The 54,042-nt window shown below is 64.2% G+C and carries 57 protein-coding genes (1 of these 57 only partly in view); 27 read left to right on the top strand and 30 right to left on the bottom strand.

All coding sequences use genetic code 11. From position 1 onward, the window contains the following. The 4 genes from OEZ49_RS16055 to meaB form a co-directional block, all read right to left on the bottom strand. On the bottom strand, positions 1-18 hold the 5' portion of the coding sequence (locus tag OEZ49_RS16055; RefSeq protein ID WP_263389267.1) for a copper chaperone PCu(A)C. It extends 459 nt beyond the left edge of the window; 18 of the gene's 477 nt are visible here — the first part of the coding sequence; the start codon lies at positions 16-18; its stop codon lies off the left edge, out of view. A 47-nt stretch (positions 19-65) separates the two neighbouring features. Then, on the bottom strand, positions 66-416 hold the full coding sequence (locus OEZ49_RS16050) for a hypothetical protein (RefSeq protein WP_263389266.1): 351 nt from the start codon (positions 414-416) through the stop codon (positions 66-68). 140 nt (positions 417-556) lie between these two features. Beyond that, a complete protein-coding gene (rpmB, locus tag OEZ49_RS16045; RefSeq protein ID WP_263389265.1) occupies positions 557-844 on the bottom strand; it encodes a 50S ribosomal protein L28 in 288 nt (95 codons plus the stop codon). 226 nt (positions 845-1,070) lie between these two features. Next, the gene (gene meaB, locus OEZ49_RS16040) at positions 1,071-2,051 is read right to left on the bottom strand and encodes a methylmalonyl Co-A mutase-associated GTPase MeaB (protein WP_263389264.1); all 981 of its coding nucleotides are present in this window, start codon (positions 2,049-2,051) and stop codon (positions 1,071-1,073) included. A 221-nt stretch (positions 2,052-2,272) separates the two neighbouring features. Between meaB and hrpB the strand changes: the two genes are divergently transcribed. Beyond that, complete coding sequence (hrpB, locus tag OEZ49_RS16035; protein WP_263389263.1) at positions 2,273-4,723, top strand: ATP-dependent helicase HrpB; 2,451 nt, start codon at positions 2,273-2,275, stop codon at positions 4,721-4,723. 92 nt (positions 4,724-4,815) lie between these two features. On the opposite strand, the gene OEZ49_RS16030 is transcribed toward hrpB, so the two are convergent. Further along, positions 4,816-6,420, bottom strand: a complete 1,605-nt coding sequence (locus OEZ49_RS16030) for a GMC family oxidoreductase (RefSeq protein ID WP_263389262.1) — start codon at positions 6,418-6,420, stop codon at positions 4,816-4,818. A gap of 129 nt (positions 6,421-6,549) precedes the next feature. Between OEZ49_RS16030 and OEZ49_RS16025 the strand changes: the two genes are divergently transcribed. Beyond that, positions 6,550-7,170, top strand: coding sequence for a glutathione S-transferase family protein (locus tag OEZ49_RS16025; protein WP_263389261.1), 621 nt, complete (start codon positions 6,550-6,552; stop codon positions 7,168-7,170). A 59-nt stretch (positions 7,171-7,229) separates the two neighbouring features. On the opposite strand, the gene aqpZ is transcribed toward OEZ49_RS16025, so the two are convergent. Then, positions 7,230-7,925, bottom strand: a complete 696-nt coding sequence (gene aqpZ, locus OEZ49_RS16020) for an aquaporin Z (protein WP_263389260.1) — start codon at positions 7,923-7,925, stop codon at positions 7,230-7,232. Between the two features lie 181 nt (positions 7,926-8,106). After that, entirely contained in the window at positions 8,107-9,480 is a 1,374-nt protein-coding gene (gene gndA / locus OEZ49_RS16015; RefSeq protein WP_263389259.1) for an NADP-dependent phosphogluconate dehydrogenase, read from the bottom strand. A 182-nt stretch (positions 9,481-9,662) separates the two neighbouring features. Between gndA and OEZ49_RS16010 the strand changes: the two genes are divergently transcribed. Both OEZ49_RS16010 and OEZ49_RS16005 read left to right on the top strand, forming a co-directional pair. Continuing rightward, positions 9,663-10,121: an NUDIX hydrolase gene (locus OEZ49_RS16010; protein WP_164132934.1), complete on the top strand. Its 459-nt coding sequence runs from the start codon at positions 9,663-9,665 to the stop codon at positions 10,119-10,121. Positions 10,122-10,212: 91 nt separating this feature from the next. Continuing rightward, on the top strand, positions 10,213-11,691 hold the full coding sequence (locus OEZ49_RS16005; protein WP_263389258.1) for an inorganic phosphate transporter: 1,479 nt from the start codon (positions 10,213-10,215) through the stop codon (positions 11,689-11,691). Positions 11,692-11,702: 11 nt separating this feature from the next. Here OEZ49_RS16005 and OEZ49_RS16000 read toward each other — a convergent pair whose 3' ends face one another. Together OEZ49_RS16000 and OEZ49_RS15995 are read right to left on the bottom strand one after the other, a co-directional pair. Continuing rightward, the gene (locus tag OEZ49_RS16000; protein ID WP_263389257.1) at positions 11,703-12,692 is read right to left on the bottom strand and encodes a 2-dehydropantoate 2-reductase; all 990 of its coding nucleotides are present in this window, start codon (positions 12,690-12,692) and stop codon (positions 11,703-11,705) included. Positions 12,693-12,747: 55 nt separating this feature from the next. After that, the gene (locus tag OEZ49_RS15995; protein ID WP_263389256.1) at positions 12,748-13,728 is read right to left on the bottom strand and encodes a sterol desaturase family protein; all 981 of its coding nucleotides are present in this window, start codon (positions 13,726-13,728) and stop codon (positions 12,748-12,750) included. A gap of 112 nt (positions 13,729-13,840) precedes the next feature. Between OEZ49_RS15995 and OEZ49_RS15990 the strand changes: the two genes are divergently transcribed. Continuing rightward, positions 13,841-14,767 carry a LysR family transcriptional regulator gene (locus OEZ49_RS15990; RefSeq protein ID WP_263389255.1) on the top strand — a complete coding sequence of 309 codons (927 nt, stop codon included), beginning with the start codon at positions 13,841-13,843 and terminating at the stop codon, positions 14,765-14,767. Here OEZ49_RS15990 and OEZ49_RS15985 read toward each other — a convergent pair. The 5 genes from OEZ49_RS15985 to OEZ49_RS15965 form a co-directional block, all read right to left on the bottom strand. Continuing rightward, positions 14,757-15,668 carry a GNAT family N-acetyltransferase gene (locus tag OEZ49_RS15985; protein WP_263389254.1) on the bottom strand — a complete coding sequence of 304 codons (912 nt, stop codon included), beginning with the start codon at positions 15,666-15,668 and terminating at the stop codon, positions 14,757-14,759. The two genes, OEZ49_RS15990 and OEZ49_RS15985, sit on opposite strands and share 11 nt — an antisense overlap. A gap of 26 nt (positions 15,669-15,694) precedes the next feature. Further along, positions 15,695-16,612 carry an N-acetyl-gamma-glutamyl-phosphate reductase gene (gene argC / locus OEZ49_RS15980; RefSeq protein ID WP_263389253.1) on the bottom strand — a complete coding sequence of 306 codons (918 nt, stop codon included), beginning with the start codon at positions 16,610-16,612 and terminating at the stop codon, positions 15,695-15,697. An 88-nt stretch (positions 16,613-16,700) separates the two neighbouring features. Further along, positions 16,701-17,627 (bottom strand): ornithine carbamoyltransferase, encoded by a 927-nt coding sequence (gene argF / locus OEZ49_RS15975; RefSeq protein WP_263389252.1) that lies wholly within the window; start codon positions 17,625-17,627, stop codon positions 16,701-16,703. An 89-nt stretch (positions 17,628-17,716) separates the two neighbouring features. After that, positions 17,717-18,892: an aspartate aminotransferase family protein gene (locus OEZ49_RS15970; RefSeq protein WP_263389251.1), complete on the bottom strand. Its 1,176-nt coding sequence runs from the start codon at positions 18,890-18,892 to the stop codon at positions 17,717-17,719. A 240-nt stretch (positions 18,893-19,132) separates the two neighbouring features. Continuing rightward, positions 19,133-19,390 (bottom strand): zinc ribbon domain-containing protein, encoded by a 258-nt coding sequence (locus OEZ49_RS15965; protein ID WP_263389250.1) that lies wholly within the window; start codon positions 19,388-19,390, stop codon positions 19,133-19,135. 83 nt (positions 19,391-19,473) lie between these two features. Between OEZ49_RS15965 and OEZ49_RS15960 the strand changes: the two genes are divergently transcribed. From OEZ49_RS15960 to OEZ49_RS15950, 3 genes are all read left to right on the top strand, one after another. Continuing rightward, positions 19,474-19,839, top strand: a complete 366-nt coding sequence (locus OEZ49_RS15960; RefSeq protein ID WP_263389249.1) for a MerR family transcriptional regulator — start codon at positions 19,474-19,476, stop codon at positions 19,837-19,839. Between the two features lie 50 nt (positions 19,840-19,889). After that, positions 19,890-20,774, top strand: a complete 885-nt coding sequence (locus OEZ49_RS15955) for a DMT family transporter (protein WP_263389328.1) — start codon at positions 19,890-19,892, stop codon at positions 20,772-20,774. Positions 20,775-20,970: 196 nt separating this feature from the next. Then, positions 20,971-22,203, top strand: coding sequence for an MFS transporter (locus OEZ49_RS15950; protein ID WP_263389248.1), 1,233 nt, complete (start codon positions 20,971-20,973; stop codon positions 22,201-22,203). Positions 22,204-22,213: 10 nt separating this feature from the next. Here OEZ49_RS15950 and OEZ49_RS15945 read toward each other — a convergent pair whose 3' ends face one another. Next, entirely contained in the window at positions 22,214-23,020 is an 807-nt protein-coding gene (locus tag OEZ49_RS15945; RefSeq protein WP_263389247.1) for an ABC transporter permease, read from the bottom strand. 132 nt (positions 23,021-23,152) lie between these two features. On the opposite strand from OEZ49_RS15945, the gene OEZ49_RS15940 reads away from it, so the two are divergent. Both OEZ49_RS15940 and OEZ49_RS15935 read left to right on the top strand, forming a co-directional pair. Then, positions 23,153-23,758: a GcrA family cell cycle regulator gene (locus tag OEZ49_RS15940; protein ID WP_164132947.1), complete on the top strand. Its 606-nt coding sequence runs from the start codon at positions 23,153-23,155 to the stop codon at positions 23,756-23,758. A gap of 10 nt (positions 23,759-23,768) precedes the next feature. Further along, positions 23,769-24,422, top strand: a complete 654-nt coding sequence (locus OEZ49_RS15935) for an NUDIX hydrolase (protein ID WP_263389246.1) — start codon at positions 23,769-23,771, stop codon at positions 24,420-24,422. A gap of 92 nt (positions 24,423-24,514) precedes the next feature. Here OEZ49_RS15935 and OEZ49_RS15930 read toward each other — a convergent pair whose 3' ends face one another. After that, positions 24,515-25,039, bottom strand: a complete 525-nt coding sequence (locus OEZ49_RS15930; protein ID WP_164132948.1) for a YHS domain-containing (seleno)protein — start codon at positions 25,037-25,039, stop codon at positions 24,515-24,517. A 272-nt stretch (positions 25,040-25,311) separates the two neighbouring features. Between OEZ49_RS15930 and yghU the strand changes: the two genes are divergently transcribed. Beyond that, positions 25,312-26,187, top strand: coding sequence for a glutathione-dependent disulfide-bond oxidoreductase (yghU, locus tag OEZ49_RS15925; RefSeq protein ID WP_263389245.1), 876 nt, complete (start codon positions 25,312-25,314; stop codon positions 26,185-26,187). A 35-nt stretch (positions 26,188-26,222) separates the two neighbouring features. Here the strand turns inward: yghU and OEZ49_RS15920 are convergent, their stop codons facing one another. Together OEZ49_RS15920 and OEZ49_RS15915 are read right to left on the bottom strand one after the other, a co-directional pair. After that, complete coding sequence (locus tag OEZ49_RS15920; RefSeq protein WP_263389244.1) at positions 26,223-27,002, bottom strand: SseB family protein; 780 nt, start codon at positions 27,000-27,002, stop codon at positions 26,223-26,225. Further along, entirely contained in the window at positions 26,980-27,609 is a 630-nt protein-coding gene (locus OEZ49_RS15915) for a uracil-DNA glycosylase family protein (protein WP_263389243.1), read from the bottom strand. The genes OEZ49_RS15920 and OEZ49_RS15915 overlap by 23 nt, the downstream gene beginning before the upstream one ends. Before the next feature lie 289 nt (positions 27,610-27,898). Here OEZ49_RS15915 and OEZ49_RS15910 point away from each other — a divergent pair, with 289 nt between their 5' ends. Genes OEZ49_RS15910 through OEZ49_RS15895 form a run of 4 tightly spaced genes read left to right on the top strand, consistent with a single transcriptional unit; the run spans position 27,899 to position 32,603 of the window. Further along, positions 27,899-28,558 (top strand): ABC transporter ATP-binding protein, encoded by a 660-nt coding sequence (locus OEZ49_RS15910; protein WP_263389242.1) that lies wholly within the window; start codon positions 27,899-27,901, stop codon positions 28,556-28,558. Next, a complete protein-coding gene (locus OEZ49_RS15905) occupies positions 28,536-30,248 on the top strand; it encodes a capsule biosynthesis protein (RefSeq protein ID WP_263389241.1) in 1,713 nt (570 codons plus the stop codon). The genes OEZ49_RS15910 and OEZ49_RS15905 overlap by 23 nt, the downstream gene beginning before the upstream one ends. Positions 30,249-30,252: 4 nt before the next feature. Next, positions 30,253-31,086: a 3-deoxy-8-phosphooctulonate synthase gene (gene kdsA, locus OEZ49_RS15900; protein WP_263389240.1), complete on the top strand. Its 834-nt coding sequence runs from the start codon at positions 30,253-30,255 to the stop codon at positions 31,084-31,086. Between the two features lie 20 nt (positions 31,087-31,106). Further along, positions 31,107-32,603, top strand: a complete 1,497-nt coding sequence (locus OEZ49_RS15895) for a phosphomannomutase/phosphoglucomutase (protein WP_263389239.1) — start codon at positions 31,107-31,109, stop codon at positions 32,601-32,603. A 210-nt stretch (positions 32,604-32,813) separates the two neighbouring features. Here the strand turns inward: OEZ49_RS15895 and OEZ49_RS15890 are convergent, their stop codons facing one another. Next, positions 32,814-34,748: an AsmA family protein gene (locus tag OEZ49_RS15890; RefSeq protein WP_263389238.1), complete on the bottom strand. Its 1,935-nt coding sequence runs from the start codon at positions 34,746-34,748 to the stop codon at positions 32,814-32,816. Between the two features lie 96 nt (positions 34,749-34,844). Here OEZ49_RS15890 and rimO point away from each other — a divergent pair, with 96 nt between their 5' ends. The 3 genes from rimO (at position 34,845) to OEZ49_RS15875 (ending at position 37,322) form a co-directional block, all read left to right on the top strand. Then, positions 34,845-36,233, top strand: coding sequence for a 30S ribosomal protein S12 methylthiotransferase RimO (rimO, locus tag OEZ49_RS15885; RefSeq protein WP_263389237.1), 1,389 nt, complete (start codon positions 34,845-34,847; stop codon positions 36,231-36,233). Then, positions 36,215-36,919, top strand: coding sequence for a hypothetical protein (locus OEZ49_RS15880; RefSeq protein WP_263389236.1), 705 nt, complete (start codon positions 36,215-36,217; stop codon positions 36,917-36,919). Before rimO ends, OEZ49_RS15880 begins: the two co-directional genes overlap by 19 nt. A 160-nt stretch (positions 36,920-37,079) precedes the next feature. Next, positions 37,080-37,322: a CDGSH iron-sulfur domain-containing protein gene (locus OEZ49_RS15875; RefSeq protein ID WP_263389235.1), complete on the top strand. Its 243-nt coding sequence runs from the start codon at positions 37,080-37,082 to the stop codon at positions 37,320-37,322. Here the strand turns inward: OEZ49_RS15875 and OEZ49_RS15870 are convergent, their stop codons facing one another. The 4 genes from OEZ49_RS15870 to OEZ49_RS15855 all read right to left on the bottom strand — a co-directional run bounded on the left by OEZ49_RS15870 (position 37,323) and on the right by OEZ49_RS15855 (position 39,007). Next, entirely contained in the window at positions 37,323-37,580 is a 258-nt protein-coding gene (locus OEZ49_RS15870; RefSeq protein ID WP_263389234.1) for a DUF6455 family protein, read from the bottom strand. A 22-nt stretch (positions 37,581-37,602) separates the two neighbouring features. Further along, positions 37,603-37,854, bottom strand: a complete 252-nt coding sequence (locus OEZ49_RS15865) for a DUF6455 family protein (protein WP_263389233.1) — start codon at positions 37,852-37,854, stop codon at positions 37,603-37,605. A 74-nt stretch (positions 37,855-37,928) separates the two neighbouring features. Beyond that, on the bottom strand, positions 37,929-38,297 hold the full coding sequence (locus OEZ49_RS15860; protein ID WP_164132961.1) for a YigZ family protein: 369 nt from the start codon (positions 38,295-38,297) through the stop codon (positions 37,929-37,931). Then, positions 38,294-39,007, bottom strand: coding sequence for a M48 family metalloprotease (locus tag OEZ49_RS15855; RefSeq protein WP_263389232.1), 714 nt, complete (start codon positions 39,005-39,007; stop codon positions 38,294-38,296). Before OEZ49_RS15855 ends, OEZ49_RS15860 begins: the two co-directional genes overlap by 4 nt. A gap of 114 nt (positions 39,008-39,121) precedes the next feature. Here OEZ49_RS15855 and OEZ49_RS15850 point away from each other — a divergent pair, with 114 nt between their 5' ends. After that, the gene (locus OEZ49_RS15850) at positions 39,122-39,367 is read left to right on the top strand and encodes a hypothetical protein (protein ID WP_263389231.1); all 246 of its coding nucleotides are present in this window, start codon (positions 39,122-39,124) and stop codon (positions 39,365-39,367) included. Here OEZ49_RS15850 and OEZ49_RS15845 read toward each other — a convergent pair. Beyond that, positions 39,364-39,642 (bottom strand): DUF167 domain-containing protein, encoded by a 279-nt coding sequence (locus OEZ49_RS15845; RefSeq protein ID WP_263389230.1) that lies wholly within the window; start codon positions 39,640-39,642, stop codon positions 39,364-39,366. The two genes, OEZ49_RS15850 and OEZ49_RS15845, sit on opposite strands and share 4 nt — an antisense overlap. A gap of 397 nt (positions 39,643-40,039) precedes the next feature. On the opposite strand from OEZ49_RS15845, the gene OEZ49_RS15840 reads away from it, so the two are divergent. Continuing rightward, positions 40,040-40,618: a nitroreductase family protein gene (locus OEZ49_RS15840; protein WP_263389229.1), complete on the top strand. Its 579-nt coding sequence runs from the start codon at positions 40,040-40,042 to the stop codon at positions 40,616-40,618. Next, the gene (locus OEZ49_RS15835; protein WP_263389228.1) at positions 40,615-41,310 is read left to right on the top strand and encodes an EI24 domain-containing protein; all 696 of its coding nucleotides are present in this window, start codon (positions 40,615-40,617) and stop codon (positions 41,308-41,310) included. The genes OEZ49_RS15840 and OEZ49_RS15835 overlap by 4 nt, the downstream gene beginning before the upstream one ends. 121 nt (positions 41,311-41,431) lie before the next feature. Here OEZ49_RS15835 and OEZ49_RS15830 read toward each other — a convergent pair whose 3' ends face one another. Continuing rightward, positions 41,432-41,707 carry a DUF1467 family protein gene (locus OEZ49_RS15830; RefSeq protein WP_263389227.1) on the bottom strand — a complete coding sequence of 92 codons (276 nt, stop codon included), beginning with the start codon at positions 41,705-41,707 and terminating at the stop codon, positions 41,432-41,434. Positions 41,708-41,740: 33 nt separating this feature from the next. Continuing rightward, positions 41,741-42,145 carry a methylmalonyl-CoA epimerase gene (mce, locus tag OEZ49_RS15825; protein ID WP_263389226.1) on the bottom strand — a complete coding sequence of 135 codons (405 nt, stop codon included), beginning with the start codon at positions 42,143-42,145 and terminating at the stop codon, positions 41,741-41,743. Between the two features lie 138 nt (positions 42,146-42,283). Between mce and OEZ49_RS15820 the strand changes: the two genes are divergently transcribed. Then, positions 42,284-43,003: a response regulator gene (locus OEZ49_RS15820; protein ID WP_263389225.1), complete on the top strand. Its 720-nt coding sequence runs from the start codon at positions 42,284-42,286 to the stop codon at positions 43,001-43,003. A gap of 206 nt (positions 43,004-43,209) precedes the next feature. Here the strand turns inward: OEZ49_RS15820 and aspS are convergent, their stop codons facing one another. Both aspS and OEZ49_RS15810 read right to left on the bottom strand, forming a co-directional pair. After that, positions 43,210-44,991 carry an aspartate--tRNA ligase gene (gene aspS, locus OEZ49_RS15815; RefSeq protein WP_263389224.1) on the bottom strand — a complete coding sequence of 594 codons (1,782 nt, stop codon included), beginning with the start codon at positions 44,989-44,991 and terminating at the stop codon, positions 43,210-43,212. Between the two features lie 221 nt (positions 44,992-45,212). After that, on the bottom strand, positions 45,213-45,809 hold the full coding sequence (locus tag OEZ49_RS15810; protein WP_263389223.1) for a thymidine kinase: 597 nt from the start codon (positions 45,807-45,809) through the stop codon (positions 45,213-45,215). 331 nt (positions 45,810-46,140) lie between these two features. On the opposite strand from OEZ49_RS15810, the gene OEZ49_RS15805 reads away from it, so the two are divergent. Together OEZ49_RS15805 and OEZ49_RS15800 are read left to right on the top strand one after the other, a co-directional pair. After that, positions 46,141-46,602: a hypothetical protein gene (locus OEZ49_RS15805; protein WP_263389222.1), complete on the top strand. Its 462-nt coding sequence runs from the start codon at positions 46,141-46,143 to the stop codon at positions 46,600-46,602. After that, on the top strand, positions 46,599-47,576 hold the full coding sequence (locus OEZ49_RS15800) for a DUF2332 domain-containing protein (protein ID WP_263389327.1): 978 nt from the start codon (positions 46,599-46,601) through the stop codon (positions 47,574-47,576). The genes OEZ49_RS15805 and OEZ49_RS15800 overlap by 4 nt, the downstream gene beginning before the upstream one ends. 75 nt (positions 47,577-47,651) lie before the next feature. On the opposite strand, the gene OEZ49_RS15795 is transcribed toward OEZ49_RS15800, so the two are convergent. Next, the gene (locus OEZ49_RS15795; protein ID WP_263389221.1) at positions 47,652-48,779 is read right to left on the bottom strand and encodes a beta-ketoacyl-ACP synthase III; all 1,128 of its coding nucleotides are present in this window, start codon (positions 48,777-48,779) and stop codon (positions 47,652-47,654) included. 164 nt (positions 48,780-48,943) lie between these two features. Here OEZ49_RS15795 and OEZ49_RS15790 point away from each other — a divergent pair, with 164 nt between their 5' ends. From OEZ49_RS15790 to OEZ49_RS15780, 3 genes are read left to right on the top strand one after another with little or no spacing between them, the layout of a single operon-like run. Continuing rightward, positions 48,944-49,417 (top strand): MarR family winged helix-turn-helix transcriptional regulator, encoded by a 474-nt coding sequence (locus OEZ49_RS15790; protein ID WP_263389220.1) that lies wholly within the window; start codon positions 48,944-48,946, stop codon positions 49,415-49,417. Continuing rightward, positions 49,414-50,451 carry an efflux RND transporter periplasmic adaptor subunit gene (locus OEZ49_RS15785; RefSeq protein WP_263389219.1) on the top strand — a complete coding sequence of 346 codons (1,038 nt, stop codon included), beginning with the start codon at positions 49,414-49,416 and terminating at the stop codon, positions 50,449-50,451. Before OEZ49_RS15790 ends, OEZ49_RS15785 begins: the two co-directional genes overlap by 4 nt. 11 nt (positions 50,452-50,462) lie before the next feature. After that, positions 50,463-53,495 (top strand): efflux RND transporter permease subunit, encoded by a 3,033-nt coding sequence (locus OEZ49_RS15780; RefSeq protein ID WP_263389218.1) that lies wholly within the window; start codon positions 50,463-50,465, stop codon positions 53,493-53,495. Positions 53,496-53,513: 18 nt separating this feature from the next. Here the strand turns inward: OEZ49_RS15780 and OEZ49_RS15775 are convergent, their stop codons facing one another. Further along, complete coding sequence (locus OEZ49_RS15775) at positions 53,514-53,924, bottom strand: VOC family protein (protein WP_263389217.1); 411 nt, start codon at positions 53,922-53,924, stop codon at positions 53,514-53,516. Positions 53,925-54,042: the final 118 nt, after the last annotated feature.

The following is a 54,042-nucleotide window of genomic DNA, read 5'->3' as shown; positions in this document are numbered from 1 at the left end:
TGTGGATTTGAACGACATGGGTCTCTCTCCTTGGTCATGTCCTGATTGGTCTGATTTGGGTCGGATCAGGCCGGGACAGGCGGCGCGCGGGCCGGAACGGCAGAGAGAGTTGCGGAAATCAGGCTGGCAAGGGTGCCATCGGGCTGCGGACCCGCACCCTCGGGCAGGACAGGCAGGGCTATGGCGTCAGGCGTCAGCGCCCCCAGCAGGGCCAATGCGAAATCGGGACAGTAATGCGGCGGGGCCGCCGGCTGCCCGTCCTCGTCCATGTAGAGAATCACCGGGCCGGTGCCGGTGCAGATCTCCATCTGGCCCACTGCGGCTTTCAGGCCACGGGAATTGGCCAACCCCTGCCCGGTCAGCGCCAGCAGCGCGGCCAGGATCAGGGCGACGGATATGCGCAGACGGATCATCATTGCCGATCTGCTAGCGCGTTCCCATGGGGGAACACAAGGCGGCATCGGGCCGCTGTGACAGCTGGACGCTTGCCCCCGGATGCGGAAAACCCCGCACCGATCGGCGCGGGGTTTTCTGCAATCCAGTGGCCTGAAGTCGATCAGGCCGCGGCTTGCGCCTTGGCGATCTCTTTCTTGACCTTCAGGGCGTTGTCGGACAGGTCCTCGTCCTTGGCCTTGGCGAGGAAAGCGTCCAGACCGCCACGGTGATCGACCGAGCGCAGGGCAGCCGCCGAGATGCGCAGCTTGACGCCACGGCCCAGGGTTTCCGACTGCAACGTCACGTCGTTCAAGTTGGGCAGAAAACGACGGCGGGTCTTGTTATTTGCATGGCTGACATTGTTGCCAGTCATCGGGCCTTTTCCGGTCAGTTCGCAACGGCGCGACATGGTCTCTTCCTTCGTATCTGGTGGCGGGTATGGGATACCGGCCAAATCACAAGGGGCGCAACCCGAAGTCGCGCCCGAAAACTGGTTGGATGCGTGTAGTGGGAATCGGCTGGGTGGTCAAGACGGATGGCGCGGATTCTTTGCCCTGAATCCCTGCGCAGCCGGATCGCCTGTATGGCCCGTGCCGGACCATGCCTCCGGCGGGGATATTTTGGGCAAGAGGAAGTCATCGGTTGGCGTTCAGATAGGCCAGCATCTGCTCGGCGGCGCTGGCCGGGGTCAGGTCACCGTCGGCTGCCGCCTTGGCGAGGCGGTCCATCTCGGACCGCGCCTGGGGGCTTTCCAGCCGGGCCAGCAGGGCGTGGCGCACCTCCTGTCCGAACCAGTAGCGCGCCTGCGCGGCGCGGTTTCGGGCCCAGTGCCCCTGCGCCTTGCGCCATTGTGTAAGCGTCTGCATCTCGGTCCAGGCCTCGGCCAGCCCGTGTTCTTCGACTGCCGAGACGGTGAGCGCCTTGGGGAAGTGCTCGGGGTCCTGCGGCCGCTTGCGCAAGAGGCGCAGCGCACCGGCATAGTCGGCACAGGTTCTGGTGGCGACCGGTTTCAGCGGGCCGTCGGCCTTGTTGACCAGAATCATGTCAGCCATCTCCATGATGCCGCGCTTGACGCCTTGCAACTCATCACCGCCCGCAGGCGCCAGCAGCAGCAGGAACAGATCCGACAGTTCCGAGACCACGGTTTCGGACTGGCCGACGCCTACCGTCTCGATCAGCACCACATCGAACCCCGCCGCCTCGCACAGCGCCACCGCCTCGCGGGTGCGCCGCGCCACACCGCCCAGGTGGCTCTGGCTGGGCGACGGGCGGATAAAGGCGTTGGGCTCGCGCGAGAGGCGCTCCATCCGGGTCTTGTCGCCGAGGATCGAACCGCCCGAACGGGCCGAGCTGGGATCGACCGCCAGCACCGCGACGCGCAGCCCCTGCCCCACCAGCATCATGCCGAAGCTTTCGATGAAGGTGGACTTGCCGACACCCGGCGTGCCAGATAGCCCGATCCTGAGCGCCTGCCGCTCGGACCGGGCCAGCCGGTCGAGCAGTGCCGTCGCCTCGGCCCGGTGATCGGCACGGCGGCTTTCCACCAGCGTGATCGCCCGCGCCAACGCCCGGCGGTCGCCCGAGAGTATCCTGTCACCAAGCTGTGTGATATCCATGCCGGTCCTCGCGAATTTTGACCTGAATGGCGGAGCAGGCCCCGGTTTGTCCAGAGCCGACCCACGGGATGCGCCGGATTGTCCCTGTGCAGCGCGCCCGACTACCAGCGCTGGTGGTGCTGCTTCTTTCTGGTCTCAAATACTCAAATCCGCTACCGCGCGTCACCCGGAGCTGCCGAATGGGACTGGACCTGCCCCCGCCGCTCTGGCGATAAGGCGGCATGACACGCCTGCCCATCGACGACGCCCTGCCCGAACTGATCGCCGCCTTGCAAGGGCGGGGCCGGGCCGTGTTGCAGGCGCCGCCGGGCGCGGGCAAGACCACGCGGGTGCCGCTGGCCATGCTGGAGGCCGGGCTGACGCAGGGGCGGATCGTGATGCTCGAGCCGCGCAGGCTCGCGGCGCGCGCCGCCGCCGAGCGCATGGCTGAAACCCTGGGCGAGGCTGCGGGGCAGACCGTAGGCTACCGGATCCGCGGTGAGGCCAAGGTGTCCAAGGCGACCCGGATCGAGGTGGTGACCGAAGGCATCCTGACCCGGATGCTGCAATCGGACCCCGACCTGCCCGGGGTGGGCGCGGTGATCTTTGACGAGTTTCACGAACGCTCGCTCAATGCCGATCTGGGACTTGCACTCTGCCTCGAAGTGGCGGGCGCGCTGCGCGACGACCTGATCCTCTTGGCAATGTCGGCAACGCTCGATGCCGCGCCAGTGGCGGACCTCATGGCGGCGCCGCTGGTCACGTCCGAGGGACGCGCCTTTCCGGTCGAGACGCGCTGGCTGGACCGGCCGCTGGGCCCGCAGGCGCGGCGGGTGGAGGCACTGGTCGATCTCGTCGTTCGGGCCGAGGCCGAGACCCGCGACAGCGGCGGCGGCCTGTTGGTCTTTCTGCCCGGCGAAGGTGAAATCCGGCGCGCCGAGGCGCTGTTGTCCAAACGTCTGCCGGGGGATTGCGCGGTGAGGCCGCTGTTCGGGGCCATGCCCTTTGCCGCGCAGCGGGCGGCGCTGGCCCCAGCCACGGACGGACGCAAGGTGGTGCTCGCGACCTCGATCGCTGAAACCTCGCTGACCATTCCCGATATCCGGGTGGTGGTGGACATGGGACAGTCCCGGCGGGCGCGGTTCGATCCGGGGTCGGGCATGTCACGGCTGGTCACCGAGCGGGTGACACGCGCCGAGGCGACCCAGCGCGCGGGCCGCGCAGGGCGCGTGGCCGAGGGCGTCTGCTATCGCCTCTGGACCCGGGGCGAGGAAGGCGCGCTTGCGGCATTTCCCCCGGCCGAGATCGAGGCGGCGGATCTGGCGGGCCTCGCGCTGGAACTGGCGCTTTGGGGGGCTGAGCCCGGGGACTTGCCGTTCCTGACCCAGCCGCCTGAGGGCGCGCTTGCCGAGGCAAGCGCGCTCTTGGCGATGCTGGGCGCGCTCGACGGGCGTGGGCGGATCACCGATCATGGGCGGGTGCTGGCGGCTTTGCCGCTGCATCCGCGACTGGGCCACATGCTGGCCGTGGCCGGGCGGCAGGCAGCGCCGCTGGCGGCGCTGATGGCCGAGCGCGACCCGCTGCGCGGCGCGCCCGCCGATCTGGAACTGCGGCTGGAGGCCTTGCGGGATACGGCGCGGTTCCGGCGCGCGCGGCCCTATGAGGTGAACATGGGCGTGATCGACCGCATCCGGGGTGAGGTGAAGCGGCTGGAGCGGCAGGCCACCCCATCGGCAGAGGCGATGAGCCCGGCGGCGATGGCAGCGCTCGCCTATCCCGACCGGATCGGCCAGCGGCGCAAGGGCGAGGCGCCGCGCTTTGTCCTGTCGGGCGGCAAGGGGGCGGCGCTGGAGCCCGGCGAGGCACTGGCCGCCGCGCCCTATCTGGTGGCCATCGACACCGATGGCGACCCGCGCGAGGCGCGCATCCGCATGGCCGTGCGGATCGGCGAGGGTGAGCTGCGCGACCTCTTCGGAGGTCAGATCGCCACCCTGGACACCTGCGACTGGTCGCGGCGCGATCGCCGGGTGGTCGCACGGCAACAGGAGCGGCTGGGCGCGATCACCCTGAGCGACCGGATCTGGAAGGATGTGCCGCCCGAGGCCGTCGCCCGCGCGATGCTGGAGGGCGTGCGCGACCTCGGCCTGCGGCTGGACGGTGCCGCCGCCCGGCTGGCACGGCGGGTGGAACTGGTGCGCGCCGAGGGCGCCGAGTTGCCGGATTTCTCCGAGGCTGGGCTGCTGGAAAACCTTGAGGATTGGCTTTTGCCGATGCTCTCGGGCGTGCGCAGCGCCGAGGACTGGAAACGCTTTGACCCGCTGCCAGCGCTGAAGGCACGGCTCGACTGGGGCCAGAGCCAGGAGCTGGAGACCCGCGCGCCCGGTGCCTTTGTCACACCGCTGGGACGCAAGGTGCCTATCGACTATGCCCATGAAGTGCCCGAAATCTCGGTCCGGCTGCAAGAGATGTTCGGGGTCACGGCGCATCCGGTGGTGGCGGGCGTGCCGCTGAAAATCACCCTCCTGTCACCCGCCCAGCGCCCGATCCAGATCACCCGCGACCTGCCCGGGTTCTGGGACGGATCCTACTCGGATGTGCGCAAGGACATGCGCGCGCAATACCCCAAGCATCCCTGGCCCGAAGACCCGCGCGCCGCCGATCCGACGTTGAGGGCCAAGCCGCGCGGCAGCTAGGCCGGGGGATCAGGGGGCTCTACCCCCTCTGCCCTGACGGGCCTCACCCCCGGAGGTATTTGAGACCAGAAAGAAGCAGGTGGCAGGAAAGGCTAGCCCGCACGGATCATGTCGGCGGCCTTTTCCGCGATCATGATGACGGGCGAGGCGGTGTTGCCGCTGACGAGTTTTGGCATGATCGAGGCGTCGATTACCCTCAGGCCCGACAACCCGTGCACACGCAGGTCGGGGGCAACCACCGCCATCGGGTCGTTGCCCATCTTGCAGGTCCCTACGGGGTGAAAGATCGTGGTGGCGATATTGCCCGCCTCGCGCAGCAGATCCGCGTCGCTGGCGATCTGCGGGCCGGGCAAGAACTCCTGCGGCGCATAGGGCGCCAGCGCCCTCGCGGTCATGATCTGGCGGGCCTGTTTCACGGCGGCGACCGCGACCTGCTGATCGCGCGGGGCGCTGAGGTAGTTGAGCCGGATATGCGGCTGCGGGCCGGTTTCGGCGCTGGTAATGTGGCAATCGCCCACGCTTTCCGGCCGCAGATTGCAGACCGAAACCGTGATCGCCGGAAACGGGTGCAGCGGGTCGCCCAGCCGGTCGGTCGACAGAGGCTGTACGTGGTATTCCAGGTCCGGCGTTTCCAGCGCCGGGTCGGATTTGGTGAACATGCCGAACTGGCTGGGCGCCATGCTGAGCGGGCCCGAGCGGGTCAGCGCATATTTCAGCGCGATGCCGATGCGGCCGGTCAGCGAATTGGCCGTCTCGTTCAGGGTGGGCGTGTTCGAGACCTTGAACACGGTTCGGATCTGCAAGTGATCTTGCAGGTTCTCGCCCACGCCAGGCAGGTCATGCACCGGGGTGATGCCCAGCGCCGAGAGGCGGTCGGGCTGTCCGATACCGCTGAGTTCCATCAGCTTGGGCGAGTTGATGGCACCGGCGGCCAGCAGCACCTCGGCCTGCGCCGTGGTCGTGTGATCGGCCCCGTTGTGGCGGAAGACAACGCCGGTGACACGCTTGCCGTCGAGGATCAGCCGCTGGGTCTCGGCCCGGGTCAGGACGCGCAGGTTGGGGCGGTTCATCGCCGGGCGCAGGAATGCCTTGGTGGTGTTCCAGCGCACGCCGTTCCTCTGGTTGACCTCGAAAAAGCCCGAGCCCTCGTTGGTGCCGCTGTTGAAATCCTCGGTGGGTTCGTAACCGAACTCGCGCGCGCCCTGTTGAAAGGCGCGCAGGATCTCCCAACTCAGGCGCTGGGTGGTGACTTTCCACTCGCCCCCGGCCCCGTGCAGGTCGGTCTCGCCCTTGTGGTGATCCTCGGAGCGGCGGAAATAGGGCAGCACGTCGTCCCAGCCCCAGCCGGTATTGCCCATCTGCCGCCAGCCGTCATAGTCGGCCGCCTGCCCGCGCATGTAGATCATGCCGTTGATCGAGGTGCAGCCGCCCAGCACCTTGCCGCGCGGATAGACCAGGCTGCGGCCGTTGAGGCCGGGTTCGGCGGCGGTCTTCATCATCCAGTCGACGCGCGGATTGCCGATGCAATAAAGGTAACCCACCGGGATATGGACCCAGTGATAATGGCCCTTGCCGCCTGCTTCGAGCAGCAGAACGCGGGTTTTCGGGTCGGCGCTGAGCCGATTGGCCAGCACGCATCCGGCGGTGCCTCCACCTACGATGATATAGTCGTAATCGCCTGCAAGCTGCTCGGTCATTTTAGTCTCCCTCGTCTGCCAGCTTGCCGATTGAGACGGGGGATGCAATGGGGCAATCTCCGTCGCGCGACCCGCGTTCGGCAGGTACCAACCGCGTCATGGCAAACGCCGGACACCAAGGGGACAGATATGCGGATACTCGGGCAGAAGAACTCGATCAACGTGCGCAAGGTTCTCTGGACATGTGCCGAGGCGGGGCTATCGGTGGACCGGGAGGACTGGGGCGGACAGACGTGGCCCACGTCCGACCCCAGCTTTCTTGTCCTCAACCCGAAGGGGTTGGTGCCGGTGCTGCTGGATGGTGATCTGGTGTTGACGGAGTCGAACACGATCTGCCGCTATGTCGCCAGCCGCCAGCGACGTGGCGACCTACTTCCCGAAGAGCCCGCCGGGCGGGCAAGTGTCGAAGCCTGGATGGATTGGCAGATTGCCGAATTGAACACCGCGTGGCGTGCGGCGTTCATGGGGTTGGTGCGCAAGGATCCGAGGTTTGCCGATCAAGACGCGCAGAAGGCCAGTGTCCGGGACTGGAATGCCGCGATGACACTTTTGGATCGGCGCCTGTCCGAGACTGGAGCCTTTGTCTGTGGTAAGAATTTCACGCTGGCCGATATTGTCCTCGCCCTGTCGACCAACCGCTGGGAAAGCACGCCGATGGAGCGTCCGGATTTGCCCGCGGTGGCAGACTGGATGGGACGAATGTCCGACCGGGGCGGGTTCCACTCCTATTGCCGGAATGGCCAGGCCTGACCGGAGCGCGCTGGTTCCGGTCACCGGCCCCGTCCGGAGCCGGCCCGTATTGTGCGTGATCAGTCCGCGTCGTCGCCCGCGATGACCTTCCACAGGATCGCGCCCAGGGCGCCGCCGATCAGCGGTGCCACCCAGAACAGCCAGAGCTGCGCCAGTGCCGGACCATCGGCAAACAGCGCCACGCCGGTCGAGCGGGCGGGGTTGACCGAGGTGTTCGTCACCGGGATCGACACCAGATGGATGAGCGTCAGGCCAAGGCCGATGGCGATTGGCGCGAAACCGGCCGGGGCGCCCTTGGACGTGGCGCCGAGGATGATGATCAGGAAGAAGGCGGTCAGCACGACCTCGGTCACCAGGCCGGACATCATCGAATAGCCCTGGGGCGAGGCCTCGCCATAACCGTTGGAGGCAAAACCGCCGACGCCGGTAAAGCCCGCACCGCCCGAGACGATGATATAGAGCACAAGCGCGGCCAGAACGGCCCCGATCACCTGAGCGGCCCAGTAGGGCAGCAGCAGTTTGCTGTCGAAGCGCCCCGCCACCATCAGGCCCAGCGACACCGCCGGGTTGAAATGGCCGCCCGAGATATGCCCGACCGCATAGGCCATGGTCAGAACGGTGAGGCCGAAGGCCAGGCTGACGCCTGCCCAGCCGATCCCGACATCTGCAACACCGGCTGCCAGCACGGCGCTGCCACAGCCGCCGAGCACCAGCCAGAAGGTTCCGAAGACTTCAGCAAGTAGTTTGTTGGTCATAGAGTTCTCCCTCAGGGAAACCGGCACGAAAATCACCGACCGCGAAGGGACATTTCGCCAAGGACAAGGACGAAAAGCGCTTGCGGATCAGGTAGTAAGTCCCAAGAAATATTCTTGTGTCAACTTTCTTGATCTTGGTCGCAGGTGTTGGCGGGCGATACCGGGTCGGGCCCGGACAGGATTACCAGTCGAAATGCGCGGGCCCCGGCCTGTCGGTGCGTTCGAAACCATGACGACCAAAGGCGTCGCGCTGGGCCTGGATCAGGTTCGCGGTGCCGCGCTGTTGCGCCAGGCTGTCGGCCCAGGCAAGCGCCGCCGACAGCGCCGGAACCGGCAACGCCAAGGCCACCGCCTGTGCCACCGTTTCGCGCAGAGCGGGCAGATCGGCGGACAACATTTCTGCGATGCCCGGAGCTTGGTGCAGGGGGGCGTCTCCGGCATTGCGCCAGATCGGCGCGAGACGGTCGAGCAGGTCCGAGCGGATGATGCAACCCGCGCGCCAGATCTCGGCAATACGGGCCAGATCGAGGGGCCAGTCATACTCGGCGGCCGCAGTGCGCAGGATGGCGAAGCCTTGCAGGTGCGCGATCAGGCGCCCGGCCTGCAAAGCTTGGGCAAGCCGGCCCGCTTGGACCGGCAGCGGCGGGGCCGACTGCGCCGAGGGCAGGCGCGCCAGGCCGGACCAGGCGCGCGCGGCCACCGCCGCCTCGATCGCCGAAGCGGATTGGCCGAGATGCAGCGCCTCGATAACGGTCCAGCGGCCGGTGCCCTTTTGCCCTGCGGTGTCGCGGATCATGTCCACCATCGGCTGCCCGGTTTCGGGGTCGGTGGCGGCCAGGACACGGGCCGTGGTCTCCACCAGGAACGATCTGAGCGGTCCCTTGTCCCATTCGGCGAACTGGGCGCCGATCCGGGACGCCCGCCACCCGGCGCCATCGCGCAAGAGGCCATAGACCTCGGCGATCATCTGCATATCGGCATATTCGATACCATTGTGCACGGTCTTGACGAAATGCCCCGCCCCGTCCGGTCCGACATGCGCGACGCACGGATCGCCCCGAAACTGTGCGGCAATCGGTTCGAGCAGAGGGCGCAGGCGCGCCCAGGCATCGGGCGGGCCGCCCAGCATCATCGACGGCCCGTGGCGCGCGCCCTGCTCGCCGCCCGAAACCCCGAGACCGACAAGAGCGATGCCGCGTCCGGCCAGCGCCGCCGCGCGCCTGCGGGTGTCTTGGAAATCGGAGTTGCCCGCGTCAATCAGCGTATCGCCCGATGCGAGCAGCGGCAGGAATGTGTCGATCATCGCGTCGACCGCCGCGCCCGAGGGGATCATCAGCAGGATCAGCCGGGGCGCGGGCAGCGCCTGCACCAGCGCGGCCGGGTCCGGGCAGCCGGTGATCCTGCTGGCCAGCGGCCCCGCCCGGTCGAGGAAGGGCGCGACCCAGTCGGCCTCGCGGTTGGCGACGGCAATGTCGATGCCGTGGCTGGCGAAATTCAGCGCCAGCGCGCTGCCCATGGTTCCCAATCCGTAAATCCCGATCCGTGGGTGCGCCATCATGCCTCCGGTCAAGCTCTGCCTGCGAAGCGCAGGATGCGCGATGCCCGTTTCACGTGCAAGCAGGCAGGCAATATCGGCCAAAAAACGGGATTTCTGTTGATTTTTGGCGAGAAAGGTACAAATATCGGTCAGATTTCCACACGAAATAAAAAACTTCAATCACTGTAGAGGTGGAGAGCATGAAGTCGAAAGTCGCCAAAGCGTGGTCCGAACTGGTTCGCCCAATGTTGCAGCGCCCCAAGCGCGCGCAGGTCGCGGCCTTGTGCCTGCGGCCATCGGACCGTGGGCCCGAGGTTCTGTTGATCACCAGCCTGGACACCGGACGCTGGATCGTGCCCAAGGGCTGGCCCATCGTCGGCAAGAGCGGCCCGGAAACCGCGCTGTACGAGGCCTGGGAAGAGGCGGGCGTCGCGCGGGCCGAGGTGGCCGAAGAACCGGTTGGCATCTTTGGCTATGGCAAGCGGCGCAAGAACGGCACGGTCGAGCCGGTGGAGACCTATGTCTACCGTCTGGATGTCGAGGAACAGACCGACGAGTTCCCCGAGGCGGGACAGCGCACCCTGCGCTGGGTCGCCCCGCAGGAGGCCGCGAACATGGTCCAGGAACCGCAGTTGCAGGACCTGCTGAGGCAATTGTAACGGCAAACCAACAATTTCATGACGGTTTGGTTGCTTTGACGCCGCAGGCGGTCTATTGGCACGTCGCGAATTCCACAGCGGGACAACGAAAATGACCGAACCCAGCGCAAAACCCCAATGGGGCCGGCTGGACGCCGACCTGAACCGGATCTCCCGGATCGAGGTTGCCGCGAATTACGTTTCCCGTCCGCTTGTCGGCCCCGGTATCGCGCTGGCCTTCATCGTGGTGGCCGCCCTGGCGGCGATGGTGGCCTTTGGCCATGCGCCGGGCGGGTTCGTAGTGGTCGCGGCCGCCGCGTTCGGCGCCTATATGGCGATCAACATCGGCGCCAACGACGTGGCCAACAACATGGGTCCGGCGGTTGGCGCAGGCGCGCTGAAGATGGGCGCGGCAATCGCGATTGCCGCCGTGGCCGAAACCGCCGGTGCGCTGCTGGCGGGGGGCGACGTGGTATCGACCATCTCCAAGGGGATCATCGACCCGCATTCGGTCGAGGATGCCCAGGTGTTCGTCTGGGCGATGATGGCGGCGCTGATCTCCTCGGCCTTGTGGGTCAATCTGGCCACATGGGTCGGCGCGCCGGTGTCGACCACCCATTCGGTGGTGGGCGGCGTGATGGGCGCCGGGGTCGCGGCGGCGGGTCTGTCGGCGGTGGACTGGTCCACCATGGGCGCGATCGTGGCAAGCTGGATCGTCTCGCCGGTGCTGGGCGGCGGTATTGCCGCGCTGTTCCTGGCGCTGATCAAGCATCGCATCCAGTACCAACCCGACAAGATCGCGGCGGCGCGCAAATGGGTGCCGATCCTGGTTGCGATCATGGCGGGCACCTTTGCCACCTATCTGGCGGTCAAGGGGATCAAGAAGCTGGTCAAGATCGACCTTGAGATGGCCTTGCTGATCGGGCTGGGCACCGCGATTGTCGTCTGGGCGGTCACCGTGCCGCTGGTGAAACGCAAATCCGCCGGGATGGAGAACCGCACCCGCTCGGTCAAGGCGCTGTTCGGCCTGCCGCTGGTTCTGTCGGCGGCATTGCTGAGCTTTGCCCATGGCGCCAATGACGTGGCCAACGCGGTTGGCCCGCTGGCCGCCATTGTGCATGTGACCTCGGCCGGCAGTTTTGCCGCCAAGGTGGCGATCCCCGCCTGGGTGATGGTGATCGGCGCCTTTGGCCTGTCGTTCGGGCTGTTCCTGTTCGGGCCCAAGCTGATCCGCATGGTCGGCAGCCAGATCACCAAGCTGAACCCGATGCGGGCCTATTGCGTGGCGCTGTCGGCGGCTATCACCGTGATCGTGGCCAGCTGGCTGGGCCTGCCGGTAAGCTCGACCCATATCGCCGTGGGCGGTGTGTTCGGGGTCGGATTCTATCGCGAGTGGCACTCGGAAAAGCGGCTGCGCGCCCTGCGGGACCGCCGCCCGGTGGAAAGCCGCCTGCCGCAGGAGGAGCGGCGCCGCCGCAAGCTGGTACGGCGCTCGCATTTCATGACCATCGTCGCGGCCTGGGTGATCACCGTCCCGGCGGCGGCGCTGATGTCGGCGGTGATTTTCCTGTTACTCAATCAGTTCGTCTAAAGCCGAAGGGCTCAGCCCCGGATATCCTGCGGACTGAGGTCGGGCAGTCCGGGACCCGACATCTCGGCCTGGCGGATCAGGTCGGCCACCCGCGCGGCGAGGGGCGCGGGCCGGTCATGCGCCCGCGCCAGGCGCAGGATTTCCCCCTGAAGACTGTCGATCTCGGTCAGTGCGCCCGCCAGCAGGTCATAGGCCATCGAGGTGCGGGCGGTGGGATCGACCGTCAGCATCTGGGCCGCGATGCGCCGGAACAGCGGCGTCGGCAGGCGCAGGATAAGCGGGCTGGTCCAGGCGGGGAGCGGCGTGGTCGAGGCCACGGCGATACCCGCCGCGCGCAACACGCCCAGCGCCTCGGCCATCTGGTCGGCCATCAGGCGGCGCCAGTCGCGGTCGGCCAGTTGCTCGACCAGCGTCAGACCTGACAGTGCGTTAAGCGCGTTGTTGAGATTGACCAGCAGCTTGCCCCATTGCACCGCCTCGATCCGGGAACTTTCGGTGACCGGCAGGCCCGGAACCGAGAGCCTGCGACCCAGATCACCGGGTCCCGCTGCGATCACGATGCCGCCGGAACTGGCGCGATGCCAAACCCCCTCGCCCGCAGGCACCACGTTGAACGGCACCATCCCCGCGCGCAGGTCGCGCCCCGGCAGGGCCGCGCGCAGGATGCGGGCATTTTCGACCCCGTTCTGCCAGGACAGGATCGGCGCCCGCGAGGGCGCCCCCGCCGCGATATCAGCGGCGATCCGCGCGGTGGCCGAGGTCTTGACCGTGACGATCACCACCTCTGCCGCAGCCAGGCAGGCGGGATCCTCGGCCAGCGTCAAGCTATCGGCGGCGACGTGGCGTTCCAGCCCCGAGTAATCCGTCACCGTCAGCCCATGGGCCCGCACCTGATCCAGGACGCGGGTGCGGCCCCACAGGGTGACATCATGCCCACCGGCGGCCAGAAGTCCGCCACAGAAACAGCCGATACTGCCCGCCCCGGCAATGACGATCCGCATGATTTTCCCTCTTGCCCTCTGCGATCATGCGCCGGGACGGCGGAAAAAACAACGCTCAGCCTGCCCGCCTTTGGCGGCGCGCCTTCAGGCGTTCATGGGCCTCGGGCGTGCCATCGTGGAACGAGCCGAACCACTTGTCCCAGGGCATTTCGAGATTGCCGTAATTCACCTCGAAATAGCGGTGGTGCATCTGGTGGTGAAAGGTTCCCAGCGCAAGCGATTTGCGGTCCTTGATCAGCAGGCTCTCGTAACCGGTATGAGAGGTGGCGGCGGTCAGGCCCTGATGTTGCAGGTGGAACAGGAGGTGCAGCGGGTGTGCCGGAACCAGGAAATGGATCAGGATCGAGGAAAAGAAGAAAAACGCCTCGACCGGGTGCATCGACAGGCCGGACCAGGGGCCGACGTTGACGTTGCGATGATGCAGCGCATGGGCGATCCGGTAAAGCGGGCCCCAATGCAACGCCCGGTGTATCCAGTAGAAGTGGAACGAAATCCAGACCGGTGTCAGCAGGAATAGCAGCACAAACAGGACCGGGTTTTCGGACGGGATCAGGGCAGGCACCCAGCCCCGCGCCATGCCATGGAACATGACAACCTCGAACAGGGTCCAGCAGCCGACACCGCTGGTCAGGGTCCAGAACATGTTGTCATGTACCTGGTTGGCAAAGGTGAACTGCCTGCCCTTTGCTGCCAGCGGTCGCACATCATAGCGGAGCCGGTCGCCCTGTCGGCGGGCCCGAAAGAAGAACAGGTGCAGCCCACCGGCAACAAGCGACATCAGGGCGAGGTTGCGCAGCCAGATCAGCACGATCCAGTCCAGCGACAGGGTCGCCATCCGGTCCATCGCCGGGGTCAGCCAGGTCCAGCTGACCCAGGCGAACACAAGGACCAGCACGTTCTCGGCCAGCGTCAGCCAGCGGGCCGCCAGCCAGCGGGCCATGCGAACCGGATCCGGTGGCCAGCTGAAAAACGGGGAGACCGCGATCGGGACGTCGGGGATATGGGCCCAGCCAGGCAAGCGGGACGGTTGCGTCATGTTTGACCCTCGATAGAACAGCGAAAAGGCATTGACCGACAGTGGCACGGTTCCATAAATCTGAAAAACAGAAAGAAGTTTGATCTTACCTCTGAAAATATGAGTTTTGCGGATGGATGACCTACGCCTGTCCCTGCGGCTCTTGCGTGCCTTCATGGTCGCGGTCGACAGCGGGTCGATCACCGGGGCGGCAACAATGTTGAACGTTGCGCCCTCGGCGGTGGCGGCGGCCATCGACCGGGTCGAAGCCGAATTCGGCGCCGCGCTGGTGGTGCGCGCCCGGGCGCGCGGGATCACCGCGACCCCGGCCGGACGGGCGCTGGCCGCACGGATCAGACCGCTGATCGAGGACTATTCAAGTGTGATGAAAGAGGGTTATGCCTTGGGTCTGGGTTTGCAGGGAACCTTGCACATCGGGTATTATGCACCAGTTGCACCGGCATTTTTGCCACGCATCTTGCAAGAAATGGCGAATGACAACCCAGATTTGCGTTTCAATTTGCGTGAATGCGACAATATCACGGCGCAAACGGGGCTTTTGGATGGCGCTCTTGATGTCGCCCTGTTCGCCGGAGACGAGGTGCTTGCCGGTGTCGAGACGCGGCCCTTGCTGGATCTGCCACCCTATTTGCTGGCGCCGAGGGGGCATGCCATCTGTCAGCGGACACGGCCCGAGATCAGCGACCTGAAGGACGTCCCGCTGGTGCTGCTGGACCTGCCTGTCGCCGGGGCCTATGTGCGGGGGCTGTTGCGCACGGCGGGAATCGTGCCGCACATTGTCGCCACCGCCAGCAGTGTCGAGATGGTGCGATCGCTGGTTGGGGCCGGTATGGGTCTTGCGGTGCTGAACATGCGGCCGCGGACCTCGGTCAGCTATGGCGGCGATCCGCTGGTCGCGGTGCCGCTGGCAGCCGGCACACCTCTGCACCTGGTTTCGGGACGCGCCGAAGGCGCGCCACGCCGGCTGGTCCAGGCATTCCAGGACCGGCTGCACGGCTGGTTCGGACTGGCAGAGGCGCAGGATCTGATCACACGCTAGCCTTGGCCTTGTCCTCGGGCTCCCAACCCAGAATCAGGTTGTCGGAGGGCCAGAGCGGGCCCTTGTCCCGGCGCTTGGCCAGCACCTGTCCGCCCTGCCCGGTGTAGAACGCCACTGCGGGCGTGTTCTCGCGCACCACGGCCAGAACCAAACCGCGCCCGTCTTGCGCCCCGGCTATGGCCCGGGCGATGGTAAGCAGCCGACGCCCCAGCCCGGTGCCCCGAGCCTCTGCCGCCACATAGAGGTGGCCCAGTTCCATCGCGTCCCCGAACCCGTCCAGATCGCTGGCAGGCGACAGGGCGGCAAGGGCCACGGCCTCCCCCGCCCGTTCCGCGATGACGGTCGTGCCGTCCTGCGCCAGCCGCTCCCGCCAATAGGCAAGGCGGCGGGCCTTGTTCAGCGCCAGCCGCACCTCGGGCGGAGCGATCCGGGCATAGGTTTCCTGCCAGACGCGGAAGTGCAGGCAGGCCAGCGTCTCGACATCGTCAGAACCGGCCACGCGCAGAGTGACACCGCCAGCGGACACGCGATGCCCGGCGGAAAGCCAGGCGGCCTCGGCCTGGGCGATCCGGGCCGCCCGCACCAGCAGGTAATCGCGATCATGGGTCGAGGTGACGAAGATGCCTAGACCGGCGCGGGTGACCGGCTCCACGGCGGCCAGAACCACGCCGGGCTGATCGAGCGGGGCGCAGGTATCCACCTGCACCGCTTGCCAGCCACGGGCCGAGACCTCTTTGGCCGGGACCCGGTCGGCAAGGCACAGGATCGAAACCTCGTCTGAGGCCTGAGTAACGCTCAGCAGTCCCGGCCCGGCGAGCCAATCGGGCAAACCTTCGCCGGGCGCGCGGCGGGTGACGGCATAGTCACCCTCCAGCGCGGTCAGCGCGAGATATACTGTCATTTTGCTGTTCCCGTTGCCTGCGCCGGTCAGAGACCGAGGCTCTCGTCGAGGCCGAGCATGATGTTGAGGTTCTGCACCGCCGCGCCCGAGGCGCCCTTGCCCAAGTTGTCGAGCAGCGCGATCAGCACCGCCCCGCCGGTATCGGGATTGCCATGCACCGACAGCTCCAGCCGGTTGGAGCCATTGAGGCGGCGCGGGTCGATCCGCGCGCCGTAATGGTCTGGCGCGACAACCGAGACAAAGGCGCTGCCGGCATAATGCTCGGCCAGGGCGGAATGAAGCGCGGCGCTTTCGCCCGGTTCCAGATGCGGCAGCGGTACCTGCACGATCATCCCCTGTTCGTAGGGCCCGACCGAGGGCACGAAGACCGGCCGCCGCGACAGGCCCACATGCGCGATGATCTCGGGCAGGTGCTTGTGCCGCTGATCGGTGGCATAGACGAAGGGGCCGTCGGTCTGACCGCTCTGGAACTCGGCGATCATCGACTTGCCGCCGCCGGAATAGCCGCTGATGGCGTTGATGCTGAGCGCCGCATCGGCGGCGATCAGACCGCGCTGGACCAGCGGGTGCAGGAGCGCAATGGCACCGGTGGAGTAACAGCCGGGGTTCGACACGAACTGGCCGCTGGCGATCCGGTCGCGCAGGCCGCTCTCCATCTCGGGGAAGCCGAAGACCCAGTCGGGATCGACCCGGTGGGCGGTACTGGCGTCGATCAGCCGGGTGCCAGTGCCCGCCAGTTCGGCCACGATCTCGATCGCGGCGGCATCAGGCAGGCAGAGAATGCCGACATCGGCTTCGGCAAAGGCGGCCAGCCGGGCATCGGTATTCTTGCGATCGGCCTCGCCCAGGGTGACGAGACGGATATCGTCCCGCCCTTCGAGCCGGGCGCGGATCTGGAGGCCGGTGGTTCCGACCTCGCCATCGATGAAGACCTTGTGTGTCATGTTCAGTCCCCCATGTTGAGGCGTGGGTAGTCGAGGATCTGGCCGAGAACCGGCCATCTTGTTTGTCCAGGCGTGGCGCGTGCCGGGGTCAGGCCCCCAGGCACCAGCGCATGATCGCCTTTTGCGCGTGCAGCCGGTTCTCCGCCTCATCGAAGATGACCGAGTTCGGGCCGTCCATCACTTCGGAGGTGGCTTCCTCCTCGCGGTGGGCGGGCAGGCAATGCATGAAGAGCGCGTCGGGCTTGGCGTGGCGCATCAGCTCGGCGTTGACCTGATAGGGGCGCAGCAGGTTGTGGCGGCGTTCCTTGGCCGACTGCGCGTCATGCATCGACACCCAGGTGTCGGCGACCACCAGATCGGCGCCCTCGACCGCCTTGATCGCGTCGCGTTCGATCACGATCTTCGAGCCCTTCTGACGGGCAAAGCCCATATACTCCTCTTCAGGATCGAACTGGGCCGGACCTGTGAAGGTGAGGTCGAAGCCGAATTGCCCGGCAGCATGCAGAAAAGACGAGCAGACATTGTTGCCATCGCCGGTCCATACCACCTTCTTGCCCGCAATCGGGCCGCGATGCTCCTCAAAGGTCAGCACATCGGCCATAATCTGGCAGGGGTGGCTGCGGTCGGTCAAGCCGTTGATTACAGGCACATCGGCATATTCGGCCATCTCGGTCAGCACGGTTTCGTCGAAGGTCCGGATCATGATCATGTCGACATAGCGGCTGAGCACGCGGGCGGTGTCGGCGATGGTCTCGCCATGGCCAAGCTGCATGTCATTGCCCGAGAGCACCATGGTCTGCCCGCCCATCTGCCGCACGCCGACGTCAAAGGACACGCGCGTCCGGGTCGAGGGCTTTTCGAAGATCAGGGCGACCATCCGGTCCTTGAGGGGCTGTTCGTCATCCGGCGCCGCCTTGGGCCGCCCAAGACGGGCCCGTTTCATCGCGCCCGCCTGGTCGATCATGGCCCGCAGGTCGGCGGCGTCGGTCTTGTGGATATCGAGAAAGTGATTCATGTCTTTAGGCTTTCTTCTGGCCGGGGGTGGGGGCGCTGCCCCCGTCGCCTGGCGGCGACTCCCCCGGAGTATTTTCAGCGAAATGAAGGTCAGGTGGCTTCGACCTGGGAGGCGGTGGCATCCAGGCGGGTGAAGGCCTCGGCGATGTCGTCTTCGGTCAGGGTGAGCGGTGGCAGCAGGCGGATCACGTTGTCGGCGGCGGGAACGGTGATGACCAGGTTGTCATAGCCCGCCTTGACGACGTCGAGATTGGAGGCCTTGCATTTTAACCCCAGCATCAGGCCGGACCCGCGCACCTCTTCGAACACCTCCGGGTGGGCGGCGACCAGCCCTTCGAGCCGCTGGCGCAGCAATGCGGCCTTGCGGTTGACCTCGGCCAGAAAGGCGGGATCAGCCACGTGATCCATCACTGCGCAGCCCACGGCGCAGCCCAGCGGATTGCCACCATAGGTGGAGCCATGGGTGCCTGCGGTCATGCCGCTTGCCGCTTCTTCGGTGGCCAGCACCGCGCCCAGCGGGAAGCCGCCGCCGATGCCCTTGGCCACCATCATGATGTCAGGGGTGATGCCCGCCCATTCATGGGCAAAGAGCCGTCCGGTCCGGCCCATGCCGCATTGCACCTCGTCCAGGATAAGCAGCAAGCCATGCTCGTCGCAGATCTGGCGCAGCGCCTTCAGCTCGGCATCGGGGACCGGGCGGATACCGCCCTCGCCCTGCACCGGCTCGATCAGGATCGCGGCGGTCTTGTCGGTGATCGCGTTGGTCACGCCATCCAGATCGCCAAAGGTCAGATGCACGAAGCCGGGCAGCAGCGGGCCGAAGCCCTTGACCATCTTTTCCGACCCCGCGGCGGCGATACCGGCGGAGGAGCGGCCATGGAAGGAGCCGTCGAAGGTAAGGATCTCGACCCGTTCGGGCTGGCCCTTGTCGTAGAAATACTTGCGCGCCATCTTGACCGCCAGTTCGCAGGCCTCGGTGCCGGAATTGGTGAAGAACACCGTATCGGCAAATGTGTGCTCCACCAGCTTGTCGGCCAGCGCCTGCTGTTGCGGGATCTGGTAGAGGTTGGACACATGCCACAGGTTCTGCGCCTGATCGGTCAGCGCCTTGACCAGGGCAGGATGGGCATGGCCCAGCGCGTTCACCGCGATCCCCGAACCTAGGTCGAGGAAGCGTCGGCCATCCGCCTCGGTCAGCCAGGCGCCTTCGCCCTTCACGAAGTGAAGCGGCGCGCGGTTATAGGTCGGCAGGACGGACGGAATCATGGGATCATCCTTGTCTGAGGGTTGTCCCCGATGCAGGGCATAGCGGGGCGGTCAGGTCAATGTCTGGAACAGGTGTTGCGCGGGAAAATCGGGCGCGCATGGATCAAACGGCCGCTCAGGCGGCTGCGCGTCGGCGTCGGAGAGACGGGATATGAGCGTGTTTGATCATAGCGCGCTCCATAACGGAGGATTCGCGCAAAGAAAACCCCTTTTGGAGGGGTAAATGCAACAAACTGGAAGTCAGGCCGCACGCCAGCGATCCAGCCGCTTCATCCCGCGGGTAAAAGCCCAGGCGAGGATACGGGGCATGCCCTGCCCCACCAGCGCGTCGACACAATGGGCCTGAAACTCTTCATAGGTCGCATCGGGGTGCCGAAAGGCGCCGTTTTCATAGCAGAGCGAACACCATTTGGTGCTGCGAGATCCGTCCGCCTCGCTGCCGTCACCTGCTGGATCCTTGCTCAGCGGCATGCCGCAGATTTGACGGGTTTGTCCCATGATCTTCGCCCTTGAATCGGTTGTTCGGCCATCATAGGCTCAAAACCATGGAGTTAAGTCAATTGTTTTGAGAAGGACCAGTCATGCGGATCGGAGAATTGGCGCGACGCAGCGGGCTGAGCCGCGACACGCTGCGGTTTTACGAAAGACAGGGGCTGATCGAGTCCCGGCCGGGGGCCGAGGCGACCAACAGCTATCGGGACTATCCCGAAGAGGCGCTGATCACCCTGGACCAGATCGCCGATGCACAGGCGGCAGGGATGAGTATCGCCGACCTGGCGATGCTGATGGGCCAGTTGCAGGCCGCCGATCCCGACGGGTTCGATGGCGAGGCGTTTCTGGACGCACGCATTGCCGAGGTCGAGGCGCGCATCGCCCGGGCCGAACGGTTCCTGGAAAGCCTGCACCAGGCGCGCGCGGCGCTGGCGGCACCGCCGGTTCTGCGCTGAGCGAAGTGTTGCCTCTTGCCAATTACGCGGCACTCGGTCACCGCTGGCGCATGTTCGAGGCGAAACCGCAAAACCCCGCACTGGCCGCGGCACTGATCTTTGCCGCCACCGCGTTTATCGCGGGCACCACGCTGTTGGCCAAAGCGCTGGGAACCGGCGCGTTGGGGCCGGCGCTGCCGGCGTTTCAGGTCAGCCATGGCCGCTTCCTGTTCGCCTTCATCGCCATTGGCGGCGCGGTGGCGGTGATGCGCCCCCGTCTGGCGCGCCCGCACTGGCGGCTGCACCTGGGGCGCACCACTTTTGGCTGGGGCGGGGTGACGTTGATGTTCGCCGCCGTGGCCCATATCCCGATGGCCGATGCGACAGCAATCGCCTTTCTGAACCCAGTCTTTGCCATGGTTCTTGCGATTCCTCTGCTGGGCGAGCGGGTCGGGCCTTGGCGCTGGGGCGCCGCTGTCGTTGCTCTTCTGGGCGCGATGATTCTCTTGCGGCCGACCCCCGGCAGCTTCCAGCCCGCCGCCCTGCTGGCGTTGGCGGCCGCAGCGGTAATGGGGATGGAGCTCATCTTCATCAAGAAGCTTTCGGGCCGGGAACGGCCGATCCAGATCCTCCTGGTCAACAACGCGATGGGGCTGGTCATCGCCACCTCCGCGGTCTGGCCGGTCTGGCAATCGCCGATGCCCGCCCAATGGGCGGCACTGGCGGGTATCGGGGGGCTGATGGCCTGTGCGCAGGCCTGTTTCGTCAATGGCATGGCGCGGGCGGATGCCTCTTTTGTGGCGCCGTTCAGCTATGCCACGCTGATCTTTGCCGCGCTCTATGACATGGCGGTGTTCGGTGTGATCCCCGATGCGATCAGCCTGGTCGGCGCCGCCATCATCCTGACCGGCGCCCTGATCCTGGCCTGGCGCGAAGGACGCGCCGTGCGGCGCTGAATGCGGCTTCTTTCTGGTCAGAAATACTCCGGGGGAGCGTCGCCCAAAGGGCGGCGCGGGGGCAGAGCCCCCTTGGCTCACGCCGATTGGTTTTTTCGTCACACTGGCCTTTGAGCGACCGATCTGTCGCAAATCTTCGCGACCGGCCTGCCCGTCCTGTCGATGGTGGCCTCGTTTTGTAACAAAGGTTGCCGCTATGCATGAACGCCGGATTCCCGAATGGGTGCGCCATTCCCCCGCCCCCTCGGTGCGGGATTTCGGGTTCATCGCCGGGCTCGAGGCGGTGGTGCGCGGCATCCTGATCTCGGTCTTTCCGCTGGCCATGTATCGCGCGCTTGGCAGTGCCGAATCCGTGTCCCTGGCCTATTTCCTGATCGGCATCCTGTCGCTGGTGGCCGGGCTGATGGTGCCTTTCCTGATCCGTTTCGTGCCGCGCCGCTGGGCCTATACCGGCGGCGCGCTCTTGTTCGTGATCGGCGCCGCACTCGCGGTTCAGGGCACGCCCGGAGCGGTGGTCGCGGCCCTTGCCTGCAATGCGGTGGCTGCCGTGGTCTGCTTCATCTGCTTCAACGCCTATGTGCTGGATTACATCGAGCGGGTGGACCTGGGCCGGTGCGAGACCAGCCGGATGTTTTACAGCGCGATGGGCTGGACGGCGGGGCCGATGGCAGGTGTGCTGCTGATGGAGCTTTGGGCCCCTGCCCCGTTCGTGATCAGCGGCATTGCCGCGTTGCTCATGCTGGCGGTGTTCTGGATCCTGCGGATGGGCAATGGCAAGATGATCGTCCGGGCGCGCGGCCCGGCGCGTAATCCGCTGGCCTTTCTGCCGCGCTTCTTCGCCCAGCCCCGGCTAGTGTCGGGATATCTCTTCGCCATGATCCGGTCCTGCGGATGGTGGGTCTATGTGGTCTATCTGCCGATTTTCTCGATCGAATCGGGCATGGGCGACAAGGTGGGCGGCATCCTGCTGTCGATCACCAATGGCATGCTGTTTCTGGCGCCGTTGATCCTGCGCTGGGTTCAGGCGCGGTCGCTGCGCAGCGCGGTGCGTACCGGATTTGCGGGTGCCGGGCTCTGCTTTGCAGCAGCCGGGTTCCTGTCCGGCTGGCCGCCGCTGGCCGCATTTGTGCTGATGCTGGGCTCGTTCTGGCTGATCGTGTTGGACATCTGCGCCGGACTGCCGTTCCTGATGGCTGTCAAGCCTTCGGAACGGACCGAGATGTCAGCGATCTATTCCAGCTATCGTGACGTTTCGGGCATCATGACGCCGGGCGCGGCCTGGCTGGTGCTGATGGTGGCACCGGTGGCCGGCATCTTTGTTGCCGGGGGCACGGCGCTGTTTGGCGCCTTTGCCATCGCGGCCCGGTTGCATCCCCGGTTGGGACGGCCACGCCTGCCGCTGGAACCGGGATCGCTGGCCGACGCCTGAAGGCCAGACCTCAGGCTTTGAGCCTATACCCTGTCCTGAGCATCGACCATGCCAGCAGGCAGACTGCGAAGGTGGCCGTCAGGCAGACCGCCGCGCCCAGGGCGGGCGGGCTGTCCGAAGCGCCGATCACTGAGAAACGCAACCCGTCGATCAGGTAGAAGACCGGATTGGCATGGGTCAGCGCCCGCAGGGCGGGCGGCAAGACCTCGACCGAATAAAACGTACCCGACAGGAACGCGAGCGGCGTGACGATGAAATTGGTGATTGCCGCCATCTGGTCGAATTTATTGGCGAAGATCCCGGCGACCAGGCCCAGCGCGCCCATAAAGGCCGCCCCGAGCGCCGCATAGAACAAGGCCAGGACCGGATGTTGCGGCACCAGCCCCAGCACCAGCGCAAGCGCTACGGCAATGGCCAGCGCCACGATCACGCCGCGCGCCACCGCGCCGGCCAGATAGCCCAGCAGGATCTCGAACGGCGACAGAGGCGGCATCAGCGTGTCGACGATATTGCCCTGCACCTTGGAGATCACCACCGAGGAGGAGGTATTGGCAAATGCGTTCTGGATCACGGTCATCATCAGGATGCCGGGCGCCAGGAAATGCAGGAACGGCACCCCCATCACCGCGCCCCGGCCAGACCCGACCGCAAGCGTGAAGATCATCAGGAACAGCCCCGCGGTCACCAGCGGCGCAAGCAGGGTCTGGGTCCAGACCACGAGAAACCGCATCACCTCGCGCGCCGCCAGAGTATAGAGCCCCAGCCAGTTGATGCGCCCGAAGCGGCGCACACCGGGTTCGACTGTCCTGCCGTCCATGCCATTCTCCTGTCGTGATCCGATTCGAAGTGCCTTGTAACTCGGGCAACAGTGACTAGAATAGGGCTCTGAGACGAATTCCGGAGGCGGCCGCAGCGCATGGGGCCGCTTTCCCGCTTTTGAGAGGCTGACATGTCCTGGACTGACGAGCGCGTTGAACTGCTCAAGAAAATGTGGAGCGATGGCCAGTCGGCCAGCCAGATCGCCAAGGAGCTGGGTGGTGTGACCCGCAATGCGGTGATCGGCAAGGTCCACCGTCTGGGCCTGTCGAACCGAACCGCAGGCGCGGCCCCGGCACCGGCCCCGGGCAAACCCGAGGCCAAGGACAAACCGGCCGCATCGGCCCCCAAGGTCGAGGCAAAGCCAAAGCCCGCGCCCCGGACAGAACCAGCCCGGCCCGCCGCAGCGGCCCCCGCCACCGAAGCGCAACCCGCCGAGGCAAAACCGATTCCGCCGCGCAAGCAGATCATTCCGGCTGGCCAGCCGCTGCCGCCGCAACCTTCGGCCAACGAGATCAGCCCCGAGGCGCTGGCCAAGGTCAACGAGATCGAGAAGAAGGCCAAGAAGCTGTCGCTGATGGAACTGACCGAGCGGACCTGCAAATGGCCCGTCGGCGATCCGGCGACCGAGGATTTCTGGTTCTGCGGCCTGCCGGTGCAACAGGGCAAACCCTATTGCGAGGCGCATGTGGGCGTGGCCTTTCAGCCGATGAGCGCGCGCCGCGACCGGCGCCGTTGAGCAAAGGCCGGTGCCGGGCGCAGACGATCCGCTGGAAACCGTCTGGCTGGACAGGGCCAAGAGACTGCTGGCGCTGGCCCAGACGGGCCAGCATTTCACCCGCGACCCTTACGACAGCGAACGGTATGAAGAGATAGCGGGCCTGGCCCGCGCCATGCTGGCGGACCTGGGACGCGTGCCGCTGAACCGGATCGCGGATTTGATGCCGCCGCATGCCGCCGGTTACGCCTCGCCCGGGATCGACGTGCGTGCGGCGGTGATCCGCCCCGACGAGGGCATCCTGCTGGTACGTGAGAAAACTGACGACAAATGGGCCTTGCCAGGGGGCTTTGCCGATATCGGCTTTTCCCCGGCCGAAAATGTCGAGAAGGAAGTGCTGGAGGAAACCGGCCTCAGGGTCGAGGCACGGCATCTTTATGCCCTGCGCCACAAGGCGCGGCATCCCTATCCCGCCGATGTCCGGGATTTCTACAAACTGTTCTTTCTGTGCCGCGAAACCGGCCCCGCCAAACAAGCGCCCTGTGCAGGTTACGAGACCAGCGAGGCGCGTTTCTTTGCCCCGACGGAACTGCCCGAATTGTCGCTGGGGCAGGTCTTGCCACAGGATATCCGGGCAGCGCTGGACGCCTATGGCGCCGATATGCCGGGAACCCTGTTCGACTGAGGTCGCAATCCTGAGATCGAGGCGAGTATTCAAACCAGGTCCGGGACAGGTGTCCCGGACCGTCACTCGTCACACAAACACATTTCGCGCCGTCAGTTCTTGACCGGCGCCGCCGAGGTGAAATCGGGGATCACGCTGGTCGAGGCCGCCTTGGTCTCGATCCCAGGCCAATTGCCATCCGCCTTGTTGATGTTGCCGGGAATGTCCTCTTCCCAGAAGCCGACAACATTCTTGGTGATGTTCAGGTAGAGCTTGTCATCGACGATGCGCCACAGGTTCGGGTTGCCAGGCACCTTGCCCCCCTTGGACACGCCATAAGCGCAGTGGCCATCGAACTGGGGCGCGTAAAAAGCCGGGTTGGCCAGGAACGTGTCGCGGTTCTCTTCGGTCGCAAAGGCCCAGGTCGCACCGTTCCAGTCGGCGGTGATCGAGGCCTTGCCCTGGACGCCCTGCGGCTGGCTGTGACCGATCGCCGACTGGGCCAGCCCGCGATAGGCGACGACGTCATAGCCCGACACCGCGTATCCGGTGCCGTCGACATATTGCTCGCCCGCAAAGACAGGCAAGGCCAGCGCGGTGACGGCGGCCGTGGCGAGGGCAAAAACGAAACGTTTCATCAACGGGTCCTTCCGTATGTGTCATGGCCGCATGTCGCGGCCTCGTCCCAGAGATTATCCCCGCCCGAACGGTTTCGCAGCGGGCCTCGCGCGGGTGTGAGCGAGGACGAGATTTCGTGATTACCAGCCAGGGGAATGTTTCAATTCCGCGTGACATCCCGACGTCAGAACACTCGTCCCTTGTGTCTTTGCCGGGGTTGGACTTTGTTGGCCGAAACATTAGCTGATTGGCGTCAGGGGTCCGGCCCCGTCGCAAGCGAGGAAGGTCTCTCATGAGTGAACCATCAAACTATACGCCGCCGAAGGTCTGGACCTGGGACAAGGAAAGCGGTGGACAGTTCGCCAATATCAACCGTCCCGTTGCCGGCCCGACCCATGACAAGGAGCTGCCAGTCGGCAAGCATCCGTTCCAGCTTTATTCGCTGGCGACGCCCAATGGCGTGAAGGTCACGGTGATGTTCGAGGAGTTGCTGGCCGCCGGACATGCGGACGCGGAATACGACGCCTGGCTGATCAACATCGGCGATGGCGAGCAATTCGGCTCTGGCTTTGTCGACATCAACCCGAATTCCAAGATCCCGGCGCTGTTGGATCGTTCCGGCGGCGAGCCGGTCCGGGTGTTCGAAAGCGCCTCGATCCTGTTTCACCTGGCCGAGAAATTCGGTGCCTTTCTGCCCGCAGGCGGCGCGGCCCGGACCGAGGTGATGAACTGGGTGTTCTGGCAGATGGGCAGCGCGCCCTATCTGGGCGGCGGGTTTGGCCATTTCTACGCCTATGCGCCCGAGAAATGGGAATACCCGATCAACCGCTTCGCGATGGAGGTCAAACGTCAGATGGACGTGCTGGACCGGGAACTGGCGAACCGGACCTATATCGCGGGCGAAGACTATACCATCGCCGATATCGCGATCTGGCCGTGGTACGGGCAGCTGGCGCTGGGGCGGCTTTACAGCGCCGGAGAGTTCCTGAACGTGGAAAGCTATGAGCATGTGCAGCGCTGGGCCAAGGCGATCGATGCGCGTCCTGCGGTCAGCCGGGGCCGCATGGTCAACCGGTCCTCGGGCGAGCCGAAATTCCAGCTTCGTGAACGCCACGACGCCAGCGATTTCGACACCCGTACCCAGGACAAGCTGGAAGCGGCGGAATAACCGCCGCCCCTTGCGGGCGGGCCAGCCGCCCGCGGTCATTTCAAACGCGGCGGGCGATCAGAGTCCATGCCCGGAGCAGACGGTGCGCTTGCCGGGGTCGCAGGTTGTGGCAGCTCAAACCGCAACCCGACCCGGGCCAGCGCGGCCGCCATCGGATCGGTGGCGGCAAAGAACCCGACATCCATCGCCCCGGCCTCGACCCCCGAAAAGGTGAGCGCCTCGGCCGCAGCCTTGGCCAGGGCCGGTTCGGCCCCCGCAACCGTATCGACAAAGCCCAGGAGATGGCCGCGTGCGCCGTCATCATAGACAACCCCGGCCAGATAGGCCCCCTGTGCCAGACCGGCAGCGGTGACAAGCTTGGCATCGAGGGCCGAGAGCAGTGCCTCGGGCAGACCGCGGGGCGGCGTGAGTTCGAAAATTCGCGCCTCCACCTCGTCCGGGCGGTTGCCCAGAGTCTCGGCCAGCCAGGCAAGCGCCTCGGCCGGGATCATCGTGGCCGACGGCGCCACCTCGAGGTTGAGGCCAAGCCCCACCCCCTGCCCGGCCAGCATCGCCGCCAGCACCCGGCCCGACAGGGCCGCGTAGGGCGCGGGTCGGCCGACAAAGGCGGCCAGCCGATCCTCGCGATCAAAGGCCAGCACGAAACGGCCATCGGCCAGGTCGAAAAGTTCAGGCGACAGGTTTTCGTCGCGCGCCTCTTCGGTGAGGAGAAGGAACAACTCGGCGTCTCCCAGCCGCTCGAAAAAGCGCAGGCGGGCGGCGTCGCTGCTCTCCATCTCCGCATGGGCGCGGTCAATCGGGGTTTCCGGGGTCATGCAACACCTCCTTGACCCGCGCGCGCAGGACCGGCAGCAGGTCGGTCTCGAACCACGGGTTCTTCTTCAGCCATCCCGTATTGCGCCAGGACGGATGAGGCAAGGCAAAGACGCGCGGCGCATGGTCCCGCCAGGCAGCGACCGTTTCGGTCACAGCACCACGCGCGCCAAGGTGGTAACGATGCGCATGCCCGCCCACCAGAACGGTCAGCGGCATGTCTGCCAGTTCAGCCATCACCCGATTGTGCCAAGTGCGTCCACAAACCGGCGGCGGCGGCAAGTCGGACCCCTTATTGTCGTAGCCCGGGAAACAAAAACCCATCGGAACCACCGCCACTCGGGACAGGTCATAGAATGTGGCCTCGTCGATCCCAAGCCAGTCCCGCAGCCGGTCTCCCGACGGGTCGGTAAAGGGACGGCCCGACTCGTGCACGCGCGCGCCCGGCGCCTGCCCGGCGATCAACAGCCGCGCGCCGGGCCGGAACCAGACTACGGGGCGCGGCGCATGCGCGGTAGCCGTTGCCGCAAACCGCTCTGCGCACAGGCGGCAGGCTCGGATTTCGGTGGCCAGCGCCGTTTCGGCCAGGGTCTGAGCGGTGTCCTGCATCGTGCCTCACTGAGGTTGGTGGCATTGCTACCAGATAGGGCTGGCGTCCTGGAGTCCAACAGAACAGACCGCTGACAATCCAGTTACCTGGGGCAAGCCCCGTCGCTGTTGCCATCGGTTTTCCTGTCAACAATGCTGAATGCGGATTGAAGTTTTGTTTCATATTTCGACATAATGTAGCCCAAATCCCCCGGTAATCGGTCAAGTGCCTCTTCCCGTGGGGTCGGACCTGTGCCGATCGGCGCAGAGACCCGCAAGACAAAAAACGATGGGCCGCAGCAGACAGCAGATGCTTGAATTCGAGAACGTCAGCAAATCCTTCTGGACCGGATCACATCGAAAGGTGATCCTGGACCAGGTGTCGTTCCGGGTCGAGCTGGGCAAGTCGCTGGGGGTGCTGGCGCCGAACGGCACCGGTAAGACGACCCTGATCAACATGATGGCAGGGCTGGAGAAACCCGACGAAGGGGTGATCCGCCGCACCTGCAACATCTCGTTCCCACTGGGGTTCATGGGTGGTGTCGTGGGGCGGTTATCGGCGATGGAGAATGCGCGCTATATTGCCCGCCTCTATGGCATGGACCCCGATTACATCGAGGCCTATTGCCGGTGGCTCTGCGGTCTGGGCGAGTACTTCGATCAGCCGCTGGGAACCTATTCCTCGGGCATGCGGGCGCGGTTTTCCTTTGCCCTGATGCTGGCGCTGGATTTCGACATGTACCTCATCGACGAGGGCATGCCCGCCTCGACCGATGTGGAGTTCAACAAGAAGGCAGGCGCCATTCTGGAAGAGCGCCTGCGCACCACGACCATCGTGATCGTCTCACACCAGCCCGCGACGCTGGCGAAATTCGCCCGCCAGGCCGCTGTTCTGATGCACGGTCAGTTGCATATGTTTGACTCGTTGGAAGAAGCGAAACAGCTCTATGATTACCAAACCCAAGGCTAAGAAGTTCCGCATCCGCCGCGCAGGCGGTGTGCCGGAAGGCGCCCAGCCCGCCCCTGCCGCCACGGGTTCCGCAGTGCAGCCCAGCAATGTTGCGCCCTTGCGGCCGCAAACCGCCCCGCCGCGCCCGGCCACACCACCGGCCGAAGAAGTCAAGCCCCGCACCGGGGCGGCCAATTCGCGGGTCCAGCCCACGACAGGCGAAGCCGAAAGCTACCGCAACGCAATGCAGGGTCAGGTGTCATCGGCCACGGAAACCGCCGCCAATGAGGAAATCGACGCTATCAAACGCGAAGGATTGACCGGCCGACAGTTGCGCATGGCGCGCCGGTTGGCGCAAAAACACAATCTGCCCGTCACCTCGGATTACGATGCCGTCCGACAATTGCGCGCAAACGGGATCGATCCGCTGGAGCGCGGCAATATGCTGGACCTTGTCGTGCAGCGGCCGGAAAAGAAGGCGGAAAAGCCTGAACCCAAGATCCAGTTGCCGCAGACGGTACAGCCGCGCCAGACATTGCCCTCGACCGAGATGAGCCCGACCCAACGCCGCGAAATGGAGATCGGAAAAATCCAGCAGGACATCATGCGCCGTCGTCGGCGCAAGTTGATGCAACTGCTGACCCGGCTTGCGGTGTTTGTCGGGCTGCCGACACTTATCGCGGGATTTTATTTCTACGCTGTCGCCACCCCGATGTATGCCAGCAAGTCCGAATTTGTGATCCTTCAAGCGGATGGCTCTTTGGGCGGACTGGGCGGTTTTTTTGCCGGAACCCAATTCGCGACCAGCCAGGATTCGATCTCGGTCCAGTCTTTCCTCGAGTCGAAAGAAGCGATGTTACAACTGGACCGCGACCGCGGGTTCAAGGCGCAATTCCAACAGCCCTGGATCGACCCGATCCAGAGACTGGCGCCTGATGCCACCAACGAAGAAGCCTATAAGATATACAGTCGTATCGTGAAAATCGGCTATGACCCGACCGAAGGCGTGATCCGGATGGAGGTTGCCGCGCCCGATCCGCAAGTGGCGACGGAGTTCTCAGAAAGCCTGCTGACCTATGCCGAGGATCGGGTGAACAACCTGTCGGGCCAGAAACGCGAAGACCAGATGCGCGAAGCCCGCCAGAGTTTCGAGGACGCCCAAGCCGAACGCCGCAAGGCGCAAGAGGCGCTGGTCGAGTTGCAGCAAGAAGGCTCGTTGCTCGATCCTGAAGGTGTGATCGCCAGCCTTCGCGGTCGCATCGACCAGGTCGAAGTGCAGATCCAGGAAAAAGAGCTGCAACTGGCGGCCCTGTTGGACAACGCTCGCCCAAGCAAGGCTAAGGTGGACGGTACCCGCGCCGATATCACTCGACTCAACAACCTGCTTAGCGACCTGAATGCCCAAATGCTCGACACCTCCCGCGGCGAGAATTCGCTGGCGCGCCTGAGCGTGCGTATCCAGATGGCACAAGCCGACCTGGCCACGCGGGATATGATGCTGCAATCGGCGCTGCAACAGATGGAAACCACCCGGATGGAGGCTAACCGGCAGGTGCGCTATCTGACCGTGTCGGTCAATCCGGTGCCGAGCGAGGAGCCGAGCTATCCGCGCAGCTTTGAAAATACGATTTTGGCATTCCTGCTCTTTGCTGGTATCTACCTGATGATCTCGCTCACCGCGTCGATCCTCAGAGAACAGGTATCCTCATAGTCCCATGAAACACGTCAAAATCGCCGGCCTCACCATTGGCAACGACCGACCGTTGACCATCATCGCCGGCCCCTGCCAGCTGGAATCCGCCGATCATGCGCAGATGATCGCCGGCACACTGAAGGACGCCTGCGACGCCGTCGGCGCGCAATATGTCTTCAAGGGGTCTTTCGACAAAGCCAACAGAACCTCGGTCAATGCCGCGCCTGCGCTTGGACTCGACAAGGGGCTGGCGGTGCTGCAATCGGTCAAGGACACAATCGGCGTGCCGGTTCTGACCGATGTGCATGAGAAAGAGCAATGTGCCCCTGTCGCCGAGGTCTGCGATGTCTTGCAGATCCCGGCCTTTCTGTGCCGCCAGACTGCGCTGTTGAAAGCGGCCGGTGCGACCGGTGCCGTGGTCAACGTCAAGAAAGGCCAGTTTCTGGCGCCTTGGGACATGCCCAATGTCGCAGCCAAGATCGAAAGTACCGGCAACAGCAACATTCTGCTCACCGAACGGGGGGTCAGCTTTGGCTATAACCGGCTAGTGGTCGACATGCAGTCGCTGCCGGAAATGGCGCGCACGGGCTATCCGGTGATCATGGACGCCACCCATGCGGTGGCGCAACCGGGCGGACTTGGCGGGGCGTCCGGTGGGCAGCGCGAGTTTGCGCCGGTCATGGCGCGTGCCGCGGTGGCGGTGGGCGTGGCGGGCGTGTTCATGGAGACCCACCAGGATCCCGACAATGCCCCCTGTGACGGTCCGAACATGATCTATCTCGATCAGATGCCTGATCTGATCGCCACCTTGATGCGCTTCGATGCCCTTGCTAAGGCAGAGCCCATTCGCATCTAAGAAGAACAAGAGAATTTGACATGACCAAACCCGTTGCCGAGGTGACCCCGAACACCTGGAGTTTTCTGCGCGACGCAATGATCCGGCCCACCGGGTTTCGTGAATACGATGCCCGCTGGAAATACCCCGAAGAGATCAACCTGCCCGGCATGACTGCGCTGGGCCTGGGTCTGGGCACCCAGATACACCGCCGCGGCATCGCGCCGGTGATCGCCGTCGGCAACGACTATCGCGACTATTCTCTGTCCATCAAGAACGCGCTGATCCTGGGCCTGATGCAGGCCGGGATTCAGGTCAAGGACATTGGCCCCGCCCTGTCGCCGATGGCCTATTTCGCCCAGTTCCATCTGGATGTGCCCGCCGTGGCGATGGTGACGGCCAGCCACAACCCCAATGGCTGGACCGGGGTCAAGATGGGCTTTGACCGGCCACTGACCCATGGCCCCGACGAGATGGCGGAACTGCGCGACATCGTGCTGAACGGAGAGGGTTTGGCGCGCCCGGGTGGCTCTTACGAATTCGTCGATGGCGTCAAAGAGGCCTATATCGACGACCTGGTCGGCGATTTCCGCATGTCGCGCCCGCTCAAGGTGGTCTGCGCCACCGGCAACGGTACCGCCTCGGCCTTTGCGCCCGAGATCTTTGCCCGCATGGGGGTCGAGATCGTGCCGAGCCACAACGAGCTTGACTATACCTTCCCGCACTACAACCCCAACCCCGAAGCCATGGAAATGCTGCATGACATGGCCGACACGGTCAAAGCCAGCGGCGCCGATTTTGCGCTGGGCTTTGACGGCGATGGCGACCGCTGCGGCGTGGTCGATGACGAGGGCGAGGAGATTTTTGCCGACAAGGTGGGCGTGATCATGGCGCGGGACCTGTCCAAGCTTTATCCGGGTTCGACCTTTGTGGCCGATGTGAAATCCACCGGTCTGTTTGCCGCCGATCCCGAGTTGAAGAAACACGGCGCCAAGGCCGATTACTGGAAGACCGGCCACAGCCATATGAAACGCCGGGTCAAGGAGATTGGCGCGCTGGCGGGGTTCGAGAAATCGGGCCACTACTTCTTGGCGGAACCCATCGGGCGCGGCTATGACTGCGGCATGCGGGTTGCGGTCGAGATCTGCAAGCTGATGGACCGCAATCCGGACATGTCCATGTCGGACCTGCGCAAGGCGCTGCCGCGCACCTGGTCGACACCCACCATGTCGCCCTATGCCGCCGACACCGAGAAATACGCGATCCTGAAGCGGCTTGTGGAGAAACTGGTGGCCAAACATGCCGCTGGCGACAGCTTTGCCGGGCGTGCCATCAAAGAGGTGGTCACGGTGAACGGCGCCCGTGTGATCCTCGACAACGGCTCCTGGGGGCTGGTGCGCGCTTCGTCTAACACGCCGAACCTGGTGGTGGTCTGCGAAAGCAGCGAAAGCGAAGACGAGATGCGCGCCATCTTTGCCGAGATCGACGCGGTGATCCGCACCGAGCCGGGCGTGGGCGACTACGACCAGACGATCTGACCCACAGGCAGGGGGCGCTCCCGCCCCCTCTCCCCTCTCTGACGAGAGGGGAGAGGCGTTGGGCCGGGCCGCGCCTGCGGCGCGGTGATCTTTTGCGAGGCGCTGCCTCGCGCTCCGGAGTATTTTCAACCAGAAAGAAGCCGCGACCGGTTCTGCCTTTCGGTCCGCCCCAAATCTTCCGTGTGCAGCAGTTCATGGGGCGGAGCCTCTCTAGTTCTTACCCAGGAGCTTGAGCAAACCTTTGGTTGTCTCCTGTTGCAGCCGGTCCTTGATCAGCTCTTCGACATCCTGCCCCGGCTGGATCTCGGTATCGAGTTCCTCTCCAAGCTTGCGGCGCAGCTCATCCTTGGCCTTTTCTTCGACCTGCTCCGCATTGACGCCCGTGGCCTTTTCGATGACCTGGGTCAGATCGGGGCGTATGGCCGGGTTTGCCCAAGGCCCGACGATCCGCACCGGCACCGCCAGCCCCTGGCCCGCGTTGGCACGCAGCGCGACCGGGGTGAAGAGATAGTCGATGTCCCGGGCACCGAGGCCCACCCGGCCCTCGCCATTGGCCTTGTAATTATCGAGCAACATCAGCAGGTCACCGTTGAACAGGTTGCCCTTTTCGATCTTGTAGCTGGCGGTAAGGCTGTTGAACACCGTCGTGCCGCCGCCGCCCGCGCCGCGCTCCATCAGGTTGTCGAGATCGATGCCCGAGATTACGCCCTGCCCCATTTGCAGACCGCCCTCGCCGGACAAGGAGCGCATCAGCGCATCCTCGCTGTTGCCAACGGCCAGAAACTTGAGCGTGCCCGATGCCGGCCCCGCGAGCCGCTGAACACCGGCGAGGGTGGACAGCGCGTCGCGCATCTCGACCGCATCGGCGCGAATGTCTCCCGCTACCGACAGTCCATTGCGGTTGTTGGCGACCAGCTGTCCGGTGATCTGGCCGGAGAACAAGGAGACCGGCTGCATCGCCAGCACGGCGCGGCGCTGATCCAGCGAAACAGTCAGATCGCTTGGTCCCAGGTTCAGCCCCGGAAGCGCAATCGACTGTGCAACCAGCCTGACCGAACCGTTGGCCAGAGCCAGCGGCGAGGCGTCGATGGGTACCGTGGACCATCCGCCTGCACCAGATGCCGCGCCGCTGCTGGCAGCGGTCGTGGAAAGGCCGGTGAGGTCCAGAGCACCGGCCGCAAGCTTTGCGGTCACTTGCGGCGGATTGGCCACGGTGATGTCCGCAGCCCCGGTCAGGCGGTTGCCGTCGATATCCATTGCCAATTCGCGCAGCGCAAGCTGACCGTTGGCGGTATAGGTGATCTGGGCGCTGACATCGGCCTTTTGCCCCAACCCACGCGGCAGGGTGATCCCGGACTGGCCAAAGGCCGCCAGCATACGGGCGCTGTCCGTTGTGGACAGGCTGGCCTTGCCCGACATGTCACCGCTGAGTGCGGCGTGACCATCAAATGCGATCTGGGTATCGGGCGCCCTCATCTGTATCTGCAAGGCGGCAACACGGCCCGCGGAGAAGGCCGGTAGATCCGGCAAGGTGAGATCGACGTCAATCGCATCGACCCCAAGCGGCAGCCTCGCCTGCAACCGCAGCGGCGCATCGGGGGACGGCCAGGCGGCGGTGATGCCCACATTGGCAAAGTCGAGCCTGGTTTGGGCCTCTTCGATCAGAATCAGGCGGGCGTTCTTCAGCTCCAGCCTGTCGAGGGTGATCAGCCGCGCTTGCTGTGCCGGCAGGGCCGTCCCGGCCTGGGGCGCTTGGTCGCCTTCAGGGTCAAAGGCCCAATTGACCCGGCCCTGAGAGCTTTCGAGCCGCAGCAGCGGGTCCTCGGCCACGATTCCGGTGATGCGGACATCCCCGGCCAGCAGCGCCGGTGCGTTCACGCCGATGGCCAGGCTGCTTGCCGTCAGCATCGGCTGCTCGCCGGCCCAGGGCGCATTTCCCAGCACGACAGGCCCGGTTTCAACCCCCAGAACTGGCCAGAAAGTGAGGCGAACATCACCGCTAAAGCTGAGTTCCCGGCCAGTTTGTGCCCTGATCTGATCTGCCGCGAGACGCGCAAGCTTGTCCCCCGGCAGCAAGAGAATAACCCCGACCAGCCCGACCGCCGCCAGGATCAGTGTGATCGCAATGCGCACCAGCCACTTCATGTGCCTGCTCCCGTATTCATGTGTGCCTCGATATGGCAAACGGACCCCGGTTGGACAATATTTGCAAGGAGAAGAGTTCCCCTCTATATGCGCGCCATGAGCACAAACCCACCGAACCTGCGGCCCGACCTGGCGCCTGCCGCCCGCCTTACCGATACGACCCGTCCCGGCCAGCCGACAATCGGCATGGTCTCGTTGGGTTGCCCCAAGGCATTGGTCGACAGCGAGCGTATCCTGACCCGGCTCAGGGCCGAAGGATATGGCATTTCTCCTGATTATTCGGGCGCCGATGCCGTGATTGTGAATACCTGCGGGTTTCTCGACAGCGCCAAGGCCGAAAGCCTGGAAGCGATCGGCGAGGCGCTGAAGGAAAACGGCAAGGTGATCGTGACCGGCTGCCTGGGCGCCGAGCCGGAATACATCACGGGCGTACACCCCAAGGTTCTGGCCGTCACCGGGCCGCATCAATACGAACAGGTGCTGGACGCGGTGCACGGAGCGGTGCCGCCCGATCCTGATCCGTTTGTCGACCTTCTGCCGACCTCGGGCATCAAGCTGACACCCCGGCACTATAGCTATGTAAAGATTTCAGAGGGCTGCAATCACAAGTGCAAGTTCTGCATCATCCCGGACATGCGCGGGAAACTTGCAAGCCGGCCGGCACACGCGGTACTTCGCGAGGCGGAAAAACTTGTGGATAACGGTGTGCGTGAACTTCTGATTATCTCTCAGGACACAAGCGCTTATGGGCTCGACCGAAAGTATGATGTGAACCTGTGGAAAAACCGTGAGCTGCGCAGCCATATCACCGATCTGGCACGCGAGTTGGGGCAACTCGACGCATGGGTGCGGCTGCATTATGTCTACCCCTATCCCCATGTGCGGGACCTGATTCCCTTGATGGCCGAGTCAGCCTCCAACCTGTTGCCATACCTCGATATTCCGTTCCAGCACGCGCATCCTGACACGCTGCGGCGCATGGCGCGCCCGGCCGCCGCCGCAAAGACACTGGACGAGATCGCAGCCTGGCGGGAGGTCTGCCCTGACATCACCCTGCGCTCCACCTTTATCGTCGGCTATCCGGGTGAAACCGAAGAGGAATTCCAGACGCTGCTGGATTGGATGGACGAGGCGCAGCTCGATCGCGTGGGATGCTTCCAATACGAAAACGTGGCCGGTGCCCGCTCGAACGACCTGCCCGATCACGTGCCCGAAGAGGTCAAGCAGGACCGCTGGGACAGGTTTATGGAAAAAGCGCAGGCAATTTCCGAGGCCAAGCTGGCGGCCAAGGTCGGCCGGACCATGCAGGTGATCGTTGATGAGGTTGACGACGAGGCCGCCACATGCCGCACCCAGGCGGACGCACCCGAGATCGACGGCAACCTGTTCATTGACGAAGATTTCGAAGGGCTGAAACCCGGCGACATCGTAACGGTCGAAGTTGACGAGGCTGGCGAGTATGATTTGTGGGGACATCTAAGATAGAAAAAGATTTTCAGTTCTTCCAAAAGGCCGAAAACTACAGGCTAGCACTCGGGACTCTGCAATCAGACTTTCCTGATTGGCGAACGGAACTGCCGGACTTAGCTTTTGCGAACGACTGCGTTCTTTCAGCAGTGGTCTCAGTCTTCGAACGGTCGCAATGTATCTGCCCTCTCAATGTCGATGAAGGTACACTACGTCGCTCTGCTGTCGCAGCCGCCATGTTTCAAAACATCTCACTCGTAGAAACAGCGGTTTCAAAGGCGCAATACGTAGGTGCATCTGCTTTAATCAGGCAGGAAATTGAAGGTGTTGAGGTCCTCCGAGGAATCCTTGCCGGAAAACAAAAAGATGGTGCTACACCACGCTTGAAGGCACTCAAGTTCCTTGGGAGGGTTTATAGCCAACTGACGGGCGTCAGTCACTTGTCTCTAAACGAAGGAATTACCTACCTAACCGGTGGAAGCCCGTTCTCTTACGAACCTCGTTATGACAAGACGTATGCGGAGCTGTTAATGAATTGCCATGTTCTAGCAGTGCATGGGCTAGCCACTGTCACAGCCTTCGACATTAGAGGTTTCGAAAAAGACCATTTGACGGTTTCTGAGGAAAATCACCTCGCTCTGGCTCTGACGGTGCTGGGAAAAAACGGTTTCCTTCGACTAAAGCTTCCGCAACCAAACCGCTAGTCATTGTTATTTGACTTCAAGCTAGTAAGACGAATTCTGAGCATAGCGGTTCAGTTTCAGAGGTATAGGGCAGGTACTTGCTCTTTTCTCATCCTTTTCCTGCCCTGGACCCGCGCTATCGTGAAGTTCACAGACATCCACCACACAAAGGAACAGTTACATGTCCGACAGCCCTGAAATCGCGCAAAAAGCCCCCTTTCCGGTCGAAGTGACCGAGGGAAAGACCTATTTCTGGTGTGCCTGCGGCAAATCTCAAAAGCAGCCATTCTGCGACGGGTCACACAAGGGGTCCGAGTTTTCGCCGGTGAAATACACCGCGGAGGCCGACAAAAAGGTGTTCTTTTGCGGCTGCAAGCACTCGGACAAGTCGCCGCTGTGCGACGGCAGCCACAAAAGCCTGTAATCAGCGCAGGCGGTTCAGCAGGTCGGCATTGACGCAGAATTCAGGCGCGGTCCGCGCACTGCAATTCTGCGTGGCCAGCCAGTGCTGGCATTTCTCGCTGCAATCGGCGGCACGGCATCGGGTCACAACCTCGGCATAGTCGTTTTCCGTCACCTTGCCCTGCACCATGGCCTCGGTGAAACTGACGCCCATTGACCGCGCGACCGAGCGGGTCAACCAGAAATGTCGTTCGATATCGCCCAGGGGTATTTGTGGCATCGGAGGCTCCCTCAACGATGGGTTAGGGCTGCAACCGGCCAAGCAGGTCGCGGTTGCGGCAGTATTCGGGTGTCTGCAAGGCCCGTTCGCGCGAGGCCAGCCAGCCCGAGCAGTGTTCCGGATTACTGCATTGGGTGCAGGACAGGACCGCGTCGGTGATCTGGTCGATGCTCAGCTTCCCCTGAATCGCAACTTCTTGCAGATCATGCCCCAAGGTACTGGCCATGCTATCGAACAACTGGGCGTGGTGCTTCAGGATTTCACGGTCGGCCATGTGAACCTCCACGGTTAGGGCGTTTCAATGGAACAACCCTAACTTACCAATCGGCAGACATGCCTTGACTCAGGTCAAGATGCGATTCCGAGGTGATCGAGATAGGCCCGGGTCGCGTCCTGGACCCTGCGGAAGCGGTCGCCACCCAGTTTCTTGCCGCCGTACCAGCGGGTTACAACGATCACATGATCCGTCAACCCGGCCCGTTCCATCATCCGCAGAATGACCATGGCCGCGCCGGTTTCACCGTCGTCAGCCTTGAGCGCCCCTGTGGGCAACATGGCCGCCCAGGTGTTATGGGTGGCCTTGGCATAGGCCCGGTCCGATTTCAGCGCCGCCAGAACGGTGTCGACCTCTTCCCGGCTGTGAACGGGCGCGCCGCTGACCGCGTATTTCGATCCTCGATCGGTCAGCACCACGCCCAGCCGGGTCGGGTCACTCATTGGACAAGACCCAGATTGGCCGCCGTCCTCTGCACCACCTGGATGCGCGAGGCATTCGGCGGATGCGTTCCAAGGAAGCGGTCGCCCGGATCGGGAATACGCGAGAAGAAATGTGCCCCGATCAAGGGGTTATACCCCGCACGATAGGTAATCAGCGTGCCCAGCTCATCGGCTTCCAGCTCGTAATCCTTGGAATAGGTGCGCGATCCGACTAGGGCGCCGACCTGGGTCGCGGCGTCGATGGCCGAGGCATTGCCACCGGTCAGACCGGCCAACCCGGCAAACACGATGGCCCCGGCGGCCGCGTTCGCCTGTTGCCGGGCCAGGTGACCGCGAATGTGATGGGCTGCTTCGTGCCCCATGACAAAGGCCAGCTCGTCCGGATTGCGGGCGCTGTTGATCATGGCGCGGGTAAAGATGATCACCGGGCGGCCATCCTTGTCCACGGTCTGATAGGCGTTCACCGGCGCGCGCGGGTTGGGATCGACCTCGATCCGGAAATCGCAACGCATACCACTGGTGCGGCGCTGGCATTCGTTCACCGCCACCGGTCGCAGGCTGGCGCTGACCCGCGAAAACGCCGCCTGTGCGCTGGCGGGGCTCATCGCCGGGCCGCTGGGCACAGGGGCCAGGGGAACCGGTGCCGACGTTGGGGCCGGCGCGTCGCAAGCCGACAGAACCAAAGCAATCAAAAGCAGGAGCCGACGCATGTACAACCTCGTTAAAGTCCGTCGGGGACAGATTTAAACCTTGTCGCGCGAAGCTTCCAGCCTTGCCGCTGCTGCCCGCTTGCAATGGCGGCAGTCCGCCGCCACTCTGGCCTTATGTTTACCATCGAACACGAATTCGACTCGACCGTGATCACCCTTGTCGACGAGGGTGAAACGCCCTTGCTTGAGGACGTCGTGATCAACTCCTTTGCGGAATGCGTCACGCTGGAACAATACGACCCGCGCACCGATGCTATGCAAAAGATCACCCTGTCGCCCGAACAATTGCGCGATCTGGCCGCGGCACTGGACCTGCCCGAAGGGGTCTATCAATTGCGCGAGGTTCCCCCGGACGGCTAAGCCCTTGTAAATACAAATGTCTTGTCCCGTGCAGTATGACCGCGGCGAAGCTGCAAGCGGCTCGGCGCCACGCCCATGGCTCGCGCCAGTAACTGTCGCACGGCCTCGTTGGCCTTGCCGTTTTCGGGCGGCGCCGTGACCGTGATCCGCAAACCGCCATCATCCTCGGTCAGGCCGTCCCGCGCCGCCTTGGGCGTGACGCGCACGGTGATCTCAGCGTTCTCTTGCGCGAGATGGGACAGGTCCGGCAGAGATTTGACTTTGGGTTTGGCCATACCCGGTTCTTACACCGTCTGGCTAAAAACCCCAAAGCCTGGAACGCATCAGAACCACTCTTCGCCCCGCGGTCCCAGATAGTAGGCTTTAGAAGCCGCTCTTGCCGTGCTGTCCCTTGGGGCGACTGGCGGGGCGAGGTTGCCCGGAAGCGGTTCAATCGTCTGGGGCGCCCCGGCGGGGGGATTTGGCGCGATTGTACAGGCAACCAGACTGCCCAATGTCAACAAGATCGGAACAAGCGGTTTCATAAGAGCCTCCTGCGATTACAGCCATCATGTTAACAGCCCGTCGCGACAGAACACCGCCGAATGCGGGACTTCACGCAGGATTTACCCTTGAAACTCGGGCTGCGGTGTCCGAGATACGAAAGGGTCAATATGTGAAAAGGATTTACATATGCCGCCGCGCAACGACGCCGCCCTCGATTTCCTGCTGAACCGCCGGTCCCGCCCGGCCAAGACCTTGACCGCGCCGGGGCCCTCTCGCGCCGAACTATTGCCGATCCTGACCGCTGCGGCGCGCAGCCCCGACCATGGCAAGCTGGAACCTTGGCGGTTTATCGTTCTGGAACAAGGCGCTATGCCGCGCTTGGCCGAGCTGGCCGAACGACGCGGCCGGGACCTGGCGAAGTCTGACGAGGACGTGGTCAAGGGGCGGGCGCAGTTCGATCAGGGCGTCCTTGCTGTGGCCGTGATCGAGGTGCAGAAGGACAGCCCCAAGATCCCGGCGCTGGAGCAGACCTATTCCACAGGGGCCGTGTGCCTTGCCTTGTTGAACGCGGCGCTGGCTTCGGGCTGGGGTGCCAACTGGCTCACCGGCTGGGTGGCGCATGACCCGGTGTTCTGTACCGAAGGTCTGGGGCTGGTCGAGCATGAGCGGGTGGCGGGGTTCATTCACATCGCGACCGAAACCAGCGCTCCGCCAGACCGGCCGCGCCCCGATCTGGACGCCATCACACGCTGGGTTTCGGAATGATCATCCTCAATTCCTTTTTGCTGGCCCTGGGCCAGATCGGTGATACGCGCTTTCGCAAGGTTCTGATGCTTGGCGTCGGCTTGACCTTTGCCCTTCTGGTCGCCGTCTATGCCGGTTTTTTATGGCTTATCAATGCCTTGGTCGGCCCCGAGGTCACCTTGCCCGTGCTGGGCGAGGTCACTTGGGTGGGCGGCTTGCTGAACGTTTCATCGCTGATCTTCATGATGGTCCTGTCGGTGTTCCTGATGGTTCCTGTGGCCTCGGCGATTACCTCGATGTTTTTGGACGAGGTTGCGCAAGCAGTTGAAGACAAACACTATCCCGGACTGCCGCCGGTGGCCAAAGTGCCGTTTGGCGATGCGCTGAAGGACACGGTCAACTTTCTGGGCGTGCTGATCACGGCGAACCTGCTGGCCTTTATCCTCTATGCGTTCCTGGCGCCCTTCGCGCTCTTCATCTTCTGGGGTCTGAACGGATTTCTGCTGGGGCGGGAATACTTTACGCTGGCAGCGATGCGCCGGGTCGGACGTGACGGCGCGCGCAAACTCCGGTCACAGCACATGCTAACGATCTGGGCGGCGGGCATTCTGATGGCAGTGCCCTTGTCGGTTCCATTGGTGAACCTGCTCATCCCGATCCTGGGGGCGGCCACGTTTACGCATATCTTTCACGCGGTGACAGCCGAGCGCTGACCAAACCGCCCGATCCGGTCAGTACGTCGAATTGACCGTTTTGTACCGGATTGGGACGGTGTATTGGCCGTTTTGTACAGGCCTCCGCCCCGGCATCCGGGTGCGTCGATTCGACCGCCGCTCACTCCAGCGGCGGCATCACCTTGAGCAAGTTGATGTCATCGACTGTGATCCAGCCCGACAGGATGATCCCGGCGATCACGCACCAGAGCACCACCGATATCCCGGTGGTGATCCAGGCCTTGCGCTTGAGATAGTGGTGTTCGGGGGCGCCGGCATGGGTTCCGGGCACGATTTCGCCCAGATCGCCCTGGGTCCTGACCCGGATCGGCAATACGATCAGGAAGGTCATGAACCAGATGACGGAAAACAGCACCAAGGCTGATGTGATCGACATATGCGCCCCCTCGTTGGTCTACCCGAATATGGGTCAGACCTGCTCCAGTTCCACCAGGCAACCGTTGAAATCCTTGGGATGCAGGAACAGGACCGGCTTGCCATGGGCGCCGATCTTGGGCTCACCTGTGCCCAGCACGCGGGCGCCGGTGGATTTCAGGTGGTCGCGCGCGGCCAGGATGTCGTCGACCTCGTAGCAGACATGGTGGATGCCGCCCGAAGGGTTCTTGTCGAGAAAACCCTGGATCGGGCTGTTCTCGCCCAGCGGATAGAGCAGCTCGATCTTGGTATTGGGGAGTTCGATGAACACCACGGTGACGCCATGGTCGGGCTCGTCCTGCGGTGCGCCGACCTTGGCGCCCAGAGCGCTGCGGTATTGTTCGGACGCGGCGTCGAGATCTGGCACGGCAATAGCGACATGGTTCAAACGGCCGATCATGATCATCCTCCAGGCTGTATCGGGTTGGCTGTCTTATGCGGGTTGCGGGCCGGTGGAGCAAGTGCGCCATATTGCCCATTAACCTGTCATTAGCCCTCGTGACCTAGCGTTGAGTGTGTCTGCTGAAGGAACATGCTCATGGATGATTCTGATCCCTTTGCCACCCCGCACCGCCTGCCGACCAGCACCCGGCCCCTGTTGGGCCTGACGATCCTGGTTGTCGAGGACAGCCGTTTTGCCTGCGAGGCGATGCGGCTTTTGTGTCTGCGCAGCGGCGCCCGGATCCGCCGGGCCGATTGCCTGAAATCCGCCCGGAGGCACCTGCAAATCTATCGTCCCTCGGCCATCGTGGTGGATATGGGGCTGCCGGACGGGTCCGGCGCCGACCTGATCGAGGAACTGGCCCAGACCACCCCTCGGATTGGCGTGATTCTGGGGACATCGGGCGATCTGGACGGCGAAGACGCTGCCATGGAGGCGGGCGCGGACGGTTTCCTGCCGAAACCGGTTTCGTCGCTGGCAGCTTTTCAGGCCGCGATCCTGACCCGGCTGCCGGCCGACCGCCAGCCATTGGGGCCTCGGTTGCTCTTTGACGAGGAGATCCGGCCGGACCGGCTGGCCTATCAGGACGACATGGCCCATGTGGCCGACATGCTGAGCGAGCGCAACGACGGGCGAACGCTGGACTATGTCGCGCAGTTCCTGCTGGGCGTCGCCCGCAGTGGCGAGGATCATGTGCTGGTGTCGGCGGCACAGTCGCTGGCGCGCACCCGGGCGCGCGGCGCGCCGGTGACGGCGGAAACCGCGCGGGTCGCGGGCCTGGTCCAGGAGCGGTTGCAGCAAAGACAGGTGATCTGAAATGCCCAGTCATACCGGGCCGGGTGCGGCCGGTTCACAAAGCTTGCAAACACGAAAAAGGGGGCGGTTGCCGCCCCCTTGGGTTCCGGTCTGATTGCTGGCTCTTTGGAGCGGTGTTCGGACGAACCGAACCGAAGATGCCCTGCCGCGCCTATGGCATTCTCGGTGCATTCCGATAAGGCAGCTCGATTTGGTTCTAAAACACCTTAATCGCGCGGGAGGACGCGCAGGCCCAGTTCCATCAGCTGATCCGAGGTTGGATCGGAGGGCGCGGCCATCATCAGGTCCTCGGCGCGCTGGTTCATCGGGAACATGATGACCTCGCGGATATTGGCGGTATCGGCCAGCAGCATCACGATGCGGTCGATGCCCGCGGCACAGCCGCCGTGCGGCGGCGCGCCGTAGTGGAAGGCATTGAACAGAGCGCCAAAGCGGGCCTTGACCTCGTCCGCGCCGTATCCGGCCAGCTCGAACGCCTTGAGCATGATCTCGGGCTTGTGGTTGCGGATCGCGCCCGACACCAGTTCATAGCCGTTGCAGGCGAGGTCGTACTGATAGCCGCGCACCGCCATCGGGTCGCCGTTCAGCGCCTCCATCCCGCCTTGCGGCATCGAGAAGGGGTTGTGTTCAAAGTCGATCTCGCCGGTTTCCTCGTCGCGCTCGTAGATCGGGAAATCGACGATCCAGGCAAAGGCAAAGCGATCGGTATCGGTCAGGCCCAGTTCGGCGCCGATCACGTCGCGCGCCTTGCCCGCGACCTTTTCGAAGGACTTGGGCTTGCCGCCGAGGAAGAAGGCGGCATCGCCCACGCCCAGACCCAGCTGCTGGCGGATCGCCTCGGTACGTTCGGGGCCGATGTTCTTGGCGAGCGGCCCGGCCGCTTCCATCCCGTCGGCACCATCGCGCCAAAAGATGTACCCCATACCCGGCAGGCCCTCTTTCTGGGCAAAGGCGTTCATCCGATCACAGAACTTGCGGCTGCCGCCGGTGGGGGCGGGAATGGCGCGGATCTCGGTGCCTTCCTGCTCCAGGAGCTTGGCGAAGATGGCAAAGCCCGAGCCACGGAAATGCTCGGAACAATCCTGCATCCTGATCGGGTTGCGCAGGTCGGGCTTGTCGGTGCCGTACCATTTGGCGGCATCGGCATAGGCGATCTGCGGCCAGTCCTGCGGCGCGTCCACCTTGCGGCCGCCGCCGAATTCCTCGAACACGCCCGCCAGCACCGGCGCGATGGTGTCGAACACATCCTGCTGGGTGACAAAGCTCATTTCCAGGTCGAGCTGGTAGAAATCGGTGGGCGAACGGTCGGCGCGCGGGTCCTCGTCGCGGAAACAGGGGGCGATCTGGAAATACTTGTCAAAGCCCGAGACCATGATCAGCTGCTTGAACTGCTGCGGCGCCTGCGGCAGCGCGTAGAAGCGGCCCGGATGCAGGCGCGAGGGCACCAGGAAGTCGCGCGCGCCCTCGGGCGAGGAGGCGGTGATGATCGGGGTCTGGTATTCGCGGAACCCCTGCCCCCACATGCGGCGGCGCATCGAGGCGACCACGTCCGATCGCAGCGTCATGTTGCGCTGCATCGCCTCGCGGCGCAGGTCGAGGTAGCGATAGCGCAGGCGGGTTTCCTCGGGGTATTCCTGGTCGCCAAAGACCATCAGCGGCAGTTCGCCTGCGCGGCCCAGCACCTCGAGATCGCGGATGAAGACCTCGACCTCGCCGGTGGGCAGGTTCGGGTTGACCAGGCTGGCGTCCCGGGCCAGCACCTCGCCGTCGATGCGGATGCACCATTCGGAACGGACCTTTTCCAGCTCGGCAAAGACCGGGCTGTCGCCGTCGGCGATCACCTGGGTGATGCCATAATGGTCGCGCAGGTCGATGAACAGCACGCCGCCATGATCGCGCACCCGGTGGACCCAACCGGACAGGCGGACGGTCTCGCCGACATTGGCGGCGGTCAGGGCGGCGCAGGTGTGGCTGCGATAGGCGTGCATCGGTGATATCCCTTCGGGCGGAGAATTGGTCGCGCCGATACACCGCGATAGGCGGAGGAAGTCAAGGCCGCGCCGCGCGCAAGCGGGGTTTGTGGCGTATTCGCCCAGAATTTACGGGTCGGTGGGGCGCAGCCGCCCATCGTTGACCTGTCCTTGCTGACAGGTCGCCGCCTATTGGGCCGCACTGCGGGTGCTTCGAGGCGAGCGGGAGCGCTCCCTGCTCAGGTCAGCGTGTGGCCCCGGTCGCCGGTCGCCTCGCGCCAGTGCTTGCGGCAGAGCGAGACATAAGTTTCGTTGCCGCCGATCTGCACCTGTGCGCCTTCAGTGATCGCCCGGCCCTCGGCGTCCTGGCGGATGACCATTGTCGCCTTGCGGCCGCATTTGCAGATCGTGCGCACCTCGCGCACTTCGTCGGCCAGCGCCAGAAGCATGGCCGAGCCCGGAAACAGCTTGCCCCGGAAATCGACGCGCAGGCCATAGGCCAGCACCGGAATGTCCAGATCGTCAACGGCCCGGGCCAGTTGCCAGACCTGTTCGGGGCTAAGGAACTGCGCCTCGTCGACAAAGACACAGGCAATAGGGCCTTGCCCTATCCTGGCGGCAATCATGGCAAAGACGTCATCCGCAGGTGTAAAGATATCGGCTTCGGCCTCGATCCCGATGCGGCTGGCGATGCGTCCGTGCCCGGCGCGCCCGTCGATCGCCGCGGTCAACAGATAGGTCTGCATGCCGCGCTCGCGGTAATTGTGCGACGCCTGTAGCAACACGGTCGATTTGCCAGCGTTCATGGTCGAGAAATTGAAGTACAGTTTTGCCATGCAGGCGGTGTATTCGCTCGGGCAAGTCAGGGCAAGATATCTGGTCGGCACCGCCTCCGCTTTGTTCCTGTCCGAGGTTACACCTCTGGGGATGGACTGCGAATCAAAGACGGAAACGGTGCCTTCTGCCACCAGGGCAGACCGTTCGGAACACTAATGCGTATCCTGAACCACTCACTATTGGCGCATAACGATCGCCACTCGTAGGTATCCCAACTATCCTTTGGGATAGAAAAAAAATGGCATTTCCCTGTTAAGAAGGTTATGGGAAATTTCCCCGTAGTTTCCCCCGGAGATCACGGCGGTAAAAAACAGGACGGAAGGGGCGAGGATGGCGGACATTGGGGCATATCTGAAGAAGCATACCGAAGCCTTGGTCAAGGATGTCGGGATCGAGGCTGCCTGTTCCCTGACCGGCAAGTCCAAGGCTACCCTTGGGCGGTATTATTCAGACAATCCCGAGCATTCAGACCGTTTCATGCCGGTCGATGCCGTGGCCCAGCTTGAGGCCGCCGCCGACTATCCGCATGTCACCTCGGCGCTGGCCGAATTGCGCAACATCACGCTCAGCTATTCAGGCCGGAACGACAACGACACGCGGCGGGGCGGTGTCAATGCCGATGTCATCGCGCTGAGCCAGAGATTCGCCATGCTTATGAGCGAATACCAATCCGCGATCGAGGACGGGATCATCACGGTGAACGAGGCCAAGCGGCTGTTGAAGGAAACGGTTCAGTTGCAGCAGGTCCTAATCGACATGAAGCTGCATCTGGAAGAGGAAAGCACCAGCTGAGGCCGGGGGCCACACCCGCGGCCCGATCGGCGCTTGCCGAGCGCTATCTGCGGTTTGCCCGGGTCGAGGCAGAGGGGCATTCGCCGCTTTACACGGACTGGGCGCGGCATGTGGCGGGATCGGCACGGGCGCTTGCCTTTCTCGGAGATCTGCAGCCTGACCGGCGTCAACCCAACCTCTTCTTTGCAGCGCTGCGCCTGGTGGGCGGGTTGCCACGGACCGAGGCCGCATTTGACGATATTCTGACGCGCGAAGGCGATGCCATCGCGGCGGTGATGCGGGCGCGCCGGACCCAGACCAACGAGCCGGGGCGCTGTGCCTGTCTGCTGCCGCTCTTGGCGCGGCTCGACGGGCCGCTGGCCCTGATCGAGGTCGGCGCTTCGGCCGGGCTTTGCCTGCTGCCCGATCACTATGGTTATGACTGGGGGCGGGCTCGGCTCGATCCGCCAGGCGGATCCGGGGCACCGGTGTTTCCATGCCGTGCAAATGCCCGCGCGCCCTTGCCCGAGAGCTATCCCGATATCGTCTGGCGGGCGGGGCTGGACCTGTCGCCGCCCGATTTGGGGGACGCCGGGGATGTGGCCTGGCTTGAGGCGCTGGTCTGGCCGGAACAGACCGACCGGCTGGCGCGGCTGCGTCAGGCGGTTGCGGTGGCCCGCCAGGCGCCACCACCTGTGGTGGCGGGTGACCTGACCCGTGATCTCGAGGCGCTGATTGCCCAGGCGCCCGCTGATGCGCGGTTGGTGGTGATGCATTCCGCGGTGCTCACCTACGTCAGTGACCCTGACGCCCGGGCGGATTTTGCCCGGCTGATGCGGTCACGCGATCTGCACTGGATCAGCAACGAGGCGCCCGGCGTCTTTCCCGACCATGCCAAGAGGCTGACCCCGCGCGAAGACATGTTCCTGATGGCGCTGGACGGTCACCCCGTCGCCTGGACCGGCCCACATGGGCAGAGCCTGGATTGGCTTTAGAGGCTCGTGGGAGGGCCGGATTGAGCGCGCAGCCCCCAGAAACCGGGCCGTTGTGCTGGCGCTCAGATCGCTTCTTCACGTCATATGCCGCCGCACGATCACCGAGCCCACGGAATAGCCCGCGCCGAAGGAGCAGATCAGGCCCAGATCGCCTTCGGTCAGATCGTCGGAGTTCTGCGAAAAGGCGATGATCGAACCGGCCGACGAGGTGTTGGCATAGTCTTGCAGGATGTTGGGCTGTTCGCCCGGTTCCGGCTCGCGGCCCAGAACCTTTTTGCCGATGAAATCATTCATTGTCTTGTTGGCCTGATGCAACCAGAGCCGTTTCAGATCGGTATTGGCCACGCCCTCGGCCGCCATGTGATAGGCGATATGCTGGCTGACCATCGGCAGCACTTCCTTGAACACCTTGCGGCCGTTCTGCATGAACTGCATGTCGCGGCGGTCCTGCATCCCGTCGGGGCGCGAGCGGCGCAGGAAACCGTTGTTGTTGCGGATGTTGTTGGAGAATTGGGTGGCGCAGCGGGTCGAGAGGATCTCGAAATGCGGACCCTTGGCGTCCTCGATGCGTTCGATCAGGGTGGCGGTGGCCACATCGCCAAAGATGAAGTGGCAATCGCGGTCGCGCCATTCCAGATGGGCCGAGCAGATCTCGGGGTTGACCACCAGCGCCGAGCGGATGGATCCTGCGCGGATCATGTCGGCGGCGGCCTGGATGCCGAAAGTGGCCGAGGAACAGGCCACGTTCATGTCGAAGGCGAACCCTTCGATCCCCAGCGCTTGCTGGATCTCGATCGCGACCGCCGGATAGGCGCGTTCCAGGTTCGAGGCGGCGCAGATCACCGCGTCGACATCGGCGGCCGTCTTGCCCGCCTGCGCCAGCGCCTTTTTCGCCGCATCCCCCGCCATCTCGGTCATGATGCCCGGCTCGTCATCGTCGCGCTGACGCAAGAGCGGGTGCATGACCGCAGGATCGAGCACACCGGTCTTGTCCATCACATAGCGGTTCTCGATCCCGCTGGCCTTGACGATGAACTCTTCCGAGGAGTGCTGCATCGGTTCCATCTCGCCTGCGGCGATGGCCCCGGCATTCTCGGAATTCATCCGGTCGGCATAGGCGTTGAAGGCCGTGACCAGCTCGGCATTGGTGATGACGTTCGGCGGCGTGAACACACCGGTGCCGGTGATCGCAGGTCTGAACATGTAAAAGTCCTCGAAAAAGGGGTTTGCCCAAAATGCAGGCGAAACCCGTTGCAATCAAGGGGATTGCCCCAAGGGAAACCGGGCCAAACGGGCGATATTTCAGTTCTGATATTGAATGTTTCATTTTTTGAAGTACATCACAGGACGAAACAGGGGGCTGCCCGATGACCGACCACGATTCTCCTCCACCAAAGACCTATCCGCCCGAAATCGAGGCGATGATGGGTGTCTATGCGCTGTACTGGAAACTGGAAGAGGTGATTGCCAGCGAGGTGGTCGAGACCGGCCTCAGCCGTCCCGAGGCGCATATGCTGATCAAACTCGGCACACCGATGCGCATGGGGGTGCTGGCGCGCGAGATGCTGGCGCTGCCCTCGACCATCACCGCCACGGCGGATTCGCTGGAAAAAGCGGGGTATCTGACCCGCAGCCGCGACCCCGACGACCGCCGCGCCTGGCTGTTGGAGCTGACGCCCGAGGGCCGGGCGCTGCGCGCCGAGTTTGTCGCCGATGCGGGCGCGCTGTTTCACGAGGTGTCGGGGCTGGATGCCTGCGAGACCGAGGAATTTGCGCGGCTGGCGCGCAAGATTCGCCTGACCATCCTGGAAACCGGACTATCCGAAGGGTTCAAGACATGAGATTTCTTTTTGCGTTGGGCACCGTCCTGAGCCTTGCCGCGGCCCCCTTGGCTGCGGACACGCCCGCCAAGCCGGTCAAGTTGATGGTGGTGAGCGAGGCCGCGCCCGGGTTTTCACGCCAGTTCTTTGGACAGGTGGCGGCGCGGCGGACGGTTGATCTGGCCTTTCAGGTGGCGGGGCAGATCGTCGAATTTCCGGTGAACGAGGGCGTATTGCTGCCAAAGGGCAGCCTGATCGCGCGGCTGGATCTGGAGCATTTCGAGCTGCAACTGGATCGCGCCCGGCTGCAAAAGGAACAGGCCGACCGCACGGTGGCGCGGCTGAGCCGGCTCCAGGGGACCACGGTCAGCCAGGTGTCGCTGGACGACGCGGAAACCAATGCGCAACTGGCCGCCATTGCGCTGCGTGATGCGGAATATGCGCTGGAACATGCGACGCTGACCGCGCCCTTTGACGCGCTGATCTCGCGCCGCAACGTGGCGGCCTTTACCACAGTAGAGGCGGGGACGCCGGTGGCGCGGATCCATGACATGTCGGAGCTGCGGATCGAGGTGGACGTGCCAGAGATCCTGTTCCAGCGCGCGGGCGAACCCGAGGATGCGCGCATTACCGCGAAGTTTCCGGCCTCGGATCAGGAGTTTCCGTTGCAGATCCGCGAGTTCGACGCCGAGACATCAAGCGTCGGCCAGACCTTCCGCATCAATTTCGGCTTTACCCCGCCGCCCGATCTGAACGTGTTCCCCGGCTCGTCGGTGACGGTGAATGTGCGGGTTCGGGATGGCGAACCGGGCATCGCGGTGCCGCCCTCGGCGATCATCGCCGATGCGGGCGGCGTTCCTGGCGTGATGATCTTTGAGCCCACCGGCGCCGATGCCGGGACGGTGCGGCGGCAGGCCGTCGAGATCGCACCGCTGCCGGATGGGGCGGTGCGGGTGCTGTCGGGGCTCGGCGAAGGGGATGAGATCGTCAGTGTCGGCGGTGCCAGCCTGAACGACGGGCAATCGGTGCGCCGGTTCACCGGCTTTGGCAACTGAAGGGCCGGGTCATGAACATCGCGCGCCTGTCGATTGAAAAGCCGCTTTATACCTGGCTCATCATCCTGATTTCGCTGGTTGGCGGCATCTGGGGCTTTGTCACGCTGGGCCGGCTGGAAGACCCGGCCTTTACCATCAAGGAGGCTGTTGTTGTCACCCACTATCCCGGTGCCACCGCCGAACAGGTGGCGCTGGAGGTTTCCGAGCCGTTGGAATCCGCGATCCAGAAGATGGACGAGGTAGCAACCATCACCTCGGTCAACCAGCCGGGGCAATCGCTGATCTCGGTCGAGATCAAGTCGACCTATGACGGGGGCGCGCTGCCCGCGATCTGGACCAAGCTGCGCGCCCGTGTGGGCGATGCTGCCCGCGCCCTGCCCGATGGGGTCGGCGCGCCTTTTGTCGATGACAGTTTCGGCGATGTCTATGGCCTGTTCTATGCGGTGACCGCACCGGGATACAGCGATGCCGAGCAGCACGAGCTGGCCACATGGCTGCGGCGCGAACTGTTGGCGGTGAGCGGTGTGGCGGGGGTTGAGGTGGCCGGTCTGCCGGACGAGGCGATATTCGTCGAGCCCGATCTGGCGCTGTCGGTGAACCAGAACGTGCCGGTACAGGCAATCGCCAACGCCATTGCCACCGCCGATTCCGTGCGCGACGCGGGCACCCTGCGCAACGGTGACGGCAAGACCGCGATCCTGCGGCCCGAAGGCTCGGACAGTGTGGACGCCATCGCCGGGCTGTCAGTGGGCACGCAAGGCAAGGTGATCAACCTGTTCGACATGGCGCAGGTGCATCGGGGGCGTCAGGCTGACCCCGACCTGATCATCCGCCATAACGGGGGTGAGGCGTTCACGCTGGGCATAGCGGGGCTGGCGACCGAGAATATTGTCGAGGTGGGCCAACGGGTGGATGCAAGGCTGGCGGAACTGGACGGCGATATCCCGGCCGGTGTGACGCTGGAGCCGATCTATCAGCAGCATGTGGTGGTCGAGGAGGCGAGCAATGCTTTCCTCGTCAACCTTGCCATGTCGGTGGCCATCGTGGTGGCGGTGCTGGCGCTGTTCATGGGCTGGCGCGCGGCGGTGGTGGTGGGGGCGACCCTGCTCTTGACCGTGGTGGGCACGCTTCTCTTCATGGCGCTGTTTTCCATCGAGATGGAGCGCATCTCGCTGGGGGCGCTGATCATCGCCATGGGGATGCTGGTGGACAATGCCATTGTGGTGGCCGAGGGGATGCAGATCGCCATGCTGCGCGGCAAGCCCTCGCGCGCGGCCGCCGACGAGGCGGCGGGCAAGACGCAGATCCCGCTGTTGGGCGCCACCGTGATCGGGATCATGGCCTTTGCGGGCATCGGCCTCAGCCCCGATGCGACGGGCGAGTTTCTGTTCTCGCTCTTTGCCGTGATCGGTATTTCGCTGCTTTTGAGTTGGGTGCTGGCGCTGACGGTGACGCCGCTTTTGGGACATTACTTCTTCAAGCAGGGGCATGCGGATGCCGCCGATGCCTATGGCGGGCCGCTGTTTCGCGCCTATGCCGCCACTTTGCGCGGCGCGCTGCGGATGCGCTGGCTGGTGGTGGTGGGGCTGGTTGCAGTGACTGCGGCCTGTTTCGCGGGTTTTGGCCTGATGAAGCAGCAGTTCTTTCCCAATTCGAACACGCCGATGTTCTTCGTGCATTACAAGCTGCCGCAGGGCACGCCGATCGAGACCACCGCAGGCGATCTGGCCGAGGTCGAAGCCTGGCTGGCCGAACGCCAGGATGTGGTGGCTTACACCACATTTGCCGGGCAAGGCGCGACGCGCTTCATGCTGACCTATGCGGCGGAAAAGCCGAACCCGTCTTACGGGCATATGATCGTGCGAACGGCGAGCATTGAGGATATTCCCGCGCTTCAGGCCGATCTGGAGGCGTTTGGCACCGCAGCCTTCCCCGAGGGCGAGTTCCGCACCAGGCGGCTGGTCTTTGGCCCCGGCGGCGGCGACCCGATCCAGGTGCGGTTCTCGGGGCCCGATCCGACGGTGCTGCGGCAATTGGCCGATACTGCTATGGCAGAGATGCGCGCGGCCTCGGGCGATATCACCGGTGTGCGGTCGAACTGGTACGAGCAGGAACTGGCGCTGCGCCCCATCTATGCCACCGAGCGGGCGCAGATCGCGGGCGTCAGTCGCGACGATATCGCCGACATGCTGCGGTTTTCCACCGATGGCATCACCAGCGGGGTGCTGCGCGAGCGGGACCGGCTGATCCCGATCATCGTTCGCCGCCCTGCCGATGGTCCCTATTCCATCGTCGATCAGGTGGTCTATTCACCATTGTCGGGGAAATTCGTGCCAGTCGAACAGATGGTGGACGGGTTCGAATATGAGGCGGTCAACACGCTGGTGCATCGTCGCGACAGGCTGCTGACGGTGACCGTGGGTGCCGACATTCCCGCCGATCTGACCGCAGCCCAGGTGCATGCAGAGGTGCGCCCGGTCATCGAGGCGATCCCGCTGCCGCCGGGCTATCGGATGGAATGGGGCGGCGAGTTTGAGGATTCTGCCAAGGCGCAGGCGAGCCTGGGCAAGCAATTGCCGCTGAGCCTGTTGATCATGGTGCTGATCTCGATCCTGTTGTTCAACGCGATCCGCCAGCCGGTGATCATCTGGCTGCTTGTTCCAATGTCAGTGAACGGGGTGGTGATCGGTTTGTTGGGCACCGGGTTGCCGTTTACCTTTACCGCGCTTCTGGGTCTGCTCAGCCTGTCGGGCATGCTGATCAAGAACGGCATCGTGCTGGTCGAGGAGATCGACCTGGTCCGGGCCGAGGGCAAGCCGCTGCGGGATGCCATTGTCGAGGCCTCGGTGTCGCGGATCCGGCCAGTGATGATGGCCGCCGTTACCACCATTCTGGGCATGGCGCCGCTTTTGTGGGATGCGTTCTTTGTCTCGATGGCGGTGACGATCATGGGCGGGCTGGCATTCGCCACCGTGCTGACCCTGATCGCGGCGCCGGTGTTCTATGACCTGTTCTTTGCCCGCGAGGCGCGGGCCGAGGGCTGAGCGATTCGAGCGCGGGCGTCAGGCGCCCGCGTCCTCTGCCGCGTCGTAGTGGTAGAAAAAGCAGGAGATCTTGTTGCCATCCGGGTCGCGCAGATAGGCCACGTAGAAATCCGGCCCGTAGTAGGGCCGGGTACCCGGCGCGCCCGCATCCGTGCCGCCATGGGCGAGGCCAGCGGCATGAAAGGTGCGCACCTGCGCCGCGTCGCGGGCGGGGAAACCCACCATGGTGCCATTGCCGGTGCTGGCGGGTGAACCGTCAAACGGCGCGCAAACCCAGAAGCCGGTGCCGCTGTCGTAGTCCTGGCCCCAACCGGCCCAGCCTTCGGGCCAATCCGGCAGGCGGGGCTGATCCAGCACGGCGAAGACCGCGTCATAGAACCGGACCGCGCGGGCCAGATCATTGGTTCCGAAGGTGGTGTAGATGTTCATTGGGGCCTCCGCTAGAATGCCAGTAGATAATGCACTCTGGACTAGGGTCTGTTGAGATTCAGGATTCCCATCTGGTCTAGGTTCTGATTCAAACTCCCAAAAGGGAGGTCTGAATGGA

It is taken from the genome of Ruegeria marisflavi, from assembly GCF_025673445.1.
Classification (GTDB): domain Bacteria; phylum Pseudomonadota; class Alphaproteobacteria; order Rhodobacterales; family Rhodobacteraceae; genus Ruegeria_B; species Ruegeria_B marisflavi.
This window is presented reverse-complemented; position numbering and strand designations above follow the sequence as displayed.

Coding starts and splice junctions, on each gene's coding strand:
- OEZ49_RS16050 (WP_263389266.1), bottom strand. CDS start 416: ATGATGATCCGTCTGCGCATATCCGTCGCCCTGATCCTGGCCGCGCTG.
- rpmB (WP_263389265.1), bottom strand. CDS start 844: ATGTCGCGCCGTTGCGAACTGACCGGAAAAGGCCCGATGACTGGCAAC.
- meaB (WP_263389264.1), bottom strand. CDS start 2,051: ATGGATATCACACAGCTTGGTGACAGGATACTCTCGGGCGACCGCCGG.
- hrpB (WP_263389263.1), top strand. CDS start 2,273: ATGACACGCCTGCCCATCGACGACGCCCTGCCCGAACTGATCGCCGCC.
- OEZ49_RS16030 (WP_263389262.1), bottom strand. CDS start 6,420: ATGACCGAGCAGCTTGCAGGCGATTACGACTATATCATCGTAGGTGGA.
- OEZ49_RS16025 (WP_263389261.1), top strand. CDS start 6,550: ATGCGGATACTCGGGCAGAAGAACTCGATCAACGTGCGCAAGGTTCTC.
- aqpZ (WP_263389260.1), bottom strand. CDS start 7,925: ATGACCAACAAACTACTTGCTGAAGTCTTCGGAACCTTCTGGCTGGTG.
- gndA (WP_263389259.1), bottom strand. CDS start 9,480: ATGGCGCACCCACGGATCGGGATTTACGGATTGGGAACCATGGGCAGC.
- OEZ49_RS16010 (WP_164132934.1), top strand. CDS start 9,663: ATGAAGTCGAAAGTCGCCAAAGCGTGGTCCGAACTGGTTCGCCCAATG.
- OEZ49_RS16005 (WP_263389258.1), top strand. CDS start 10,213: ATGACCGAACCCAGCGCAAAACCCCAATGGGGCCGGCTGGACGCCGAC.
- OEZ49_RS16000 (WP_263389257.1), bottom strand. CDS start 12,692: ATGCGGATCGTCATTGCCGGGGCGGGCAGTATCGGCTGTTTCTGTGGC.
- OEZ49_RS15995 (WP_263389256.1), bottom strand. CDS start 13,728: ATGACGCAACCGTCCCGCTTGCCTGGCTGGGCCCATATCCCCGACGTC.
- OEZ49_RS15990 (WP_263389255.1), top strand. CDS start 13,841: ATGGATGACCTACGCCTGTCCCTGCGGCTCTTGCGTGCCTTCATGGTC.
- OEZ49_RS15985 (WP_263389254.1), bottom strand. CDS start 15,668: ATGACAGTATATCTCGCGCTGACCGCGCTGGAGGGTGACTATGCCGTC.
- argC (WP_263389253.1), bottom strand. CDS start 16,612: ATGACACACAAGGTCTTCATCGATGGCGAGGTCGGAACCACCGGCCTC.
- argF (WP_263389252.1), bottom strand. CDS start 17,627: ATGAATCACTTTCTCGATATCCACAAGACCGACGCCGCCGACCTGCGG.
- OEZ49_RS15970 (WP_263389251.1), bottom strand. CDS start 18,892: ATGATTCCGTCCGTCCTGCCGACCTATAACCGCGCGCCGCTTCACTTC.
- OEZ49_RS15965 (WP_263389250.1), bottom strand. CDS start 19,390: ATGGGACAAACCCGTCAAATCTGCGGCATGCCGCTGAGCAAGGATCCA.
- OEZ49_RS15960 (WP_263389249.1), top strand. CDS start 19,474: ATGCGGATCGGAGAATTGGCGCGACGCAGCGGGCTGAGCCGCGACACG.
- OEZ49_RS15955 (WP_263389328.1), top strand. CDS start 19,890: ATGTTCGAGGCGAAACCGCAAAACCCCGCACTGGCCGCGGCACTGATC.
- OEZ49_RS15950 (WP_263389248.1), top strand. CDS start 20,971: ATGCATGAACGCCGGATTCCCGAATGGGTGCGCCATTCCCCCGCCCCC.
- OEZ49_RS15945 (WP_263389247.1), bottom strand. CDS start 23,020: ATGGACGGCAGGACAGTCGAACCCGGTGTGCGCCGCTTCGGGCGCATC.
- OEZ49_RS15940 (WP_164132947.1), top strand. CDS start 23,153: ATGTCCTGGACTGACGAGCGCGTTGAACTGCTCAAGAAAATGTGGAGC.
- OEZ49_RS15930 (WP_164132948.1), bottom strand. CDS start 25,039: ATGAAACGTTTCGTTTTTGCCCTCGCCACGGCCGCCGTCACCGCGCTG.
- yghU (WP_263389245.1), top strand. CDS start 25,312: ATGAGTGAACCATCAAACTATACGCCGCCGAAGGTCTGGACCTGGGAC.
- OEZ49_RS15920 (WP_263389244.1), bottom strand. CDS start 27,002: ATGACCCCGGAAACCCCGATTGACCGCGCCCATGCGGAGATGGAGAGC.
- OEZ49_RS15915 (WP_263389243.1), bottom strand. CDS start 27,609: ATGCAGGACACCGCTCAGACCCTGGCCGAAACGGCGCTGGCCACCGAA.
- OEZ49_RS15910 (WP_263389242.1), top strand. CDS start 27,899: ATGCTTGAATTCGAGAACGTCAGCAAATCCTTCTGGACCGGATCACAT.
- OEZ49_RS15905 (WP_263389241.1), top strand. CDS start 28,536: ATGATTACCAAACCCAAGGCTAAGAAGTTCCGCATCCGCCGCGCAGGC.
- kdsA (WP_263389240.1), top strand. CDS start 30,253: ATGAAACACGTCAAAATCGCCGGCCTCACCATTGGCAACGACCGACCG.
- OEZ49_RS15895 (WP_263389239.1), top strand. CDS start 31,107: ATGACCAAACCCGTTGCCGAGGTGACCCCGAACACCTGGAGTTTTCTG.
- OEZ49_RS15890 (WP_263389238.1), bottom strand. CDS start 34,748: ATGAAGTGGCTGGTGCGCATTGCGATCACACTGATCCTGGCGGCGGTC.
- rimO (WP_263389237.1), top strand. CDS start 34,845: ATGAGCACAAACCCACCGAACCTGCGGCCCGACCTGGCGCCTGCCGCC.
- OEZ49_RS15875 (WP_263389235.1), top strand. CDS start 37,080: ATGTCCGACAGCCCTGAAATCGCGCAAAAAGCCCCCTTTCCGGTCGAA.
- OEZ49_RS15870 (WP_263389234.1), bottom strand. CDS start 37,580: ATGCCACAAATACCCCTGGGCGATATCGAACGACATTTCTGGTTGACC.
- OEZ49_RS15865 (WP_263389233.1), bottom strand. CDS start 37,854: ATGGCCGACCGTGAAATCCTGAAGCACCACGCCCAGTTGTTCGATAGC.
- OEZ49_RS15860 (WP_164132961.1), bottom strand. CDS start 38,297: ATGAGTGACCCGACCCGGCTGGGCGTGGTGCTGACCGATCGAGGATCG.
- OEZ49_RS15855 (WP_263389232.1), bottom strand. CDS start 39,007: ATGCGTCGGCTCCTGCTTTTGATTGCTTTGGTTCTGTCGGCTTGCGAC.
- OEZ49_RS15850 (WP_263389231.1), top strand. CDS start 39,122: ATGTTTACCATCGAACACGAATTCGACTCGACCGTGATCACCCTTGTC.
- OEZ49_RS15845 (WP_263389230.1), bottom strand. CDS start 39,642: ATGGCCAAACCCAAAGTCAAATCTCTGCCGGACCTGTCCCATCTCGCG.
- OEZ49_RS15840 (WP_263389229.1), top strand. CDS start 40,040: ATGCCGCCGCGCAACGACGCCGCCCTCGATTTCCTGCTGAACCGCCGG.
- OEZ49_RS15835 (WP_263389228.1), top strand. CDS start 40,615: ATGATCATCCTCAATTCCTTTTTGCTGGCCCTGGGCCAGATCGGTGAT.
- OEZ49_RS15830 (WP_263389227.1), bottom strand. CDS start 41,707: ATGTCGATCACATCAGCCTTGGTGCTGTTTTCCGTCATCTGGTTCATG.
- mce (WP_263389226.1), bottom strand. CDS start 42,145: ATGATCGGCCGTTTGAACCATGTCGCTATTGCCGTGCCAGATCTCGAC.
- OEZ49_RS15820 (WP_263389225.1), top strand. CDS start 42,284: ATGGATGATTCTGATCCCTTTGCCACCCCGCACCGCCTGCCGACCAGC.
- aspS (WP_263389224.1), bottom strand. CDS start 44,991: ATGCACGCCTATCGCAGCCACACCTGCGCCGCCCTGACCGCCGCCAAT.
- OEZ49_RS15810 (WP_263389223.1), bottom strand. CDS start 45,809: ATGGCAAAACTGTACTTCAATTTCTCGACCATGAACGCTGGCAAATCG.
- OEZ49_RS15805 (WP_263389222.1), top strand. CDS start 46,141: ATGGCGGACATTGGGGCATATCTGAAGAAGCATACCGAAGCCTTGGTC.
- OEZ49_RS15795 (WP_263389221.1), bottom strand. CDS start 48,779: ATGTTCAGACCTGCGATCACCGGCACCGGTGTGTTCACGCCGCCGAAC.
- OEZ49_RS15790 (WP_263389220.1), top strand. CDS start 48,944: ATGACCGACCACGATTCTCCTCCACCAAAGACCTATCCGCCCGAAATC.
- OEZ49_RS15785 (WP_263389219.1), top strand. CDS start 49,414: ATGAGATTTCTTTTTGCGTTGGGCACCGTCCTGAGCCTTGCCGCGGCC.
- OEZ49_RS15780 (WP_263389218.1), top strand. CDS start 50,463: ATGAACATCGCGCGCCTGTCGATTGAAAAGCCGCTTTATACCTGGCTC.
- OEZ49_RS15775 (WP_263389217.1), bottom strand. CDS start 53,924: ATGAACATCTACACCACCTTCGGAACCAATGATCTGGCCCGCGCGGTC.